Origin of the sequence: Mycobacterium pinniadriaticum (assembly GCF_026242045.1) — a bacterium.
Taxonomy (GTDB): domain Bacteria; phylum Actinomycetota; class Actinomycetes; order Mycobacteriales; family Mycobacteriaceae; genus Mycobacterium; species Mycobacterium pinniadriaticum.
Map to the genome: position 1 here is coordinate 112,270 of NZ_JAPJDO010000007.1, position 57,671 is coordinate 169,940.

Sequence of the window (57,671 nt, forward strand, 5' to 3'; positions counted from 1 at the left end):
GCCCAGTACGATCCGAGGGCCAGCGCGATCCCGATCATCAAGATGACGTTTCCGGTGTACATCGGGTGGCGGACAATGCCGTACAGGCCCGTGCTCACCAGCGGCTGGCCGTCCTCGATGGTGATATTCGCCGAGGCGTAGCGATTCTGGACGACCACCCACATCGTCAGGCCCAGACCGACGGCCACCATCACGTCGCCGACCACCGACAGCCAGGCGGGGACATGCGACCAGCCGAACCGGTAGTCGAGTGCCGGTACGACGAGCAGTGCGCCGAATGCGAGGAATGTCCCGGCGATCACGATCTTCTGGACGGGTCGGGACTCGGCCCTGACGCCGGCGTGCGTGCGCCGCTCGAAGGCGGCGGGATCGATGCGAGCCAGATACAGGGTCGGCACCAGGCTGGCCACACTGAATACGGCGAGCACCGCCCAGCCCTGCCAATAGCTCACGGTGCCGGCGGGAATGAACAACAGCACGGCAAACACGGCGATGCCGAGGACCGATGAGGTCACGATCCGAAGCGAGATGTTCATCGATTCCTCCTAGACGACATCGCGGCGGCGATAAATCACCCCGGCCGCGAGCGTCACCACGGCCGCGATCGCGACGAGCGTGCACAGTTCCACAGCGGAAACTGACGACGGGGCGTTGGTGCGCCCCACGGGGGAGGAGTCGACGAGCCAGCCCGGTAACCGCAGCAGCGCACCGAGATACAACGCGACGACGACGAATGTCACCGCCAGCCATCCGATACCGGGGCGCCGTAGCGCGACTCCGACCGCTGCGACACTTGCCATCACCGCCATCGCCGGCAGGAACGCCAACGCGGCCGCGGTCAAGCGGCCGATGAGTTGCGGCTCGCCCATTGTCAGCGCCGCTCCGACGCCGTTGCCCACTCCTGCGCAGGCAAGCAGCACCGTCGCGCCGGTCAGCGCCGCTCCGACAGTCGACAACAGCCACGTCCACCGGGACGCCGCCCCGGCCAGAACCGTCTCGCCGATCCCGGACTCCTCGTCACGGTTCAGTCGCACCACCACGTTGACCACGTAAGCCGTTGTCGCGGCCGCCAGGAATTGCGTCATCGTGGTGTACAGGCCGTCGGTTCCGTGCGTCGAAAGCACCCGTGCCAGTAGCTTGTTGCCGCTCGCGGCGTCCTGTAGTGCCTTCGACATCGATCCGAAGACCGCGCCGCCGACGAACAGTCCGATCGCCCAACCGGTCGTCAGGCCTCGCTGGAGTACCAATTGCAGTCCGAAGACCCCGCCCACCGGCCGGGCCTGGGACCGCGCACCGGAGGACGCCAGCACGCCGTCGTCATATTGGCGCCGGCCCTCCAGCGCGACCGTGGTGACGACGACTGCAACCACCAGAACGCCCAGCAGCACGAGCGGCCACCAGCGCAGCGCCACGAACGGTCGCATCTGTTGAGCCCAGGCGATGGGGGAGAACCAACTCAATATGCTGCCGGAGTGGTCGATCACATCCCCCGCGCCGCGCACCAGCACGGCGGCGGCCAAGGTCGCCAGAGTCGCGCCGGTGACAGTCCGGGCCTGCCGCCACAGCTGTGCGCTGAGCGCAGCGAGCGCGCCGAAGGCGGTGGCCACGGCCGTCACACCCAGGCACATCGCCGCGGTGTCAACCACAGCAAAGCCGTTGGCTGCCATGGCGATTGTCAGCGTCACCGTCAACACGGCGTTCACCATAGCGATGAGGATCAATGCGGCGGCGGTGCGAGAATGCCGCCCGACGGTCGAGGATAGAACCAATTCGGCGGCGCCGCTTTCTTCTTCGGCGCGAGTATGGCGAACGACGGTCAGGATCGCCAGGATCGAGGCCGCGACGATCAGCGTCAGGGTCAGCTCGTTGGCCATCATGACCCCGAGGTTGGTTTCGTCACCGCCGAACGAGGGCCCGCCCAACATGATTCCGGCCGGTGTCTTGAGCAGATCGACCCGCGCCTGACGTTGCGCTTCGCTCGGGAAGGCCAGCTTGAGTGCGTTGGGGGTGTACACCATCATCAGCGTCAGCGCCGAAATCCACATCGCGAGCCGACCCCGGTCGCGACGCAGTGCGAAGCGAACCAGCGCGCCGACCCCGGTCAGCGACGACTCCGCCGCCGTATTGTGGTGGCGGCCACCGGTCGGGCGGGTGATTGCGGTCATTGTGCCGGGGTCCGGTATTCGCGCAGGAAGAGGTCTTCCAGGGACGCTGGCGTGACGGTCAGATCCACGATGCCCAGCTGGGACAGGTGCGTCATGGTGGCGTCCAGGGCGTCGCGGCCCACGGTGAACCGGACCTCCCCGTCGCGGATATTCACGTCATGGAGCGCGGGCCATCGGCTCACCACGGTCGGGTCGCGGTGAGTGCGCGCGGTCACGGTCGTCCGCATCAGGTGGCGCAACTGGGCCAGCGAACCGGACTGGACGGTGCGGCCGGACCTGATGATCGTGACTGTGTCACAGATCTTCTCGACCTCGGCCAGCACATGGCTGGAAAGCAGCACGGCCGCGCCACGACGAGCCACTTCGTGCACGCACTGCTGAAACACGTTCTCCATCAAAGGATCCAGACCCGACGTCGGCTCGTCGAGAATGTAAATGTCCGCATTGGTTGCGAACGCGGCGATCAGTGCGACCTTTTGGCGATTGCCCTTGGAGTAGGTTCGGGACTTCTTGTGCGGATCGAGTTCGAATCGTTCAGTCAGCCAGTCCCGTCGCCGTCGGTCGGCCCCGCCACGCAGGCCGCAGAGGAAGTCGATGACCTGCCCGCCCGTCAGGTTCGGCCACAGTGTGACGTCACCCGGCACGTATGCGATCCGACGGTGCAGCGCCACCGCGTCGCGCCACGGATCGCCGCCGAGCAGTCGCACGGTCCCGCCGTCGGCGCGCAGCAGCCCCAGCAGGACCCTGATCGTGGTGGACTTGCCTGCACCGTTGGGGCCGAGGAAGCCGGTGACCGAGCCGGTGCGCACGGTCAGGTCCATGCCGTCCAGGGCTCGGGTACGGCCGAAAGTCTTTACCAGTCCCTGGATTTCCACCGCGGCGGTATCAGTGCGTGCCGTCGGCGCCGGTGCCGTCGTCATCTGTGTCTCCCTCGGTAGTGAACTCGGCATGGGCCGCGAAACTGTCGAACATCGTTGAATCGGTGAGCAACCCCTCGGTGTAGAGCTCGAGAGCCGGCAGCATCATGTCGTTGCGGTAGTCGCGCAGCACGGCTCGCAGGTCCGACGGGTCGTCGTGCAGTTGCAGGTAGAGCAGGAAGGCGCCGCCGCCGGCCATCCCGATGTATCTGGCCCGAGCCGCCGGATCGCGGCTCGGTTTCACCGTGCCGGCCCGCACGCCCTCATCGAGGTAGCTCTCGATGTCGGCGAACATCCGTCGCCACAGGCGCCTGGCGAGCTCGCCGCCGGACTGCATGCTGCGCACCAGGTAGGACATCATCGGCGCGTAGGAATCGATCTCGGCGGCCGCCGCGAGCCAGGACGCCGGGTCGGTGGAACGGATCGCTTCGGACTTCTCGCTGCGGATCTCTTCGGCGATGAAGTCGTCGCAAGCTCGGCGCAGGCCTTCCTTGGAGCCGAAGTGGTGGATGACCAGACCGGGGCTGACGCCGGCGGCCTCCGCGATCGCGCGCACTCCGACCTCGAATCCGCGCGTGCCGAACAGATCGATGGCGGCGTCACGGATCCGCGCCGCGGTCGTCAGATCCGTTGAACGCATGTTTAGGATGCTAAACACTCGTTCAATCTGGCGTCAAGAATCTACCCGGGCGAGCCGAGGGGTTATTGGTCAGGCGGCCCAGGACAGCGCCGGCGCCTCGTCGGCGGGGGCGGCAGGCGTCTTCGAACCGGTCCGGTTGACCAGGATCTCGAACATCCGGGCGCCGGTGATGGAACCGAACGAGTAGCGCTGGCTGCACCGCACGGACTCGCCGTCGCCGCCCGCTACGGTCACGTGGACAAGATGGACGTGGGCGCCACCGGCGGCCGAGCCCGTCTCAGTGACCGTGGCCGTCAGCTCGCCCAGCGGAATTCTCCGAGCGTTCCGGTGGTAGCCCACGACAAGAAAGCTCTTGGTGATGCGGAGTTCGCCCCAACTTGCCACGACATCGTCCTTGCGGTCGCGTCGACTTTGCGAGAGGTCGAGAGCCATGGCGCCAATTCCGAAGAGTATGAAGGGCGCGATCAATACCGCCACCATCACGGGGCTGATTCGCGGGTCCATGTGGTCCCCCCTTCGATCACCCTGGTTAACCGTTTCCGGCCAATCCGAAACATCTCCGCAATGTCATTGCCACACACTGCCTTTGGGGTGGTGGTGACCACGTAAGCAGTGAGGTTATTGCATGTCCAATGATTGTTTTCGATAACGGTCATTATTGATTGCGGTGACATCTCGGTCTTTGATCGCGATTATTCATCGCCCGCGACAAATCGCCGCATAAAAAGTTTGCTAGGATTCCACTAGTCGTACATTCAGCAAATAATCAGCAGCTGAGAGTTTCTTTTGATCAATCCTGTCGGTGGAGCTTCGCCAGCTGGAATATTTCGTAGTCGTCGCTGGTGAGATGAGTGTTTCCCGCGTGGCCGAGCGGGCCAACGTTGTGCAATCTGCGCGGTCGACCAGTATCAGCAAACTTGAGCATGAACTCGGCGTGCAATTGTTCGACCGGAGCCGCCAGCGCATCAAACTGTCGGCTGCCGGCCAGGAGTTCCGCGACCGGGCCGCCGAAGTCTTGCGCGCCGCTCAGGTCGCCAAGGACTCGGTGATCGAGTTGAGTGTCAGCATCTCCGGCACGGTCGGCCTCGGCGCACTGCTGTCCTTCGGGCCGCTGGACTATGTCACTGCGTTAGGTGATTTCGCCCAGGAGAACCCCCGGGTTCGGCTGCGCTCGCATCTGTCCACCACGGGCTCGTGGGCTTCCCCGCGGGCTTCGGCCTGCGCAGCGTCATCGACGATGCGTTTCACGCCGTCGGGCTCGAGACACCCGTTCAGCACGAACTGACACTTGGTTTGCCGGAGATGGCCGAATTGGTTGGCCGCGGCGTGGGGAGCGCGGTCATGCCCCGCAGCGAAGCACGGCACATGTCGCAGCTGCGCAAGGTCGATCTGGTGACGCCGGTGGCCTGGCAGGTGTACCTCGCGTCGCGACCGAGGGGTCAACTCAGTCGCGCGACCGTGCGACTCGCCGAGATCATCATGAACTCGCCGGGCACGGTCCCGCACCAGGGCGTGGCCTAGGGCGCGGGTCAGTCGCGGGCGGCAACCAGAATTCCGTCGCCCAGCGGTATCAGCACCGGCGTGAGCCGTTCGTCCTCGGCGATCAGTCGTGAAGCCTCGCGCACCGCCATCACCTCGGCATCTTTGGCTGCCGGGTCGCCGGCACGACCGCCCAGGGCGGACCGGTGCACCACGATCACGCCACCGGACCGCAGAAGCCGCACTCCTTCGACCACGAAATCGGCTTGATCGGCTGGAGCGGCGTCGAGGAAGACCAGGTCATAGGACTCGTCGGCCAGCCGGGTCAGGACTTCCTGAGCCCGTCCGGCGATCAGCCGGGTGCGGGAAGGCCCGATCCCCGCCTCGTTGAACGCTTGCTTGGCAATCCGTTGATGCTCTGGCTCGATATCGATGGTGGTCAGGACGCCGTCGTCGCGCATGCCCGACAGCAGCCACAGGCCGCTCACCCCGGCCCCGGTGCCGACCTCGACGATCGCTTTGCCGCCGGACAAACGGGCCAGTACGCTGAGCAACGCTCCGACAGCCGGTGTCACCGCACCGGCGCCCGCGTCGACGGCCCGCTCCCGGGCAGCCGCGACGATCGCGTCCTCGGAGATCGAACCCTCGGCATGGGCGAGAATCCGGTCGGCGCGACTGGCCTCCGGTTGGCCTGATTGGTCCTCGGTAGTGGCCATTCTCAGCAGCGTAGAGCCAACTGGATCGCCGTGTGGGCAGGCGCGCCAAGGCGCACGCACCGGTGTGCGTGCGCACCGACACGCCGATGCCGGGCACCGGGTTCGGGGGCTGGCAGTCGGGGCATCGGACCAGCGTGAGAAAGATAACGAAAGTATTTCTTAGTCAAACCTTAGTTTGCTCATATCGCCCCCACACCGGTGTGGGGAACGGTAGCGGGCATGGAACACAGGCAACGCTGGTCGGGGAATACGCCAGATGGCGCTCGTGTTATCAGCACTGATGCGATCGACGGCATCGAGCCGCCGGCCCAGATCAACCAGGAGGATCCGACGACCACCACACTGATGGCTCCCGCACACATGTCGCATCCCGAGCAGTACGGCGATGCCGAATGGGTTGAACCGTCCGACGAACTGCAGGGCACCGCGGTGTTCGACGCGACCGGCGACCGGACGGCGATGCCGTCCTGGGACGAGTTGGTTCGTCAGCACGCCGACCGGGTGTACCGGCTGGCGTATCGCCTGTCGGGTAACCAGCAGGACGCAGAGGACCTCACCCAGGAGACCTTCATCAGGGTGTTCCGCTCCGTCCAGAACTACCAGCCCGGCACCTTCGAGGGCTGGCTGCACCGCATCACCACGAACCTGTTCCTCGACATGGTCCGCCGCCGTGGCCGCATTCGCATGGAGGCGTTGCCCGAGGACTACGACCGGGTGCCGGCCGACGAGCCCAACCCCGAGCAGATCTATCACGACTCACGGCTCGGAGCAGATTTGCAGGCCGCGCTGGATTCGCTGCCGCCGGAATTCCGCGCCGCTGTGGTCCTGTGCGACATCGAGGGTCTGTCCTACGAGGAGATCGGTGCGACGCTCGGCGTCAAGCTGGGAACCGTACGCAGTCGCATTCACCGTGGCAGGCAGGCGTTGCGCGACTATCTGGCCGCCCATTCGGGCCAACAGGGGATGGCCGACTTCATCGCCGAGTCCGCTTAGGACGCACTGGCCGAAGTGCCCCTCATGTCGTGTCGTGTCGGGCTGCGCGCGCTACATTCGACCTAGCGGCGCCAAAGTCTGACGTAGCCGATGCGACCGAGAGGAGCGCAGCGATGGTCGACCGTGGGCACATGTTCCGGCGGGCGTTCTCCTGGCTTCCTTCCCAATTCGCCTCCCAAAGCGACGCGCCGGTCGGGGCGCCACGCCAGTTCGGCTCCACCGAGCATTTGTCCACCGAGGCGATTGCCGCCTATGTCGACGGTGAGTTGCGGATGAAGTCGTATCTGCGCGCCGCGCACCATCTGTCGCTGTGTCCGCAATGCGCGGCCGAGGTAGAAGGTCAGACCCAAGCCCGAGCGGCGCTGCGGGACTCGCATCCGATCAGCATGCCCAGCAGCCTGTTGGGGCTGTTGTCGCAGATCCCGCAGTCGGCCCCGGACGAGCCGGTACCGCCGCAGCATCGGAACAGCCCCGGCGGCGACATGGAAGCCGGACTCACCGATCAGTTAGCTGAAGGCACGGACCGTAGTCGGCGCAAGCGCCGGTAGTGTGGATGTGAAGTCGAGCAGCGACGTGCTCGGTCCGATAGCGCGCGCTCGCGGCTGAGCGCTTGGATAGAGGTTGAACTTGAGCCCCAATCAGGACAAATCCGGCACCGGTCCCCGGTTGGCTCCGCGTCCGGTTTCGCGCCCCCCGGTCGACCCGGCCGCCACTAGCACTTTCGGGCGTCCCAAGGGTGTCGACGGATCGTTCATTGCCGAGGAGCTGCGTCCGGCGAAGTTCCGTGGTGAAGTCGAATTCCAGCCCAAGGACCACCCGCCGGACCCGGTGCTCGGCGAGGCGTTCGGGCGACCGCCAGGAACCGGTGACTCGCTGCAGCGCCACCCCGCTGACGCGGGCGCGCTCGACGCAGACAAGGACGACTTCGACCAGCCCGACGATCCCTGGCGGGATCCGGCGGCTGCCGCGGGGCTGGGCACCCCGGCGTTGCCCCCGGCCGCACCCGTCGTACCGGCCGGGCCGACCAGCAAGCTCGGCGTGCGCGAGGTTCTGTTCGGTGGCCGGGTGTCCTATGTCGCGCTGGCGGTCCTGGGCATCGTCGCGCTGCTCATCGGTGTCGCCGGCGGTTGGGTGGGTCGCAAGACGGCCGAGGTCGTCGAGGCCTTCACCACCTCCAAGGTTTCGCTGGCCACCAACAGCACCGGGGACGTGCCACCAGGCAGGTTCGCCAAGGTCGCGGCCTCGGTGGCCGACTCCGTCGTCACGATCGAGGCGGTGAGCGACGACGAGGGCGCGCAGGGTTCCGGCGTCGTTGTCGACGGCCGCGGCTATATCGTCACCAACAACCACGTCATCTCCGACGCCGCGAACAACCCGAGCAAGTTCAAGATCTCGGTGGTGTTCAACGACGGTAAGTCCGTGCCGGCCAACCTCGTCGGACGCGACCCCAAGACGGACCTGGCAGTGCTCAAGGTGGACAACGTCGACAACCTGACGGTGGCCCGCTTCGGTGACTCCGACAAGGTTCACGTCGGTGACGAGGTGATCGCCGCCGGTGCCCCGCTGGGACTGCGCAGCACGGTCACCAGCGGCATCATCAGCGCGCTGCACCGGCCGATCCCGCTGTCGGGTGAAGGCTCGGATACCGATACCGTCATCGACGCCATCCAGACGGACGCCTCGATCAACCACGGCAACTCCGGTGGTCCGCTGATCAATATGAACTCCGAGGTGATCGGCATCAACACCGCCGGGAAGTCGCTGTCCGACAGCGCGAGTGGTCTCGGCTTCGCCATCCCGGTCAACGAGGTCAAGAAAACCGTCGAGGCGTTGATCAAGGATGGAAAGGTCTCGCATCCGATGCTCGGCCTGTCGGCGCGATCGGTCAGCAATGACCTCGCACAGGGTGCCCAGGTGGCGAATGTGAAGGCCGGCAGTCCGGCTGAGAAGGCCGGCATCCTCGAGAACGACATCATCGTCAAGGTCGGCAACCGCACGGTGGCCGACGCCGACGAGTTCGCGGTCGCGATACGGCAGCTCAAGATCGGGCAGGACGCCCCCATCGAAGTCATTCGCGATGGCCGCAAGGTCACGCTGACGGTGAATCCCGCGCCGGACAACTGACGCGATGTTCGCCAACGTCGGGTGGGGCGAAATGCTCCTGCTGGTCGTCATCGGGCTGGTGGTCCTCGGCCCCGAGCGACTGCCGGGCGCCATCCGCTGGACGTCCAATTCGCTGCGGCAGGCGCGCGACTACATCAGCGGCGCGACCAGCCAACTCCGCGAGGACCTGGGACCCGAATTCGAGGATCTGCGCCAGCCGCTGAGCGAACTGCAGAAGCTTCGTGGCATGACACCGCGGGCCGCGCTGACCAAACACCTGCTCGACGGAGACGACTCCTGGATCAGCGAGGCGTTCCAGTCGCCGGACAAGCCCGGCGCGGAGAAGCCGCACAGCGCGCCGCCACCACAGCCGGCGACGCCCAAGTCCGAGCCGTTGACGCCCGGCACGCCCGCACCCTTCGACGCCGACGCCACCTGAAGTTCACCGCGAACATCGACTTTTGCGCTCAGAATGCGCAGATCGCCCAACGACTCGACGCTCGGCGCGGACTACAGGTGGCGGGTGGTGTCCAAGCCCAGGGACATCCCGGCCAGCCCGCGTCGGCGCGCAGCCAGTTTGTCGGCGATGCTGCGCAATTCCATGCCGGCCGCCGAGTCGGGAGCCGAAAGCACCAGCGGCACACCGGAATCACCCGCGGAAACCAATGCCGGATCGAGGGGAACCTGCCCGAGAAGTGGAACGTCGGCGCCAACGGCCTGGCTGAGCCGCTGCGCGACCTGCCGGCCGCCGCCCTCACCGAAGATCTGCATCGTCGTACCGTCGGGCATGAGTAAACCGGACATGTTCTCCACGACGCCGACGATGCGCTGCCGGGTCTGCAGTGCGATCGCGCCGGCGCGTTCGGCGACTTCGGCCGCCGCGAGCTGCGGGGTCGTGACCACCAGGATCTCCGCGCCGGGGATGAGCTGAGCCACCGAGATCGCAACGTCGCCGGTGCCCGGCGGCAAGTCCAGTAACAGCACGTCGAGGTCGCCCCAGAACACATCGGCCAGGAACTGTTGCAACGCCCGGTGCAGCATCGGCCCGCGCCACACCACCGGCGCGTTGCCCTGGGTGAACTGGGCGATCGAGATGACCTTCACCTCGTGGGCGATCGGCGGCAGGATCATCGACTCGACCTGGGTGGGGCGCTCGGCGGTGCCCATCATCCGCGGAACCGAGTGGCCGTAGATGTCAGCGTCGAGGACGCCGACTGACAGGCCGCGAGCCGCAAGCGCGGCGGCGAGGTTGACCGTCACGCTGGACTTGCCGACCCCGCCCTTTCCGGATGCGACGGCGTAGACCCTGGTCAGGGAACCGGGCTGGGCGAACGGGATCACCGGTTCGGCTGCGTCGCCGCGCAGCTGCTTACGCAGTTCGGTGCGCTGTTCGTCGTTCATCACGTCCAGGGCGACGGTCACCGCGGCGGTGCCGGGCACATCGGCGACGGCCTGGGTCACCCGTTCGGTGATTTCGGTCTTCTTCGGGCACGCCGCGGTGGTCAGGTAGATCTCGACGTGCACGGCACCGTCGTCGCCGACGACGATGTTCTTGACCATGTTGAGCTCGGTGATCGGCCGCCGCAGCTCAGGGTCGATCACTTTGGCCAGCGCCGCGCGGACCTGGGATTGCAGCTCATGTGTTTCGGACATCAGCGGCCAGTGTATTTGTCGACGAACGTCACATCCGCCTCGCACTCGGCGTCGAGCGTCGCCCTGCAGTGACGGTCGTTGCCCGAAAGCTAGGCAGCAGGTCCGGGCAGCGCGCCGTGGACATCTGGCAGCGGCGCCGCCGGGGCCGCGGGAGCGGGGTCTACCACCGGTGCCGGCGGAGGCGGCGGTGGTGGTGGTGGCATCCAGAACGGCGGCCACGGTGGCGGTGCCGCGGGGGGCGGAGCATCGACGGGTGGGGCAGCGACCGGCGGAGCCTGCGAGCCCAGGCAGATCACCTCGCATGGCGCCGTCGGCAGAGCGCCTGCCGGACCGGGCAGCGGACCCAACGCGATCTGTCCGGCCGTCTCACTGTTACCGAGATTGAGCTGTGTCAGCGGATCGGTGGAGGGCAGGCCGATCGCGTTGAGCGGCAGGCCCGGGCCCAGACCTTCCGGGTGCTCGAGGTGAGCGTCACCGAGAGCCGGCACCGGTCCGACAATCGGCGGCAGGTTGATCGGTTCGACGCCGGTGGCGTAGGCGGCGGCCCAGCCCAGCACGTTCTGGGCATAGGCCATCGAATTGTTGTAGCGCAGAATCGCGGTCAGGACCTGCGACTGGTTACGCAGGTTCAAACCGCCGCTACACAGGTAACGGGCCGCGGCAAGCGCCGAGTCGTAGACATTCTGGGGATCGGCTTTACTGTCCCCGTCGCCGTCAGCGGCGTAGCGCGACCAGGTGCCCGGCAGGAACTGCATGGGTCCCATCGCCCGCGCGTAGATCGGGCGCCCGGCCTGAACGGTCTGCACGATGACCTCATTGCCCGCCAGGGTGCCGTCCAGCGTCGGGCCATAGATCGGGTTGATGGCGGTTCCGCGCGAGTCGGTGGCGCCGCCGTTGGCGTGCATGGACTCGATGCGGCCTATGCCTGCCAGCAGGTTCCAGCTCAGCCCGCAGCCCGGGGCGGTGGCGGCCATCGCCTGCTCGGCGTTGCGGTAGGCGGCCAGTGCTACCGAGGGGATCCGCATGGACCCCGGCGAGTTCACCACGACCGCCGGGGGCGGGACCGACGGAGTCGCCGCGGCGAAGTGAAAGTTGGTCGGCTGCTTCGAAAGCGCGACGACCGTCGCGCCCGAGGTATCGGTCTGCGGCGAGACGGCGGCCAGTGGGGTGACTTCGGCGCCGAAGACCGGCGCCCGGGGCAGATCGGGTGCCGCGCCGACGGCTCCGGCGAGCACCACGGGCGTGAGCACAGCAATTCCGAATGCAGGTTTCCGCACCATCCGGCTGACGCGGTTCCCTATGCCCACTCGTCCGTCCTCAACAGGCTCGTCCGTCCATCACCACAAAGCATGTGCTTGTGAACCAAGTCACCATACATACCTTCGTGACCTCAGTGGTATCCAATGGTCACCTTTGTCACGAACCGGCTTCGTCGACCGCGGGCTCAACTGTCGGTCTGGCTTTCTTGGGCTTGTCCTTCTTGACCTTGCCCGTGCTGTCGGGCCGCGGCGAATCCAGCAACTCACGTATCTCTTCGAGCTCGCGGCGCAGGTAGTCGCGGGTGGCCACTTCGCCGACGGCCAACCGCAGGGCGGCCAGCTCGCGGGCCAGGAACTCGGTATCCGCTTTCGTCTGCTCGGAACGGCGGCGGTCCTCCTCGAGCGACACCCGGTCGCGGTTCTCCTGGCGATTCTGGGCCAGCAGGATCAGCGGCGCGGCGTACGCGGCCTGGGTGGAGAACGCGAGGTTCAGCAGGATGAACGGATAGGGATCCCAGCGCCAGCGCACCGCGAACAGGTTCAGTGCGATCCAGACGATGACGAGGATTGTCTGCCAGAGCAGGTAGCGCCCGGTGCCCAGGAAGCGGGCGATCGATTCGCTGAACCGGCCGACCGCCTCGGGGTCGACGTTGAACGTCGGGCGCCGCGAGGTGCGGGGGGTGTCGAGGCGCTGGCGCGCAGACAGATCACTCACGTTACCCCCTCTGCGCTGGTCACCGGGCCGGACAGCTGCGGATCCTCGAAGCTTTCCCGCCAGTCGTCAGGCAGCAGATGATCGAGCACGTCGTCGACGGTCACCGCCCCGAGCAGATGGTTCTGCTCGTCGACCACAGGACCGCAGACCAGATTGTAGGCGGCGAAGTACCGCGTGACCCCGGCCAACGAGGTGCCCGGCGTCAGGCTGGGCAGGTCGGTGTCGACGATGCCGCTGACCAGATTGGCGGGCGGTTCGCGCAGCAGCGCCTGCAGATGCACGCAACCCAGGTAGCGCCCGGTCGGGGTGGCCGTCGGTGGTCGTACCACGAACACCACCGACGCCAGCGCCGGCGTGAGGTCGGGATCGCGGACGCGGGCCAGGGCCTCGGCGACGGTGGTGTCGGGCGCCAGGACCACCGGATCAGAGGTCATCAGGCCGCCCGCGGTGTCGGGCGAGTGGCTCAGCAGCCGGCGCACCGGTTCGGAGTCCTCCGGGTCCATCCGGCGCAGCAGCGCCTCGGCCTCGGTCGGATTCAGCACGCCAAGCAGGTCGGCGGCGTCGTCGGGATCCATGGCCTCCAGCACATCGGCCGCCCGCTCGGTATCCAGTCGCAACAGCAGGACGGTCTGGTCGTCCTCAGGCAGCTCCTGCAGGATGTCGGCCAACCGCTCGTCGTCGAGCGCGTTGATCACCTCGGTGCGACGTTTGTCGGGCAGATCCCGGATCGCGTCGGCCACCTCGATCGGGCGTTTGCCGTCGAACTGGTGCAGGAGCTGGGCGACTCCCTGTCCGGGCATCGCCAGTGCCGACGGGGTCAGGCCGGCCACGTTGTGCCAATCCACCACCTGGACCGTCGAGCGCCGGCCCAATCGACGGTGGCTGCGTACCGCGACCCGAGTGACCACCCAGTCACGGGAGCGGACCTGCTCGATGCCCAGGTCGACGACCACCACATCCACGCCGCTCATCTGCGGCAACTCCGGGTCGTTGACCCGGACCCTGCTGTCAAGAACCTGGCCGAGCACCAGAACCTCGCCGGGGCGTTGGGCGAAGCGGCGCAGCGACACGTTGCCGGTGTTGAGCGTCACCGCGTTCGGCTCGATGGCGGTCACTCGCAGGATGGGTACGAAAATCCTTCGGCGGGTGAGTAATTCGACCACCAGGCCAAGGACTCGCGGCTGCTGGCGCACGATGCTCATACTGATCACGACGTCCCGGACCCGGCCGAGGGATTCTCCATCCGGCCCCAGCACGGCCAGACCCGCCAGCCGTGCCGCGTACACCCTGTTCACCGACGCCATGACTCAAAGGGTAGGAGTGTAGGCGTGGATAACGCCTATCGACCCCGCCGAACGTGTCTCTCCGTTCCGGGCAGCAATCCCAAGATGATCGAGAAGGCCAAGGGCTTGTCCGCCGACGAGGTGTTCCTCGACCTGGAGGACGCGGTGGCACCAGATGCCAAGGCACAGGCCCGCAAATACGTCGGGGCGGCCTTGGCGAGCCCGGGCTGGGCAGGTCAGTTACGGGGTGTGCGGGTCAACGACTGGACCACGCCGTGGACACATGCCGATGTCATCGACGTAGTGTCCGAGGTCGCCTCCGCGCGCGACGGCCACCTCGATGTCATCGTGTTGCCCAAGGTGACCGATGCCAGTCACATCCACGCGCTGGATCTGTTGCTGACCCAGCTCGAATTGACCCACGGTCTTCCGGTCGGGCGGATCGGCATCGATGCCCAGATCGAAGATGCGAAGGGGCTGAGCAACATCGACGCGATCGCGGGTGCGCCGCGGGTTCAGGCCCTGGTCCTCGGGCCCGCGGACCTGATGGCCAGCCTCAACATGCGCACTCTGGTGGTGGGCGAGCAGCCCGAGGGCTACGACGTCGGCGACGCCTACCACCACGTGCTGATGACGATCCTGGTCGCGGCCCGGGCGCACGGCATCGCCGCGATCGACGGACCGTATCTGAAAGTGCGTGACGTGGCCGCGTTCCGGCGAGTGGCCGGACGCGCGGCGGCGTTGGGGTACGACGGCAAATGGGTCCTGCACCCCGACCAGATCGCGGCGGGCAACGAGATCTTCAGTCCGCGTCAAGACGAGTACGACCGCGCCGAGCTGATTCTCGAGGCATACGAATGGCACACCTCGAAGGCCGGCGGTTCCCGTGGGGCGGTGATGCTCGGCGACGAGATGCTCGACGAAGCCAGCCGCAAAATGGCGCTGGTGGTCGCCGGCAAGGGCCGGGCAGCCGGGATGGAGCGTCAGGGCGAGCGGTTCGTGCCGCCGGTGTAGTTACGGGTAGTAGTCGGGGGACGACGGGACGATAGCCGCGACGAGGACCGAGAAAACGAACAAGAGCGCATAGCCGACGACGACGACGGCGCCGATCGCCAGCCCGGCGACCGCAAGCCCGAAGCCGTCCTGGCCGGTGCGCTTGGTTTCGCGCATCGCGATGATCCCGAGGATGATCCCGGCGATCGAGGGGAGTCCGCACAGCATCAGACCGGCCAGCGAGGTCACCAACGCCGCGATGGCCTTGCCGTTGGTACCCGGTGGTTTGGTCGGCCGGTACGGATCGTAGGGATCGATCCCGTAACCGGGGTAGGCGGGCGCCGGATACGGATAGGGCGCCGGCGGCGGGTAGGGCATCGGATAGGGCGGCGGATACACCGGCGGCGGCAGCGGTGGGTAATTCGTCGGATAGTCCACCGGCGGGTAGGGATCGGCGGGCGTCGGCGAACCCTCAGGGAGTGGCGGGTTGGTCATCGGGTCAGCGCCAGGCGAACATCGCCCAGATCACGCTGATGATCAGCGTCGCCACACCTACTACGATTCCGGCGACGGCCAATCCGTATCCACCCTGCCGAGATTGCTTGATCTGGTTGAGCGCGACGAGGCCGAGCACGATTCCGACGATCGAGCCGATCCCGCACAGCAAACCGATGACCGCAGCGACCAACGACCAGATCGCCAGAGTGTTGGTACCCGTGTCCGGGGCGGGGTAGCCGTAGCCGCCGGGGTAAGGGGCTCCGCCGTATTGCGGGGGCGGTGGCGGGGGTGGATACCCGCTGCCGCCTTGCGGGGCCGGATAGGGCGGCGTCGGTTCGGAATAGCCCGGCGCTCCGAAGCCGCCGGGGGCCGGCGGCGGGTACCCGGATTGCGGGGTGTAGCCCGGCGGCGGATAGCTGGGCGCGGGATAGCCCGACGGCGGGAATCCGCTTGGTGCCTCGTAGCCGGGGTATGCCGGCGGGGTAGTGGCTTCGTAACCCGACGGGGTCTCGTATCCCGGCGGAGCCGGGTTCTGCTCGATGGGCGGAGCTTCATAGGTCCCTTCGGAAGGGCCCTGATCGTCCGCGTTCTGCGGCTTTTCGCCGGAGTCGCCGCCGGAAGCTGTCATGCTGTTCAACCTAGCGTATGTGCAGGTGGCGCGGGACTGGCTTGCCGCGGGGCACCAACGCCTGCGGTGCCGCGTTGAGCAGGCAACGGGCCGTCTTGCGCGAGCAGTCACGACGCGACAAACGGCACGCACGACAGGAGAATGTGCAGATATGACCAGTCCTTTTCCACCCGGTCAGAACCCAGGCGGTGCGGCCGCAGCGTCCCGCCGCGGTCCAGCGGCCCTGCCGACCCCGCCCAAGGGCTGGCCCATCGGTTCCTATCCCACCTATGCGGAGGCCCAGAAGGCCGTCGACTATCTATCCGACGAGCAGTTTCCGGTCGAGCAGGTGACCATCGTCGGGGTCGATTTGATGCAGGTCGAACGGGTCACGGGCCGGCTGTCGTGGCCCAAAGTGCTCGGCGGCGGTGTGATCACCGGCGCCTGGCTGGGCATCTTCATCGGCCTGGTGTTGGGATTCTTCAGCCCCAACCCGTGGGCATCCCTGATCACCGGCGTGGTCGCCGGTGTGATCTTCGGCCTGATCACCTCCGCGGTTCCATACGCGATGGCCCGTGGCACAAGGGATTTCAGTTCGACGATGCAGTTGGTGGCCGGCCGATACGACGTTCTGTGTGATCCGCAGAGCGCCGAGAAGGCGCGGGACATGCTGGCGCGCTTGACGATTTAGCGGCGCTTTCCGGCGCCTATTACGGGTCACGATTGGGCCGCATACGGCGTGGGAGTGTTGCACATCACGCCGCCGGGGTTCTACGGTTTGGGCCGCGGGGTAACGCCCTGCCGTGATGCAGCCTGCGCCGAGGCCGGACAGGTGCGCCACGAGTCGAGAAGACGGGAGTCGGTTGCGGATGGCTTGCCCAGGCGCACGCGCTCGGCGGGTGGGCGCGGTCGCGATAGCCGCTCTGACCATGACATCGGCGGTGTCGTCGTGCAGTGCCGGTGATCACGGCATCGTCGTCAGCTTCTACACACCGGCCAGCGAGACCGCGACTTTCACCGCCGTCGCCAAACGCTGCAACGATGAACTCGGCGGGCGTTTCCGCATCGAACAGCGCAGTCTGCCCAAGGGCGCCGACGATCAGCGGCTGCAACTGGCCCGCAGGCTGACCGGAAACGACCGCACGCTCGACGTGATGGCACTCGATGTGGTCTGGACCGCGGAGTTCGCCGAAGCCGGTTGGGCATTGCCGTTGTCCGACGATCCGGCCGGGCAGGCCGAGGCTGATGCGACCGACAACACGCTGCCCGGCCCGCTGGCGACGGCCGAATGGCAGAACAAGCTCTACGCCGCCCCGGTCACCACAAACACCCAATTGCTCTGGTATCGAGCGGATTTGGTCGACCCTCCGCCAGACACCTGGGACGGGATGGTCGCCGAGGCGACCCGATTGCACGCGGAGGGTAAGCCGAGTTGGATCGCCGTCCAGGCCAAGCAATACGAAGGCCTGGTGGTGTGGTTCAACACTTTGCTGGAAAGCGGTGGGGGGCAGGTGCTTTCCGATGACGGCAAACGGGTCACGCTGACTGACACTCCCGAGCATCGGGCCGCGACGGTCAAGGCGCTTCAGATCATCAAGGCGGTGGCGACCGCACCCGGTGCCGACCCGTCGGTGACGCAGACCGACGAGGGCACCGCGCGTCTGGCCCTCGAACAGGGCAAGGCGGCCTTGGAGGTCAACTGGCCATTCGTCTTCGCCTCGATGCTGGAGAACGCCGTCAAGGGTGGCGTGCCGTTCCTGCCGCTGGGCGAGAACCCGGAACTGGCGGGCAGTATCAATGACGCGGGCACGTTCTCGCCGTCCGACGACCAGTTCACCATCGCCTTCGATGCCGCCAAGGAGGTATTCGGTTTCGCGCCGTATCCGGGTGTGATTCCGGGCCAGCCGACCAGGGTCACCCTGGGCGGGCTGAATCTTGCGGTGGCCAAGACCACACGGCATCCGGCTGAGGCGTTCGAAGCCGTTCGCTGCATCCGGAATCTGGACAACCAGAGGTACACCTCGATCGAGGGCGGGCTGCCGGCGGTACGCACCTCGCTGTACTCCGATCCGGAGTTCCAGAAGAAGTATCCGCAGTACGCGATCATCCGCGATCAGCTGACCACCGCGGCGGTCCGCCCGGCGACGCCCAACTATCAGGCGGTGTCGACCCGCATTTCGGCGACGCTGGCCCCGATCACCAAGATCGACCCGGAGAAGACCGCGGACGAGCTCACCGAGCAGGTGCAGAAGGCGATCGACGGGAAGGGGCTGATCCCATGACCGCGGCAACGGCACCGACTGCTGCGGCCCGCAGCGACGATCGCCGGTCCCAGCGTCGGCTGGCCTACCTGCTGATCACCCCGGCGGTGGTGATGATGCTCGCGGTGACCGCCTATCCGATCGTGTACGCCCTGTGGCTGAGCCTGCAGCGCTACAACCTGGCCAGTCCGGCCGACACGAAGTTCATCTGGTTCGAGAACTACCAGACCATCCTGACCGACAAGTACTGGTGGACGGCGTTCGTCGTCACCGGAGTCATCACGGTCGTCTCGGTGGCCATCGAGTTCGTGCTGGGTATGGCGTTGGCACTGGTCATGCACCGGACCATTTTCGGCAAGGGGTTGGTGCGAACCGCGATACTCATCCCATACGGCATCGTGACCGTCGCGGCGTCCTACAGCTGGTACTACGCATGGACGCCCGGCACCGGGTACCTCGTGAATCTCCTTCCCGACGGCAGTGCGCCACTGACACAACAGATTCCGTCGCTGGCCATCATCATCCTCGCCGAGGTGTGGAAGACCACGCCGTTCATGGCGCTGCTGTTGCTGGCCGGGTTGGCGTTGGTGCCGGAGGATCTGCTCAAGGCCGCCCAGGTGGACGGGGCCGGCCCCTGGACGCGGCTGATCAAGGTGACGCTGCCGTTGATCAAACCGGCAATCCTGGTGGCCCTGGTGTTCCGCACTCTCGACGCGTTCCGAATCTTCGACAACATCTATGTGCTCACCGGCGGTGCCAACGACACCGCATCGGTGTCGATCCTCGGTTACGACAACCTGTTCAAAGCGTTCAATATCGGCCTGGGCTCGGCGATCAGCGTGCTGGTGTTCCTCTCGGTGGCCGTCATCGCGTTCATTTACATCAAGCTGTTCGGTGCTTCGGCGCCTGGCGCGGACAACGAGGTGCGGTGACCATGTCTGAGCGGGTTGGCGCACGGCGGGCGGCGAGTTGGATCGTCATCGACGCCATCGTGGTGATCTACGCGCTGTTCCCGGTGCTGTGGATTCTGAGCCTGTCGCTGAAGCCGACGTCAACCGTCAAGGACGGCAAGCTGATTCCGTCGCAGATCACCTTCGACAATTACAAGGGCATCTTCAACGGCGATGCCTTCAGCTCGGCACTGATCAACTCGATCGGCATCGGGCTCATCACCACACTGATCGCGGTGGTCATCGGCGGGATGGCGGCCTACGCTGTGGCCCGACTGGACTTCGCGGGCAAGAAGGCGCTCATCGGTGCGGCACTGCTGATCGCGATGTTCCCCCAGATCTCGCTGGTGACACCGCTGTTCAACATCGAACGCCGGATCGGCCTGTTCAACACCTGGCCGGGATTGATCATTCCGTATATCACATTCGCTCTGCCGCTGGCGATCTACACGTTATCGGCGTTCTTCCGGGAGATCCCGTGGGATCTGGAGAAGGCCGCGAAGATCGACGGTGCCACGCCGGCCCAGGCGTTCCGGCGGGTCATCGCGCCGCTGGCCGCACCGGGCATCGTGACGGCCGCCATCCTGGTGTTCATCTTCGCCTGGAACGACCTGCTGCTGGCGCTGTCGTTGACGGCCACCAGCGCCGCGATCACCGCGCCGGTGGCCATCGCGAACTTCACCGGCAGTTCACAATTCGAGGAACCGACCGGGTCGATCGCCGCGGGCGCGATGGTGATCACCATTCCGATCATTGTGTTCGTTCTCATCTTCCAAAGACGAATCGTCGCCGGTCTGACCTCCGGCGCGGTGAAGGGATAGTTCGATGGCCGAGATCGTTCTGGACCATGTCACCAAGAGTTACCCGGACGGCGCCGTCGCCGTAAAGGACCTGAGCCTGACGATCGCCGACGGCGAATTCGTCATCCTGGTCGGACCGTCCGGTTGCGGGAAGTCCACCACGTTGAACATGATCGCCGGCCTGGACGACATCAGCTCCGGGGAGCTGCGTATCGGCGGGGCGCGGGTCAACGAGAAGGCACCCCGTGATCGTGACATCGCGATGGTCTTCCAGTCTTACGCGTTGTACCCGCACATGACGGTCCGTCAGAACATCGCGTTCCCGTTGACTTTGGCCAAGATGAAGAAGGCCGAGATCGCCGAGAAGGTCGAGGAGACGGCGAAAATCCTTGATCTGTCTGATCTTCTGGACCGTAAACCCTCGCAGCTGTCCGGCGGTCAGCGCCAGCGGGTCGCGATGGGCCGGGCAATCGTACGCCAGCCCAAGGCGTTCCTGATGGACGAACCGTTGAGCAATCTCGACGCCAAACTCCGCGTGCAGATGCGCGGTGAGATCGCCCGGCTGCAGAACCGGCTGGGAACCACCACGGTGTATGTCACACACGACCAGACCGAGGCAATGACGCTCGGGGACCGCGTTGTGGTGTTGCGCGCCGGTGAGGCACAGCAGATCGGCACGCCGGAGGAGCTCTACGAGCGACCGGCGAACCTGTTCGTCGCCGGGTTCATCGGCTCGCCGGCGATGAACTTCTTCCCGGCGGCACTCACCGATATGGGGCTGCAGTTGCCCTTCGGTGAGGTGACCTTGAGCCAGGAGGTTCAAGAGATGGTGGGCCGGCATCCCAAACCCGCCAACGTCATTGTCGGGATTCGTCCCGAGCACTTCGAGGATGCCGCGGTGCTCGACGCCTATGAACGCATCCGGGCATCGACTTTCGAGGTGAAGGTCGACCTGGTCGAGTCGCTGGGTGCCGACAAGTATGTGTATTTCACGACTTCCGGCGACGCAGTGAAGTCGGCCCAGCTGGCCGAGTTGGCAGCCGATTCCGGTGCCGGTGAGAATGAGTTCGTGGCAAGGCTTTCCGCGGAGTCCAAGGCGGCAATCGGCCAAACCATCGAGTTGGCGTTCGACACGACCAAGTTGCATATCTTCGACGCCGACAGCGGTGTGAACCTGACCGTTGTACCTGCCAGGGGCTAACGAAGAGCTGAGTCAGCCGATCGGGTCGGCTCTTGACGCCACGAAGTTGAGGTGTTGCGGTTCGGGCCGGATCGCGACGGTGTCGTCCGCTATGTGACGTTGGGTCGGCATCCGGTGGTCGATCCGAATTCTGTGGTGGCCGATTCGCTGTCAGCTTGGTGATTCCGGCATCGTGGGGCTGGCCTCGGAGCCGCGGGAGTTGGTTCGTGTTCTGGCGTCAGTTCCGATCACGCCCATCGAGGTCGCCCGGGCGTGGTCAGACGACGCGATGGACGTGCGAGCGCCGGCAGGATCAGTTCGTTGCGAGGCGTCACTTCCGATGTGGCAGCTATAGAACCTGAGGCACCGCAGGTGGCTGGACCGCGATGACTCCCAATGAGTAGCTGTAGTTAGGGTAGGTGCCCTGCTGAGTGGTGAGGTAGGCGCCGCCGTCGCCGGCGACCAGACCGCTCGGGTCACCTTTCATCTGCGCGGTGCTCGCCACGGAGGGGTCGGCCGGGTTGAGCACCGTCACGTAGGTTGTGGTGCCCTCGGTCGAGCGGACGTAATGAGTTTGGTAGATGGCGCCATCGGTGCCGAACACCACGGCGCCGGATGGCTGGCCAGGCAGATCGAGGGTGGTCGGGTTGGCGGGGTCGGCAGGGTTGATCACCGTCACGCTCGTGGTGTAGTCGGGGTAGGTGCCGGTGTAGGCGGTTTGGTAGGCAGTGCCATCGGCGGCGAGTACCAGGCGGTCGAACCCATAACCGGGTATGTCGAGGATGGTTGGGTTGGTGGGATTTGCGGGGTCGAATACCAGCACGTGAATGGCGTAGTCGGGGGAGGAGCCCGAGCGAGTGACCAGGTAGGTGATGCCGTTCGAGCCGGCCGCGAAGCCGAGGTTGCCGACCGGCCGGCCGGCGAGGTCGATCGTGCGGTAAGTGAGCTCTGCCGGGTCGATGACGACCAGCGTGGTGTTCGAGCCGTCGGCCGAGAGGGCTTGGTAGGCAGTTCCATCCGATCCCATGAATACCCGCGAGTCGTAGCCGATCGGCTGGCCGGCAATCTCGAAGGTGGTCGGGTGTGCGGGGTCGGTCGGCTGGATCACGGTTATGTAGGTGGTGGAACCCGAGTAGGTCGTTTGGTAAGCGGTGCCGTCCGGGCCCACCAGCACACCCTTCGTGACACTCGTAGTAGGAGTATTGGACCTGCCCAGAAGCTTGGGGGTGGTTGTCGGATTGCTGGGGTCCGCCGGGTCGATCACCGTCACCGTGGTGTAGAAGTTCGTGCCATCGTGGTTGAACACGGATTGGTAGGCGGTTCCATCAGGCGAGACCACAACGCCATCGGTCGGAGCGCCGAAGCCAGGTAGCCGCACGGTGGTCGGGTGAGCGAGATCGTCGGGGTTGATCAACGTCACGTAGGTGATGGTGCTGGAGTAAACGCTGCCCTGATTGGTGGTCAGGTAGATGGTCCCGTCGGTGCCCATCTGCAGGCTACCGGCGAGGGAACCCGGCAGGTCCACCACGGTGGACGGGTTGGTGGGCGCACCGACGTCGATCACCGTCACGCGGGTGGAAGAATTGCCGTAGCTGCCCGTCTCGGTCAATAGGTAGCCGGCGCCATCGAGGCCAAACACCACGCCCCCCCTGGGGTCTCCGGAGATATCGAAGACGGTCGGATTGGAGGGATCGGACGGGTCGATCACCGCCACGTGGGTGGTGTAATTGCCGGAAGTCCCTTCGCGCGTGGTCTGGTAGGCGGTGCCGTCGGAGCCGACTACCGCCCCACCGACGGGGATGCCGGAGATCTCGAGCGTGGTCGGATTAGCGAGATCGGCCGGGTCGATCACCGTCAGGTAGGTCGTCGTGCCTGCCGAGGTGGTTTGGAAGGCCGTTCCGTCTGCGCCGAAACTGACGCTGCCTGATGGCCCGCCAGGGAGCTCCACGGTCGCCTGATTAGTGGGGTCGGCCGGGTCGATCACCGTCACGTAGGTGTTGGTGTAGTTGGGATACGAGCCCGTGTAACCGATCTTGTAGGCGGTCCCATCGGGACCGAGAACCACAGCGCTGGATTGCGATCCGGTCAGATCGATGCTGCTGACGATCCCCGCTGTACTCGGTTCGATGGGAATGTTCTCGACGGTGGCATCAGTAGCATTTCCGCTGCTGTCGATCGCGCTGACAACGATGGCGTCGAAGTCATCGCCAACGGTGCTGTATGCATAGAGCCGGGCAGCCTCGCTCGGCGTATAGGTGTAGGTGCCGTCGCCATTGTCGGTCAGGGTGCCATTGCTGGGTGCGGTGGTGATGGCCACCTCGACGGCATCGCCGTCCGGGTCGGTGGTGTGCGGGATCAAGACTACCGAGCCGGTAATTGTATCGGCGGCCGTGACTTCGACGGTCAGAGTTGGTGCAGCGTTGATGACGGCGATCCCGAAGGTGTTGCTGTAGAGGTCGATAGCGTTGTTGTCACTGGCGATCAGGGTGATGGTGACGGTGGTGGGGCCGCTTCCGTCGGCGGCGTGTTGGCGGGCTTCGCCGGTGGGGGTGAAGGTGTAGGTGTAGGTGCCGGGGTTGCTGGCATCGGCGGTGAGTTCGATCGTGCCGATGGTGGGGTTGATGGTTGTGGTTGTGAGAGTGACGGGGTCGTTGTCGTAATCGATGACGGTGACCCTGCCGGTGACGATCCCGGTGTCGGGTGCGGTTTGTGCGTCGGTGTCGGCGTAGATCTGGGGGGCGCTGTTGGCTGGCTCGATGGTGGCGGTGAGGGTGACGGTTTTGGTGTAGCCGGCATCGGTGGATGAGGCGGTGGCGGTGAATTCGATGGTGGTAGGGCCGGTACCGAGTGCGGCGTTGTGGCGAGCCTCCTCGGTGGGGGTGAAAGTCCAGTGCCCGGTAGCGGCGTCGAGTTCGACGGTGCCCACGGACTCGTCGACGGTGCTGTCGAGGGCGTAGGTGAGTGTGTAGCCCGGGTTGGGTACCGCGATGCTGCCGTCGACCACACCGGAGTAGGAGTTGGCGGTTTGGCCCTGCGGGGCACCAAGGGTGATCGTTCCCGCAGTTCCGCCGATTGCGTTGAAACCGGCATAGTAGATCTGACCGTCGGGACCTGCTGTTAGGCCGACGGCGAACAGGTCAGCGGTGCCAATGGTCCTGCCGTCGCTGTCGAAGACGGTCAAGGTCACTGACCCCTCGCCGACGATGTTGGTGAAGTAGGTGCGGCCGTCGTCGGCCACCGCTAGGGCTTGTAGTTGGGAGGGGTAGACGCCGAGATCGACGGTGCTGGCGACGGTCTGGTCGGCGTTGAGGATGGTTAGTGTGGTGCCGGAGCCGTCGCTGTTCAGTCCGGTGACGTAGACGCGGTCATCGCCGTCGACGGCTACGGCTATCGGTTGTGCGATGCCCTCGACGTCGATGGTGTTGGTGGAGCCGTCGGGGTCGATGTATAGCAGCGCGCCAGTGTCACCGGAGGTGACGGGAACGTAGAGGCGGCCGTTGTGGTCGAAGGCGAGTGCGCCCAGCGGGGTTGCGTTCAGGTGGATGGTGTCTGTGGAGTGGTCGGTCGGATCGATAACGTAGAGGACATCGGGGTCCTGCTGCTGTTCGTCCTCGCCGTTTCCGTTGTCACCGAAGAGCCTGCTGACGTAGATACGGCCATCGGGTCCTACTGCGATGCCGAACGGTCGGATCTCGGTGGTGATGGTGTCGGTGATCGTGCCGTCGGCGTTGAGCACGATGATGGCGCGGTCTTCGTATGCCGCGATGTTGATGGTCCCGTCCTGTTCGACGGCGACATCGGTTGCGACTCCGCTCAGATTGGCGATGACACTGGTGTCGATGCCGACAGCAGGATCGATATCCGCGGCGACCGTGGTGGTGGCGGTGTCGATGCCGTCGCTGGCGGTGATGTTGATCTCGACGGTCCTGGGCCCGGCGCCGGTGGCGGCGGCGAAACGGGCCTGCGCGGTCGGCAGGAACGCCCAGGCGCCTGTCGCAGTGTCGTACGCCAGTTCGCCAAGGCTGTTGTCGGCACTGGTGACCGTGAAGTTGAGGGTGTCCCCATCGGGGTCGCTGGCCGCGACAGTGCCTGCCACCATGCCGGTTTCGGTGTCGACAGAGTAGTCACCGTTGGCGAGCACGGGAGCGTGATTCGGTGCTACCGGGTCGATGGTGAGGGTGACGCCTTGCGTGGTTTCAGCACCGCGGGTGTCGACTGCAGTGACGGTGAGGGTGACTTGCCCGCCGCTCGCGCGGAGCACGTCGTCGGGGCTGTAGGTCAGTATGGCCATCCCGTCGTCTCCTATGCTGGCCGTGGCCAGGACCGCGCCGTTGGCGTCACGCAACTTGACGGTTGCGGGTGCGTCGCCGGAGTCGTCGTCAGTCGCGGCCACAGTGACCGTGACGTTCCCGGTGGTCGGATTGGACGCCGATACCGCAATGCTGGTGATGCGCGGGGCGTGGTTGACGGTGGTCGGCATTGAGGTGAGGGCATACGGCGCCGGGGTGAGCGTGGTGGTCAGGCCGGTGGGGTCGGTGGCGGCCAGTGTTAGTACGACGGTCTCGCCGGGGGTGCCGGTGTAGGTGAACATCCAAGTGTCAGTGGAGGTTTCGGCGGGTGTGGTGACTGCTAGCGGTGTGCCGTTGGCGGTGGCGCTGATGTTCGTGATGGTGGTGCCGTCGGGGTCGGTGGCGGTGATGAGGATGTCGAGGGTGCCGTTGCCGTGGTCGCGGTAGGTGAGCGCGGTGATGGTGGGTGCGTGCTGGGTGACGGGGGCGGGGTTGGTGGTGGTGGCCAGGGTGTAGGCCGCGGGGGTGAGGGTGGTGGTCAGGCCGGTGGGGTCGGTGACGGTGATGTGTAGGTCGAGGACGGCGCCGGCGGCGATCTGTGCGGGGGTGGCGGTGTAGGTGAACATCGCGGTGCCGGGGGTGGGGCCCTCAGCGGGGGTGGTGCGGGTCAGCACCATGCCATTGGCGGTGGCGCTGATGTTCGTGATGGCGGTGCCGTCAGGGTCGGTGGCGGTGATGAGGATGTCGACGGTGCCGTTGCCGTGGTCGCGGTAGGTGAGCGCGGTGATGGTGGGTGCGTGCTGAGTGACGGTGGTAGGGCTGGCCGCCGCTGTTAGTGCCACGGTATCGGTGAAGGTGCTGACCAGCCCGCTGGCGTCGGTCGCGGTGACAGTGAGTGCGACGGCTTGGCCGGGGCCGCCGGTGTAGGTGAACACCCGGGTGTTGGTGCTGCCGTCGGCCGGGGCGGTAGCCGCCAGCTGGATGCCGTTGGCCGTGGCGCTGAGGGTGGTGGTGCCGGCCTCGGGGTCGCTGGCGGTGACGATGATGGTCAGGGTGCCGTTGCCGTGGTCGCGGTAGGTGACATCACTGATCCGCGGTGGCTGGTTGGCGACGACGTCCACCGTTACTGTCCTGGTAGTCGAGGCGCCGGAGGCATCGGTGGCGGTAAAAGTAATGGTTTCCGCACCACCGTTGTGGATGAGGATCGTGTCGGGGGTGAAGCGGTAGGCGGTCGCGGCCGGGTCGGCCAGTCCGAGCGCGGCGATTTGGGCGGCGGTCAGTGATGCTTTCAGTGCTTCGGTTTCGGCGGCGGTGAGTGCGACGACCGTGCCGTGGCTGGGTTGGGCGACGTCGACGGTGATGTGGTCGCCGTCCGGGTCGCTGGTGATCGCAGTGATGATCACGGCGCCGGTTATCGGGTGGGCGTCGGTGGTCGCCAACGTCAGGGTGGGGGCGTGGTTGATGGGATCGACGGTGACGGTGATGGTGGTGTGGGTGGTGGCGCCGTAGCTGTCGGTGGCGGTGAAGGTGATGGTGTCGGTGCCGCCGGTGTGGGCGAAACCAGCGTCTGGGGTGTAGGTGAAAACACCGCCGCTGTTGTCGGTCAGGGTGCCGTGGACGGGTGTGGATGTGGCGGTGACGATGACGGCGTCGCCGTCGGGGTCGCCGATGGTGGTGATGATCAACCGGGTGCCGGTGTCGGGGTCTGCGTTACCGACGGTCGGAATCAGGGTGGGGGCGTGGTTGACCGGGGTGATGACGATGCTGATCGTGGCTGGCGCGCTGGTGGTGTTGGAGGTGTCGGTAACGGCGTAGGTGAAGCTGTCGGTGCCGGCGTAGTTGGCTTCCGGGGTGTAGGTGAAGGTGCCGCTGGCATCCAGCGACACGCTGCCGTGGGTCGGTTCAACGATGATTGCGGCGTGCAGGGTGTCGCCCTCGACATCGGTGGCGTTGGCCAGCAGATCGCCTTGCAGGGAGGTGTCTTCGTCGATGGTGTAGGTGGCGTTGGTGGCGACCGGGGGATCGTTGACCGGGGTGACGGTGATGGTCACGACCGCCTGGGCTTCGGCGCCGGCCGAATCGGCGATGGTGTAGGTGAAGCTGTCCGTGCCCGTGTAATCGGCGTCGGGGGTGTAGACCAGGGTGCCGGTGCCGTCAGCGTTGTCGCTGAGGGTTCCGTGGCCGGGTTGGGTGTAGCTGTGCAGGCTGATCGTGTCGCCGTCGGGGTCTACATCGTTGGCCAGCAGTTGGGCGGCCGTCAGGCTCAGCGCGGTATCTTCCGCGGTCGTGTAGGTCTCGCCCGTGGTCAAGGGGGCGTGGTTGATCGCAGTGACCTCCACGGTCACGGTCACCGTGGCCGGGGTCGCGACTGGGGCGCTGCCCAGGCCCATCCAGGCCAGGAACTTGGCGAAACCGGCGGCCACATCCTCGGCGGCATTGGTGTGCCACGGGTTGGCCGCGGTGTCGTCCACGCTGACCGTAAAGCTATCGGTCCCACCGGTGTCGGCGAGGGCGGCCGTCGGCGTGTAGGTGTAGGAGCCGTCGGCGGCGACCGTCACACTGCCTTGAGTGGGTTTCTGCACGACGGTGTAAGTCAGGGTGTCGCCGTCGACGTCGCTGCCTGCGAGGTCTCCGGTGATCACTGAAGTGTCGGGGTTCTGCGTAGATCCGGTGGGGCGCAGGGTGGGATCGGAATTGAAATAGGTGTAGTGGAAACGGCGCACACCGATCCAGGCTGCAGCGATCACATCAGGGACTGGCGGGGCATCGGGTATGGGCGAGTTGGGGGCCAACTCCCCTAGCCCGGCCCAGGTGAGCGCTTCGGAAACGATCGAGTGCCACGACACCTCGGTGGTGATCGACGGCGGATAGGCGGGGGCGCCAGGAGGCGCCTCGCTGAGGGTTGGACGTGCCGTCGTCGCAGTGCCGTCAAAGATCGGTTCACTCACGGCCGAACTGTGGCTGGTGCCGGCCGTCGCCGCCGAGGCTGACGGCGCTGCGGTGGTCACCGGCGGGGCCTCTGCGATCGAGCTTCGTTTGCCGGTTGCCCTTGTCTTGGTTGCACTTTGAGCGGTCGTGCCGTTGTCCTGAGCTGACTGCGGCGACGATCCATCGGTCGAGGTCTTGGCGCCCCCGGAGACGCGCACCACCGGTGCATTGGTAGCGCCGCGTGCCGACGCGCCCCGGGCGCTCGGGGATGTCCGGGTGGGGGTTGACGCCGTCGACGGCGAAGGTGTGGATTGACCGGCGCGCTGGTTTGGGTGCCCGGCGCCGGCGGATGCCGAGGACTCGGAGGGGGCGGCGTGAGCGAGGCCCGCCGACTGTCCGAGCACCAGACCGACACCTAGAGCTGCGGCTAACGCACCGACCCGTCCGATGTAGCGTGCGGCCGTCGAGCGAGGAGAGCTGCCACGCCCCGGCTGCGCCGAGCCGACTATTGATTGACGGGGTGCATTGTTGGGTCGTTGCTGAAATTCCATTCTATGTACCCCTTTTTGTTGCCCGCCGCAATGGGTTGACTCTGGTAAATATTCTTCCATCTAAAACGTATTCCTGCAGGGCCGCCAATGGTCCTGCCGTTTGTTATACGATGCTTCACTCGGCGGTAATGAGTGCCACCGTTCTGAGAATGAAGAACGTCGAGAAAGCCGAGCCAAATCCAAGTAACAATGCGTTGATATCACCAAACAATGAATTGGAGCAGCGGCCCTATCCGTACGCGATTTGTGCGTACGGAAAGGGCTGCTGATCGGTAACCGTTTCCCGTCAGGCCAATGCGGATCCATCGGTGGAGTTATCGGTGGGCAGCGGATCGCCGGGTACCCAATCGAGCGGGACGTTCGTCAGGCCGACAATGGCCGACCGTCCCGTCCCGCCGTCGTTCGGGTCCCCGGGATCGGGGATGACGAACGTGGTGTTGGTCATCGTGACTTCGGTGTTGCCCAGATTCATGATGAGATCGCCGGTCACGCTCAAGGTGGGGTACTGGGTGTATACCGCTACAGCCTCTTGCGGATTCACCGTGATGGCCTGCTGAGTGGTCGTCGTCTGTGTTTCTGTGGTGGTCAGCCCGTATGTTGCACTGAGCTCGGCGGTGATCGCGCTGAACAGTTTGACCGACAGTTTTGCCGACACTGACACGTTCCACGTCGTCGTCGCCGTATTGGTCAAAGTGATCGTCTCGCTCAGCGACACATCGGTGCTGTTCCGCACTGTCGTGTTGTATTGCGGATCGGTGTATCCCTGCACGGGTCCACCGGCGTAGGCATCGAACTTGCATTGCACCGCGCTGGAGTTGCACGTATTGACGAACATTTGGGCTGTGGGATCGCTAGCGGAAATCGTGATCTTGGTGTTCGCCGCGTCCACGAATTGGACTGAATTTGCGCCGGTATTGCACGAGCCGGTGCCGCCTGATTGCGAGCACTGGGTGACGGTGGGCAATCCACTGGTCGAAAGCGGGGTCGTGGCCAATGAGGCCGTCCAAATCTCCCCACTGGGTGCGGAGTATTGCACCTGTACGTCTTCAGACTCAAAGAAGTCCACATTGACCTCGAAATGCGCGGACTGTCCGGGAAGCAGGGTGCTACCGACTGTCGGGCCACCGAATTGTGGGCGGTCCGCGCTGGCAAACCCGAGGAAGGTGAGTGTGGATTGGGTCAGGTTGTAGACATCAAACCCTTGCGAACCGTAGCTCGAGTCCTGCTCGGAGTCGGAGCCGTCCAGGAAGTAGACCGCGGTCCCACCGCTGCTGCACGTTCCAGTGCCGCCCGCGTGCGCACAGCCGGCAGTTGGGATGTCACCCCCACCGACGATTCCGGTCGTGGCGCCGTACAGCTGCGCGGTGAAGGTCTCGCCGGTGGCCTGAGAGGTGTAGATCGGCTGCACCTCTTCCTGGTCGGTGAAGTTGGTGTTGACCTCGAAGTGGTCGCTCTCCCCGGGGTTGAGCACATGGCCGATCTCTGGGGCACCCTGCTGAGGCCGATCACCGCCGGCCCAGCCGGTCAGGATCAGCGATGCACTGGAGTTGTTGTAGACGTCGAACCCGGTTGAGCCCAAGTCGGAGTTCGGTTCGTAGTCGGTGGAGTCGTTGGCGGTCGCTGAGGCCTTGGCTGTTGCGGTGCCGCCGGTGGCTGTGCTGGTCGTATTCAGTGTGACCAGTTCGGTGGTGGGGGCGCTTGCCAGGCCCGTGATGGGTGAACCGGTCCAGTCCAGGATGGGGACTGGCAGCAGGGTGCCGTCCCAGGTGTGCAGGCTGAACAGGGTGGTGCCGGTGACGGCCAGCGCCGACGGTCCGTCTCCGACACCCAGGTTGTCGATGGCGTTGGCTGTGGTGGGATCGGTGTCGGCGAGCGTGTTGGTGCTGGTGTCGATCACGGCTACCGAGTCGTAGCCGCGGTTGGCCACGAACAGTAGTTTCGAGTCGGCGCTGAAGGCGAGGCCGATGGGGAATTCCCCGACTGCGATGGGGTCGCCGACGACGGTGTTGGTGGCGGTGTCCAGGACGGTGACGGTGCCGTCGCCGTCGGTCGCCAGCGAGCCGGTGTTGGTGATGTAGGCCAGCCCGGTGGTGGGGTTGATGGCGATGGCGGTGGGGGCGTCCCCGACGGCGATGGTGTCGATGACTTTGTTGGTGGCCAGGTTGATCACCGAAACGGAGTCGTCGCATTCGTTGGTGACGTACAGGCGTTCGCCCGAGGAGCTGACCGCGACGCCGTAGGGGCTGGCGCCCACCGGGATGACGTCGGTGGTGTTCCCCGAGGAGGTGTGGATCACCGTCACGGTGTCGTCGTTGCTGTTGGTGACATACAGCCGGGTTCCGTTGGGACTGACCGCCACGTTGGTGGGTGAGTTCCCGACGGCGATGGGGCCACCGATGGTAGCCAGGGTGGCGGTGTCGATGATCGAGATGGTGTTGTCGTCGGAGTTGACGACGTAGGCGCGCTTGCCGTCGGGGCTCAGCGTGATGCTGTAGGGGAACGCCCCCACAGGTACCGCACCGAGCGGGGTATTGGTGGTGGCGTCATAGATCTTGACCGAGTTGGAGTCGGCGTCCACCACGTACAGGCGCTTGCCATCAGCACTGGCCACGGCTGCTACCGGCAGGGCGCCGACGCTCATCGCCTCACCGGCGCCTACGGTGACGGTGACCTCGACGGTGGTGGTGCCATCACCGTGGAACAGGTGAAGATGGTTGCCGATGTCGCTGACCCGCACCCGGAAGGTGTCGGTGCCGCCTTGGGCAGCCTGTTCCTCGGTGGGGGTGTAGGTGTAGGTGCCGTCGGCGTTGATCACGACGGTGCCGTGTTCTGGTTCGCCGACCACCGTGTATCGCACCGGGTCGTTCTCGGCGTCGGCGGCCCCGATGGTGCCGGTCACCACACCCTGGGCGTCCTCGCCGAACATCAACGGTGAGGCGGTGGGAGCTTCGTTGAACAGAGCCATGGTGATCTGGCGGCGGGTACGTGTCAGCGCCGCCTCGATCTCACGACCCGCCCAGCTCAACACGGTGAGCAGCATCGGTTCACCCGGACGCGGGACCAGCGGATTGGTCAAGGGCCCAAACAGTGTGGTCAGCCCCGACAGCAAAGCGGTCGGAGTCGGGATGGCCAGTGCGGCAGCCGATGCGGCCGGGGTCGCAGTCTTGGTGCTATCGGCGGCCGCCGCCGGTGTGGCGGCTTCGGCAACATCGGGTCCGTTGGGCACCGCGCCGGTGTCGTCGGCCGACGCGCCTTCGGTCCCACCCCCCGAGAGCGTCGTGGCCTTGCCGGTCGAATCGCTCTGCTCACTCGTGTCAGTGGCGGTGGGTCGCTTTGTTCCAGTCCGCTTCGTCGTCGGTCCGGTGAGGCGATCCGAGGGCAGTCGCCCGACACCACCCCGCACCCGAGGCGTGCCAGCATGAGAGGACGATTCGGGGGAGTCGGCACTGGATTGCGAAGAAGATTGTGATTTCGGCTGGGCCGACCGAGCCGTACCGGCTGACGGCGATTTGGCCGGCGAGTTCGCGGGGGCTGAGCTGGTGTCGCCGGTATCGGCCGACGCAGAACCCGTTCCGGCCGCGACGGCGGCACCCACTCCGAGCGAAAAGGCGACTGCGCCCACCCGGGTTGCCACCTTTTTTGTATCCACTGTTGTCTCCTAGTCGCTCGGGCCCACAGCCTCTCGACAGAAAATTCTCATATCCCTCCTAGGTGATTCGCCAGCGTAACGCTGCAATATTTGCGCCGCAGTAATTAACTGTTTAGACGACGAATGCCGCGTACGTATGGCCGACGGAGTGCGCACCCGAAATATTAAGCTGCACAACGCAATATGCTCAGAACCTAGAAATGGGAAATGCGTCCGTGTGCTCGAAGACGTTTACCGCCGAGACATTGATAACCCCGCCTGTACATCTTGAGTATTGGCGATTCTCGACAACTAAGCTGTCACTGGCTACCCGCGAATGCCGAATTTGAGCATGTCGATGTTGTGTTGGCAAATACTTGTGGTCGTAGATCCATGTGGCGAGCGTCAATTCAGCTGTTCACCTGTCGGCAATGTTGTTTACCTTTGATTTGACAGGAAGTCATCCGCGAGTGGTGCGCGTAGGGCTGTGATCATGAAATATACTGAGCCGCTGTGGAATTCAATGATGCCCCGTCGATAGCTGCGCAATCATGACCAGCGCGGAGAGGTCTTTCTGTTGAACTGTTGGTGACGTCCTGCTATCGCCGGTGCGTGATTGTCGGCTTCATGCCTGATCTGATCACGCATGGTTCGTGCGGTCGTCATGATCAGCGGACCAAGTATCCTGGTGCGGTGTGCAGGTTGTCGCGTCGATTGTTGGGCGGCGCCGATAACGTGGTGCCGGTGCCCGAAGTTCGCGGCCGTCGGGTCACATGAGTCAACCCCTGGATCTGGTCCGTGACCACGTGCGCGGACACTTCGTCGACGTCGGCATCGATGCTGAGCCGGATTCGGCGGGCGTGACGTTCCTAGGACTCGAACGCGTCGAGGTGTTGCGGTTCGGGCCGGATTCACAAGGTGTGGCTCACTATGTGACGCTGGGCTGTTCGCGGCACCCCATGACCGAACCGGCTTCCGGCTTTGCCGACCCGCTGCGTGGTCCGCGGGCCGAGATTGTCCTCAGCCTGCGCGCTCGCGCCCGTACTCCCGGTCTGGCCCGCAGTCTGGCGGTGGTGGCGGCCACGCCGGCGGTGGAGGGTGTGGTGCTGGTCACCGACATGTTGATCGACCTCTCCGCGCCCGTGTGGGAGGGTGCCGTGTTCACCGCGGTGCTGCTTGGTGATTCGGTGATCGCTGACTTACCGCTGGAGGCGCCCCGAGAGCCGGTCCGCTTCCTGGCGGCGGTTCCGATCACCCAGACCGAAGCCGCCTGGGTGCGGCTCAAGGGGGCCGAGGCGATGCGGAAGGCATGGTTGGACGACGGAGTCGACGTGCTGGATCCGAACCGGCGGGCGGCTCAGCCGGGTTGAGCGCCCGCCTCGGCCTTGGCCGCCCCTCGAACGGCCAGCAGTGCCACGCTCAAATCCTTTGCGTCGACGGACTTTCGTGTGCTTCCTCGGCGAGGTAGGCGCGACAGTTGTCTCAACGCGCGCATTGGACGGCCCAGCGATACGCGCGCAGTTCGTCGTTGAGACGCGCAAGTAGCTGCTCTCGGCGCACGGCAGACGTCGTGGCCGTACTCCGCTCACAGCCAGTGGTTGCGGCGGAAGTTGAAGTACAGGAACGCGCAGACCGTCGCCATCATCGCGAGGACCGCTGGGTAGCCCCACGTCCAGGACAGCTCGGGCATGTGCTCGAAGTTCATGCCGTAGATGCCCGCGATCATGGTCGGCACCGCCGCGATCGCCACCCACGCCGAGATCTTGCGCATGTCGAGGTTCTGTTGCATACCCACTTTGGCGAGTTCGGCTTGGACCAGCGAGCTGAGCAGCTCGTCATAGCTCGAGATCTGGTCGCCGGCCTGGGTCTGCAAGCTCAGCGCGTCGCGCATGTAGCGCACGACCTCCTTGGTCATCAAGTCTTTGTGGTCGGTGGTGATCTTCTGCAGCGCGGCGGTCAGCGGGCCCACTGCGCGGCGCATCTCCACGACCTCGCGCTTGAGCATGTAGATCTGGGCGATGTCGGTCTTGACGTCGGGCGAGAAGGCCTCTTCCTCGATGGTGTCGATGTCGCATTCCATCAGGCGCGCGACATCGAGGTAGCTCTCGACGACGTGTTCGGCGATGGCGTGCATGACGGCGTAGGGACCCAGGCCGATTTGGGCGTGTTCGGCTTCCAGGTGATGGCGTAGGCCGGCCAGGCCGGTGTGGTCGCCGTGCCGGACGGTGACCACATAGTCGGCGCCGACGAACACCATGATCTCGCCGGTCTCGACGATCTGGCGGGCCTGGGCCACGGATTCGTGGGGCACGTACTTCACCGTCTTGACGATCAGGAACAGGGCGTCGTCATAGCGCTCCACCTTGGGCCGCTGGTGGGCGTGCACAGCGTCTTCGACCGCGATCGGATGCAGGTTGAAGGTGTGCGCCACCGACTCCATCTGATGCTCGTCGGGCTCGTGCAACCCCAGCCACACGAACGCCTTCTGCCCCTCGGCGCAGAGCTCGTGCACCTTGGCCAAGGCCCCCGCGTGAGTGTATTTGCCCGGCAACCGCTCGCCGTCGACGTAGATCGCGCAGTCGACCATGGCCCGGGCGACGGGCACATGGATGCGTCTGGCGTCGAGTTCGGCGGGGCTGTCGGCGGACCGGCCGGGGCCGAGCAACGACGGTGGCAAGGAACGAAACGACGGCATGATGCGACCTCCCCACACGCGACGGGCGAGGCCCCGTTGGGCCCGGGGGCAAATGCTACGCGTCAGTAGCCTGCCCGGCGTACTTCACGGCGGGGGAACCCCGCTCGGTGAGGTCTGGGGGGCGAGTACCCTGACGCCGTGTCCGAAATGGTAAGTACCCCCCGCGTCGTCATCGACGACGAAGAGATCTTCGCCGCTCACGTGGGCGGCAAGCTGTCCGTGGAGCTCAAGGCGCCGCTGGACACCCAGCGCGCGCTTTCGATCGCCTACACCCCGGGCGTAGCCCAGGTGAGCCGGGCGATCGCTGCCGATCACACCCTGGCTGCGCGCTACACATGGGCTAATCGGTTGGTCGCGGTGGTCAGCGACGGTACCGCGGTCCTCGGCCTCGGCGACATCGGTCCCGCGGCGTCGCTTCCGGTGATGGAGGGCAAGGCGGCGCTGTTCAAGACGTTCGGTGGGCTGGACTCCATCCCGATCGTGCTCGACACTAAGGACCCCGACGAAATCGTCGAGACGATCATCCGTCTGCGCCCGACCTTCGGTGCGGTCAACCTCGAGGACATTTCGGCGCCCCGTTGCTTTGAGGTCGAGCGGCGCCTGATCGAGGCACTGGACTGCCCGGTGATGCACGACGACCAGCACGGCACCGCGATTGTCGTGCTGGCCGCACTGCTGGGCGCTACCAAGTTTCTCGAGCGGGACATGCAGGCACTCAAGGTGGTCACGTCGGGGGCCGGTGCCGCTGGCGTCGCGTGCACCAACATCCTGCTGGCCGCGGGTATCGCCGACATCACGGTGCTGGACAGCCAGGGCATCTTGCACACCGGCCGCGACGACATGAACTCGGTCAAGGCCGAGCTGGCCACGCGGACCAACCCACGGGGGCTCACCGGCGGGATCGCCGAAGCGCTCGATGGCGCAGACGTGTTCCTGGGTGTCTCGGCCGGACTGGTGCCCGAGGAATTGATCGCGACGATGACCCCGGGCGGCATCGTGTTCGCGATGTCCAACCCGGACCCCGAAATCCATCCGGACGCCGCCCGCAAGCACGCGGCCATCGTGGCGACCGGCCGAAGCGACTTCCCCAACCAGATCAACAATGTGCTGGCCTTCCCCGGGGTGTTCCGCGGCGCGCTGGACGCCGGAGCGCGGCGCATCACCGAGCGGATGAAAGTCGCAGCGGCAGAAGCGATCTTCTCTGTCGTCGGCGACGACCTGGCGGCCGACCACATCGTGCCGAGTCCGCTGGACCCCCGGGTCGGGCCCGCGGTGGCCGCAGCGGTGGCCGCGGCGTCCGAATCCTGAGTCAAAGCTCTTGAGGCCGACGATGTTTCGCCGGCTGGTGCTGGGCTTGCTAGCTCTGGTGGTGGTGGCCTGCGGATCGCCGGCCCCGGGGCCGGCCTTGGCTGTCGGGGCGACAGCCGACCCGGAGATGACGCTGCTGGCCAATCTGTACGCGGCCGCGCTGCGCTCCTACGGCAGCGCCGCCTACGTGCGGACCGTCGACGATCCACTGGCGGCACTGGATTCCGGGACAGTCAGTGTGGTGCCGGGATTCACCGGCCGGCTGCTGCAGGAATTCGCCCCGGACACCAAGGCCCGATCGGATGCGCAGGTGTACCGCGCGATGGTGGGGGTGCTGCCCGAAGGTGTCGCCGCCGGCGACTACACCACTGCAGCCGAGGACAAGCCCGCGCTGGTCGTCACCGACGCGACCGCGGCGGCCTGGGGCGGCCGCGACCTCACCGCGCTGGTCAGTCACTGCCGCGGCCTGCGCCTGGGTGCCGTCGCTCCCGCTCGCGGACTGCCGACTGCGGTCGGCGGCTGCACTTTGCCACCCGCGCACGAATTCGGAGATCAGGCTGCGATGTTCGACGCCCTGCAGGCGGGGGACATCACCGCCGGCTGGACCCGAACTGCCGACGTCGGCATACCTGGCGAGCTCGTCGTGCTGGCCGATCGCAAACCCGCGCTGGTGATGGCCGAGAACATCGTGCCGCTGTATCGGCGCAACGAACTCGACGAGCGGCAGGTCCGCGCGGTCAACGAACTCGCCGGCGTGCTCGATACCGGCTCCCTGGTCGACATGCGCCGCCAAGTTGCCCAAGGCCACGATCCGCGCTCAGTGGCGGAGGACTGGCTGTCTGCGCACCCGCTGGGCCGCTGACGGATTCAGCGCATCGGCGGGGAGAGCTTGGGCAGCACCGTGGAGAACAACCGCTGGTAGCCCGACCCGGTGATGCGCACGATCAGATCGAGGATCTTGGCGTCGGCGCCGACCAGCACCCGGGCCCGATCCTTGCGGACCGCCTCGAGGATGATCTGAGCCGCCCGCTCCGGCGTCGTCCTGGCCAGCTTCTTGTCGAACGCCTGCGCCATCGCGGCCTGGTCGAGCCCGTCGGCGACGGTGGCGTTGCGCGCGATGGCGGTCTTGATACCGCCCGGGTGCACCGTCGTTACCTTGACCGGATGCTTGGCCAGGATCATCTCCTGTCGCAGGGCCTCGGTGAACCCGCGCACGGCGAACTTGGCCGAGTTGTAGGCGGCCTGCCCAGGCACGGAGAAGATCCCGAACAGGCTGGAAACGTTGACGACGTGTCCGTCGCCGGACTCGATCAGGTAGGGCAAGAACACCTTGGTGCCGTTGACAACGCCCCAGAAATCGACGTCCATCACCCGTTCGATGTCCTTGAACTGGCTGATCTCCACGTCGCCGGAGAAGGCGATACCGGCGTTGTTGTAGATCTGGTTGACCTTGCCGAAGTGGGCCTTGACGCCGTCGGCGTAGGCCTGGAAGGCCTCCCGCTCGGTGACGTTGAGCCGATCGGCCTTGACGTCGACGCCGATCGCCTTGAGGCGCTCCTCGGTCACCGCGAGCCCCTCGGTGTCGATATCGCTGATGGCGACCTTGGCGCCCGATCGGCCCAGCTCGATCGCCAGTGCCTGACCGATGCCCGACCCGGCTCCGGTGACCACCGCTACTTTTCCGGCAAACCCCTGCATGAACGCTCCTCCGAGTTGTTTGACGTGTGTCGAATGGGCTCAGGTTATCGGGTCGTCACCCCGCGGGTAACGGCGGGATGCCCGGGGGCGACACTTACAGCATGACGTTTCGACGATCAGCCATCGCGACAGTGGCCGCTGGTTTGTTCGCCGGCGCGACGGCACTGGCAGCACCTGCTCAGGCCGATACCACCGCTGACGACTTCCTGGCCGCGCTGACCAGTGCCGGCATCACCGGGATCGACCCGGGTCAAGCCGTGGAGTTGGGCCAGTCGATCTGCCCGCTGCTGGCCGACCGCAGCCAGAACACCGCCGACATCGCCTCGACGGTGGCCGACAGCCTGGGCCGGCCACTGGGCCCGGCCACCATGTTCACCGGCATCGCCGTCTCGTTCTTCTGCCCCCGCGTCATGCAGGACCTGGCTAGTGGCAACTCGCCGATCCCGCTGGACTTGCTGAACAACTTCGGCTTCTAGTCCCGAGGCCGCTGGCGAGCCCACTGACTCGTCGAGCGTGTGGGCTCTTGTCGACCAGACGCGACTTCGTCGACGACAACACCCACGCCCGGCGCAGGCCGCTGGCGCCAGGCGCCGAAGGTGCGGATTCGTCCGCGACTCGCTGATGTCGGAGTATGAGACCGCACACTCGCAGAGGCGAATGCCCTAGCCGAACGCCTCATCGAGGATCTCCTGCTGCTCGACGGCGTGCACCTTCGACGAACCCGAGGACGGCGCCGACATGGCCCGGCGTGAGATCCGCTTGATCCCGGTCAGCTTCTCGGGCAACAACTCCGGCAAGGTGAGCCCGAACGTCGGCCAGGCCCCTTGGTTGGCCGGCTCCTCCTGCACCCAGAAGAACTCGCTCGCGTTCGGGTAGGAGTCCAGCGTGTTGCTCAGTCGCCGCTTGGGCAGCGGTGCCAGCTGTTCGATCCGGACGATCGCGACGTCGTCGCGCTTGTCCTTGTCCTTGCGGGCAACCAGTTCGTAGTAGATCTTGCCGCTGGTCAACAGGATTCGGGTGACCTTGTTGCGATCGCCGTCGCCGTCGGTGTAGGTCGGCTCCTCCATGATCGACCGGAACTTCTGCTCGGTGAAGTCCCGGATGTCGCTGACCGCGGCCTTGTTGCGCAGCATCGACTTCGGCGTGAACACGATCAGCGGCCGGTGCACCCCGTCCAGACCGTGGCGGCGTAGCAGGTGGAAATAGTTCGCCGGGGTCGACGGCAACGCGATTGTCATCGAGCCCTCGGCCCACAGCTGCAGGAACCGCTCGATGCGGCCCGACGTGTGGTCGGGGCCCTGACCTTCGTGGCCGTGGGGCAGCAGCAGCACCACGTCGGAGAGCTGGCCCCACTTGGCCTCACCGGAACTGATGAACTCGTCGATGATCGACTGCGCGCCGTTGACGAAGTCACCGAACTGCGCCTCCCACAGCACCAGCGCGTCCGGATTGCCCACCGAATAGCCGTATTCGAAGCCCACCGCCGCGTACTCCGACAGCGCGGAGTCGTACACCAGCAGCTTGCCGCCGGTCGGGGTGCCGTCGGGGTTGATGGTCAGCAGGTCCAGCGGGGTGAACTCGGCGCCGGTCTTGCGGTCGATGATCACCGAGTGCCGCTGGGTGAACGTGCCGCGACGGGTGTCCTGACCGGAGAACCGGATCAGCTTGCCCTCCGCCAAAAATGTTCCCAGCGCCATCAATTCGGCGAAGGCCCAGTCGACCTTGCCCTCGTAGGCCATCTCGCGACGCTTCTCCAGCACCGGCTTGACGCGGGGGTGCACGCTGAAGCCCTCGGGGAAGGCCAAGTGTGCGTCGCCGATGCGTGCCAACAGCGCCTTGTCCACCGCGGTGGTCATCCCGCGCGGGATCATCTGGTCTTCCTCGACCGACTCGCTGGGCTCGACCTCGTGCTTTTCCAGCTCGCGGACCTCGTTGAACACCCGCTCCAGCTGGCCCTGGTAGTCGCGCAGCGCGTCCTCGGCCTCTTTCATCGAGATGTCGCCGCGACCGATCAGGCTTTCGGTATAGGTCTTGCGGACACCGCGCTTGGTGTCGATCACGTCGTACATGTAGGGCTGAGTCATCGAGGGGTCGTCACCTTCGTTGTGCCCGCGACGGCGGTAGCACAGCATGTCGATGATGACGTCCTTCTTGAACTTCTGCCGGAAGTCCACTGCCAGCCGGGCCACCCAGACGCAGGCCTCCGGATCGTCACCATTGACGTGGAAAATCGGCGCGCCGATCATCTTCGCGACGTCGGTGCAGTACTCGCTGGACCGGGAGTCGTGCGGTGAGGTGGTGAAGCCGATCTGGTTGTTGACGATGATGTGGATCGTGCCGCCGGTCCGGTAGCCGCGCAGCAACGCGAGGTTCAGCGTCTCGGCGACCACACCCTGCCCGGCGAACGCGGCATCCCCGTGCAGCATCATCGGCATCACGGTGAAACCGTCGTCGCCGCTGCCCTTGTCCAGCAGGTCCTGTTTGGCCCGAACCAGACCTTCGAGCACCGGGTCGACGGCTTCCAGATGCGACGGGTTCGCGGTCAGCGACACCTGAATGTCGTTGTCGCCGAACATCTGGATGTAATTGCCGGTGGCGCCGAGGTGGTACTTGACGTCGCCTGAGCCGTGCGCCTGCGACGGGTTCAGGTTGCCCTCGAATTCGCTGAAGATCTGCGAGTAGGGCTTACCGACGATGTTGGCCAGCACGTTGAGCCGGCCGCGGTGCGGCATGCCGATCACGACCTCATCGAGGGCGTGCTCGGCAGCCTGATCGATCGCCGCATCCATCATCGGGATGACGGTTTCCGCGCCTTCGAGTGAGAAGCGCTTCTGGCCAACGTATTTGGTCTGCAGGAAGGTCTCGAAGGCCTCGGCGGCGTTCAGCTTGGACAGAACGTACTTCTGCTGAGCGACCGTCGGTCCTTCGTGTTTGACCTCGATGCGCTCCTGCAACCATTTCTGCTGCTCGGGTTCGAGGATATGGGTGTACTCCACGCCGATGTGGCGGCAATAGGCATCACGCAGCAGCCCGAGCACGTCGCGCAGCCTCTTGTACTCCTTGCCCGCGAAGCCGTCGACCTTGAACACCCGATCCAGGTCCCACAGCGTCAGGCCGTGGGTGTTGACGTCCAGGTCGGGGTGGCTGCGGAAGCGGGTCTTGTCCAACCGCAGCGGGTCGATGTCGGCCATCAGATGCCCGCGGTTGCGGTACGCCGCGATCAACTCCATGACGCGGGCGTTCTTGTCGACGATCGAATCGGGGTTATCGGTGCGCCAGCGGACCGGCTCGTAGGGGATGCCCAGTTCGAAGAAGATCTCGTCGAAGAAGTCGTCGGAGAGCAGCAACTCGTGGATGGTCCGCAGGAAGTCGCCGGACTCCGCACCCTGGATGATGCGGTGGTCGTAGGTCGACGTCAGCGTGATCAGCTTGCCGATGCCGAGTTCGGCGATGCGCTCCTCGCTGGCCCCCTGGAACTCCGCCGGGTACTCCATCGCACCGGCGCCGACGATCGCGCCCTGGCCGGCCATCAACCGGGGCACCGAGTGCACGGTGCCGATCGTGCCGGGGTTGGTCAGCGAGATCGTCACACCGGCGAAGTCCTCGGCGGTGAGCTTGCCGTCGCGCGCGCGCCGCACGATGTCTTCGTAGGCGGCGATGAACTGGCCGAACCGCATGGTCTCGCAGTTCTTGATCGCCGCGACCACCAGCGAGCGCTTACCGTCCTTGCCCTGCAGGTCGATGGCCAGGCCGAGATTGGTGTGCGCGGGAGTGACCGCGTTGGGCTTGCCGTCGATCTCCGCGTAGTGGCGGTTCATGTTGGGGAACTTCTTGACCGCCTGCACGATCGCGTAGCCCAGCAGGTGCGTGAACGACACCTTGCCGCCGCGGGTGCGCTTGAGGTGGTTGTTCACCACGATGCGGTTGTCGATCATGAGCTTCGCCGGGATCGCCCGCACACTGGTGGCGGTCGGGATCTCCAGCGAGGTGTTCATGTTCTTGACGACGGCTGCAGCCGCGCCACGCAACACCTGGGTCTCGTCGCCGCTGTCCACCGCGGCCGGCGCCGCCTTCGGGGCCGGCGCCTTGGCCGGCGCGGCAGGTGCGGCGCCGTTGCCCGCGGGCGTGGACTTGGCCGGGGCAGGGGTGGCCGGCGGTGCCGGCGCGGGCTGCGGCGGCGCGACCGATGCGGCCGCGGTGGCGGTCGGCTGACCGTTGGCGGCGACGGCCGCATCGGTCGTCGGCTCGGGGTTGTAGTCGACCAGGAACTCGTGCCAACTCGGATCAACCGAGGATGGGTCATCGCGGAACTTGCGGTACATCTCCTCGACAAGCCATTCGTTCTGTCCGAATGGTGAACTCGTACTGCTCACGGCAGTTGCTCGCCTCAATTCCTTCATCTAGGCACGCCGCGCTTGGACGGTTTGCCCCCACTTTTGCGCCCCTTGGCCGCCACCTAAAAGGCTAACTCTTCTTACACGTTCCCGGAGCACGTCAGCGCCATGCTCCGAACCGTTGCGACAACCGGTCGACTCCAGATCGGCGAACGGCTATCGCCCGGTCTCGATCGCGGGCAATAGGTGCAGGCTGACCGGCCACCGAGCAGGCGCCGGCCCGAACGCCGTGCGGGCATTGTTCACGATCTTTTTGCCCATCATTCGGTTGCCACCGCCACCGACCGCGGCGCCGATGCCGACGGGAAGCATTTTGCCGAACGCCATCGCCGAGCGCTTGAGGGTGTACCGCTTGACGAAGTACCGCATCAGGCGCGTGTTCAGCTGTGACAACGCCGGCAACGGCAGCATTTCGGCACCTTCGGTCAGCCACGCGCCGCTGGTGCGGCCCCGGCCGAGCAGGTCGGCGATGGCGCCTTTGCTCGCGTCGCCGACCAGAACCGACAGCACCAGCGTCCGGCGGCGTTCCCGTTGCTCGAGCGGGATGCCGTGGACCTCGGCGATGGCCAGTACGAACATCGCGGTGGCCTCCAGGAACACCACCGTCTCGCCGGCCACTGCCGACAAGGCGGCCAGCGTGCCGATACCGGGAACGGCCGCGGCCGAACCGACGGCGGCACCGCTGGCCATCACCGCGGCCAGGTAGCGCTTCTCGAGCTTGGTGACGATGTCTGCGGGGGTGGCCCCGGGGTGCGATCGGCGCAGCCGGGCAACGTAGGCCTTGACCGCAGGGGCCTGAACGCGCGTGCTGCGCTCGATGATCTGGCTGAGCACCCGTGCCGACACGGTCGCGTCGTCGTCGACGCGGGCCGGCACGGTTTGGTCGGATCGAGTATCCCCTCGGCGGACCTTCATGGGTGTGCCTCCTGCTCGGCTGCCTCAAGGCTAACGACCACCAGCAGGGAAAGGTGCCCTGCGGTGATCCCGGTCACCACGTCCCGGGTAGCCGCGGAAGGAACAAATAATGCATGGCGCGTGCTGTGGGTTTGCATGGCAACATCGGCGACTGTGACCGCCACCCAGCCCGCGACTACCACCAGCGGCGCGGCGGGCACACCCGGTCAGCTGCGGATGATCGTGGTGCTGGGCGCGCTGGTGGCGCTCGGGCCGCTGACCATCGACATGTATCTGCCCGCGCTGCCGCGGATCGCCGACGAGCTCGGGGTGTCCTCCTCGGTGGCGCAGCTGACCCTCACCGGCACCTTGGCGGGTCTGGCGCTGGGTCAGCTCGTCGTGGGTCCACTGTCGGACTCGTTGGGTCGGCGTCGGCCGCTGATGGCCGGGATCGTCCTGCACATGCTGGCCTCGCTGCTGTGCCTGTTCGCGCCCGACATCGAGGTGCTCAGCGTGGCCCGCGGGCTACAGGGGATGGGTGCGGCGGCCGCGATGGTGGTGGCCGTCGCCGTCGTGGGTGACCTGTTCGACGACACCGAAGCGGCCACGGTGATGTCGCGGCTGATGCTCGTCCTCGGGGTGGCGCCGATCGTCGCGCCATCACTGGGTGCGGCCGTGCTGCTCAAAGCGTCCTGGCATTGGGTGTTCGCCATGCTGATCGTGTTGGCCGGTGCGCTGCTGGTGATGGCCGCGCTGGCGCTGCCGGAAACGCTTGCCCGTCCCAACCGGCGACCGCTGCGAGTGCGTTCGATCGCGTCGACCTACCTCACCCTGTTGCGCGATCTGCGCTTCGTCATCCTGGTCCTGGTGGGCGCGCTCGGCATGGCGGGGCTGTTCGCCTACATCGCCGGTGCGGCCTTCGTCCTGCAGGGCCGCCACGGTCTCGATCAGCAGACCTTCGCGCTGGTGTTCGGCGCGGGCGCGATCGCGTTCGTCGCCGCCACCCAGTTCAACGTCGTGCTGCTGCGGCGGTTTTCACCCCAGCGCATCCTGGTGTGGGCTTTGGCTGCGGCGACCGTGCTCGGGGCGGTGTTCATCGCGCTGTCGGTCACCCACGCCGGCGGCATGTACGGCTTCCTGCTGCCGGTCTGGGCCATCCTCGCCATGATGGGCTTCGTCATCCCGAACGCGCCCGCGGTTGCGCTCAGTCGCCACCACGAGGCAGCTGGCACCGCCGCCGCGCTGCTGGGTGCCGCGCAGTTCGGCGTGGGTGCGGTGATCGCGCCGGTGGTCGGCTTGATGGGCAACGACGAGATCGCGCTGTCGGTGGTGATGACCGCCGGCGTGGCGATCGCGCTGCTGGCGCTGTTGACCGTGGGTGTGCCTAGCGCACACGACGACGCAAGCTAGCCCGCCGCTGGCCACTTGTTGCGCGGATTTCGGTCTCGAAGTGTGCTCTGAAGTGGCCGCTCGATTCGTCTGCCTACACGTCGATCAAAGTGCCGCCGAGGAACCTGCTGATGGCCGCTTTCTGACCGCTGTATTTATCGCTGGGCGTGTTCCAGAAGTAGTTACTGAGATCGGTGTAGGTGGCGATGTTCGTGTGAACTCCCCACAACCAGTCGTCATCATTGTCGCTGTTCGGGCTGCTGCCAGTGAAGACGTTGCCAGCGAGGTTCTCCGCGATTGTCGGCCCATCTAGTAGGACTCCGACCAAGGGGGGAAAGAGTAACGACCCGACGCTCGTTACGACGCTAGCCCCATTTGGGATGTTGTCATCGACGTCCTGGACGTGCAGAGTTGTGACGAACGGGTTGGTTGCGACGATGGGAGATCCGAACGTCACCACCGTTGTGATCGGCCAGGCTCCGGCTGGGTTGGCAATCTTCACGAGGTTGTTCCAATAGGCAAGGTTCTGCGCGTCCATGCCGCCCTGGCTGTAGCCGACGATCATCATCTCGTCGACTGAGCCGCATGATGCGTCGTTGTTGCAGGCGGCGATTTCAGCCCGGATCTTCTCCGCCTGATCGTCTTTCGGGACACCCAGACGGCTAAAGAAGTTTTCGAAAGCACCCTGGTTCGCGGCCGGGTCTCCCGACCAGTCGTTGGTAGTGCCGCCGATGTAGACGATCATTCGGTTCTTGTCATCGCTACCGCGCACGATTTGGATGAACACTCCGTTGCCGTAGTGGTTGGTGGCGTTAAAAACGTTGCTCCACAACGAGCTCAGCGTCGCCGGTGCGCCGTTGCCGGTGCCGTGCAGGCCATCGCGTCCTGAGTTGGCCGCTCCGTCGCCGCCACGGCCCCCCTCGCCGCCGGCGATCTTTCCGCCACCGTCGCCGCCGGAGGCATCTCCGCCATTCCCGCCGTTACCGCCGTCGTAGGTAGTTCCGGTGCCGCCGTCGCCGCCGTTCCCGCCGGTGGCGTTGCCCGTGCCACTTGTCGACCCATCGCCGCCGTAGCCGCCGTCACCGCCGGTGTCGCCCTCGCCGCCGGTGCCACCCGCGCCGCCGGTGACGTTGCCCAGTCCGGTCGTGGTTGCTGATCCACCGAGGCCACCGTCGCCACCGCCCGAAGTTCCGTTGCCTCCATTACCGCCGTGTGCGCCATGAGCAGGTTGCGTGGAGCTGGAGTTCGAGATGGTGACCGAGCCTCCTGAGCCACCGCTACCGCCGAAGCCGGTGGTTCCGTTGCCGCCGTCCCCGCCGATGCCGGGGCTGGCGATACCCAGTCCCGTGGCGTTTGCCGAGCCGCCGTCGCCGCCGGCCCCACCGTTCACCCCGTCGGTGCCGTGAGTCCCGCTAGCGCCGCGCGCGTATCCATATCCGGCGTTCGACGCGTTGCCACCGTCACCGCCGCTCCCACCGCCCGTGGTACCGGTGCCCCCGGTGCCGCCAATGGCGCCGATCGCGTTGTTGAGGGAATCGCCGTTGACAATCTCCGCGTCGCCGCCGGCCCCTCCGTCGCCGCCCCGACCCTGGGTGCCGTTGCCGCCGTTGCCGCCAACGCCAGCCGTTACGGAGCCCAGGCCATAGCTGGCGGCGCCGCCGCCGGAACCGCCGTCGCCGCCATAGGTGCCGGTGCCGCCCGCGCCGCCGCGACCACCGGTCGTGGAAGCAGTCGAGGAGGTCGCCCGGTGCCAAGGATCGGCAGACATGATGATGGCGAATCCTCCAGAACCTCCTTCGCCGCCGTAGCCGTTGGTGTCGTTGCCGCCGCTGCCAGCGGCGCCACCCGATGCGTTACCAGTTCCGTGGTTCGATGCCCCGCCTCCATTGCCGCCGTCACCGGCTCCCGCGCCCGTACCGGCCGCGCCGTTGGCACCGGCACCGCCGGTCGCATCCCCGCCGCCATAGTTGGTGGCATTGCCGCCGCTACCGCCGTCGCCGCTGGCCGCGCCGGTACCACTACCGCCGGCACCTCCCGCTCCACCAACTGCGTCGGCAAAGGAGCCAACGCTGCTGATCTCTGCGGAGCCGCCGACGCCGCCGCGTCCACCGCCAACGCCGTTGCCGCCGCGGCCACCGGAACCGCCCACTGCGATCACCGTGGAAGAGCTGTTGTCGATCGTCGCGTTGCCGCCGGCGCCACCGGTGCCACCGGTACCGTCGGTACCGTTTCCACCATCGCCACCGGCGCCGGGGGTGACCGGACCGAGTCCGATAGTGGAGGCGTTGCCGCCGGATCCGCCACTGCCGCCGTAGGAGCCGTTGCCGCCGCGGCCGCCGCGGGCGCCTGCAGCCATTTGAGTAGATCCGCTATTGGAGATGCTGGCCGCACCGCCGTTGCCGCCGTTCCCGCCGCCGTCGCTCCCGGTACCTCCGGCGCCCCCTGTGCCCGGGGTGACTACGCCGAACCCGGTCGTCGACGCCGAGCCCCCGTTGCCGCCGTTGCCGCCAGACACACCATCAGCACCGACACCGCCGGCGCCGCCGATCGCCGACGCCCATGACGACGCGTTGACTATCGCCGCGTCACCACCGTTGCCGCCGTCGCCGCCGCCGTCGGCACCACTTCCGCCGGCGCCACCGCGGGCCCCGACCGCGTTGGCTGTCGAGGCGTCGTTGATGATCTGCGCGGTTCCTCCGTTGCCTCCGTTGCCGCCGCGGTTGACGGTGCTCGTGCCGCCTGCACCACCAACTCCGGGTGTGAGGGTGCCCACACCATAGGAGACGACGTTGCCCCCCTTGCCGCCATCGCCACCTGAGGTGCCGGTACCGCCGATGCCTCCGGCAGCGCCGGTCGCAGTGCCCGTTGCCGTCGCTTCGCCCACGATCGCGGCACCGCCGTTGCCGCCGTTGCCGCCCCGTCCGCCGTCGAGGTCGTTGCCGCCGTTACCGGCCGCACCGCCGATCGCATCGCCCGATCCGTAGCTGATTCCGGTGCCGCCGGTGCCGCCGTCACCGGCGCCAACGCCGATACCACTGCCTCCGCTGGCACCGGCACCGCCGATCGCATCGCCGTGGCCGGAGTTGTAGGCGTCACCTCCGGCGCCGCCGTTGCCGCTGGCCGACCCTGCTCCGCTGCCTCCAACACCTCCGGCACCGCCAACGGCATTGAGGGTTGAGGTACTGCTGGAGATGATCGCGGTTCCTCCGATGCCACCGGTGCCACCGACAGTGCTGCCGTAGCCGCCGTTGCCGGCGGTCCCGGCGGTGACGTGTCCGTTGCCGCTGGTGGACGCGGTTCCGCCGGTGCCGCCGGTGCCGCCGGTGGCGGTGTCGCTGGCTATCCCGCTTTCGCCTCGTCCGCCTTGCCCGCCGGTGCCGCCGTAGGCATTGCCGGACCCCGTAGTACTCGCCGAACCGCCGGTGCCGCCGGTGCCGCCGGCGGTGTGGAGTTCGTAGCCATTCCAGCCGTGGTAGCTGTAGACATCGCGGGTGCCGGTACCGGCTTGTCCGCCAGTGGCGCCGGTGGCATCGACGCCTGAGGTGGTGTTGGAGATGGATGCGGCGCCGGCGCTGCCTCCGTTGCCGCCGTACCCGTCGGTGCCGTTTGCACCCATGCCGCCATTGCCGGCGGTGACGTGTCCGCTGCCGTAGGTGGTGGCGTTTCCGCCGCCTCCACCCGCCCCGCCGTTGGCACCGGCCGAGCCACTACGTCCGTTGGCGCCGTAGGCGTTTCCGGCGCCGTAGGTGACGGCGCTGCCCCCGGAACCACCGGCTCCGCCGTAGCCGTAGCCGTAATAGGTGGTGCCCGCGCCGCCATTGCCGGCGAACCCGCCCATCGCGCCGACCGCGTCGACAGCCGACTCACTGTTGTAGACGTAGGCGCTGCCGCCAGTGCCGCCAGTGCCGGCGACTTCGCTGCCGGTGCCGCCGTTGCCGCCGGTGCCTGGGGTGGTCTGGCCGAGTCCATAGTTGACGGCGTCGCCGCCGACGCCCCCGTCGCCGCCGGTTGCTCCGTTGCCACCGTTCCCGCCACGTCCCCCAGTCGTGGTCGCCGTGGACGAGCTGACGTTGACGTATGAGGCGTCGCCGTTGGGATAGGTCCCCGGGGGGGTCGGGGTGACGCCGTTGTAGTTGGTGCTGTAGCCACTGCTGTAGGTGGCGCCCTGGTCGGTGGTGCTGTTGAAGCGATAGTTGATGAAGGCGCCGGAACCGATGCCGCCGTCGCTGAAGTTGTAGCCGGTACTGATGTAGGCGCTGCCGCCGGCGCCGCCGCTGCCGCCGTACCCGCCGGGGGCGGAGCCGCCGTTGCCGCCGGGGGCGGAGCCGCCGTTGCCGCCGTCTCCGGCGATGGCGTTTCCGGTTCCGAAGGCGATGGCGTTGCCACCGCTGCCGCCGCTCCCGGCGCCGTAGGTGTCGGAGGTTCCGGTGCCGCCGTCGCCGCCGTCGCCGCCGTGGGCGTTGCCTGCTCCATTGTGGACAGCGCCACCACCTGCGCCGCCTGCGCCGCCGCGGCCGCCATTACCGCCGCCACCACCCGCTGCGTTGGCGGTAGAGGCGGTGTTGGTAATGATGGCGTTGCCGCCGGACCCGCCGCTGCCGTCGCCATCGGTGCCACCGGCGCCGTTGCGTCCGTCTGCGCCGGTGGCGTTGCCGAGTCCGTTGGTGGTGGCGGTGCCACCGTTGCCGCCGCCCCCGCCGAACTGTCCGCTGCCGCCTAATCCGCCGAGGCCGCCGATTACGTCGACCGTGGAGGTGATGTTGGTGATCAGCGTGTCGCCGCCGCGTCCGCCGGTGCCACCCGAACTGTTGCCGCCGCCGCCGCTACCGCCGGTACCTGCGGTGACTTGTCCCAGGCCGCTGGTGGAGGCGTCGCCTCCTCGACCGCCGGCTCCACCGCTGAATGTGGTTCCGGTGCCACCTGTCGCACCGGACCCTCCGAAGGCATGTCCTGCGGAGGTCTCGTTGTAGATGTAGGCGCTGCCGCCGGCCCCGCCGAGGCCGCCGCTGGAGCTTGTCGTACCAGCGTGTCCCGTCCCGCCGTAGGCGTTGCCGGTGCCGTAGGTGGTGGCGTCGCCGCCGCTGCCCCCGGCGCCGCCGGTGTTCGCGCTGGTGCCGCCCGCGCCGCCGGTGCCGCCGACCACGTCGATATTGGACGCGCTGCTGGAGATGACGACAGTGCCGCCACCACCACCCATCCCACCGATGGTGGTGCCGTAGCCGCCGTCGCCAGCCGTGCCGGCGGTGACGTGTCCGCTTCCGGTGGTGGATGCAGCGCCGCCAACACCGCCGGTGCCACCAGTTGCGGTGATGTTGTTAGTTGCGCTGTCGCCGCGTCCGCCTTGACCGCCTGCGCCGCCGGAGGCGTCGCCGGTTCCCGTGGTGGCTACTGAACCTCCCGCACCCCCGGCTCCGCCGGCGTACATGGTGTACGAGACGGGCCAGCTGGAGATGACGACATCCTTGGTGCCGGCGCCGCCGCGCCCGCCGTCGGCGCCGGCGACATTGAGACCTGAGGTGGTGTTGTAGATGGACGCGGCTCCTGCGCCGCCGCCGGCTCCGCCGTATCCATCGGTGCCGTTCCCGCCGTTCCCGCCGCTTCCCGCGGTCGCGCGGCCGGTGCCGTAGGCGGTGGCGCCGCCTCCGATGCCCCCGGCTCCGCCGTTGGCGCCGGAGGATCCGTCACGTCCATTGGCGCCGAGGGCGTTGCCGCTGCCGTAGGTGACAGCGTTGCCACCTGAGCCACCGGAGCCGCCATAGCCGTAGTTGGGGGAGTACCGATAGGTGGTGTCCGCGCCACCGCGGCCGGCGGACCCGCCCTGCGCCCCGACAGCATCAGCGGTTGAGTGACTGTTGTAGACGTAGGCGCTGCCACCGGTACCGCCGGACCCGCCGACGGCGTAATACCCACCCGATCCGCCGACAGCGTGCGGAATCACGGTGGACGGATCGAATGAATCGGCCCATTTGGCGATGACCGTTCCTTGGAAGCCCGCGAGATCCGCCTTGGTGCCCGAATATCCTGCCGAGTTGTCGAATTGGGTTCCGACGTTTTCGTACGTTGTTCGGTCCGTATGCACGTTCATGTAGCCGTAGGCGAATTCGATCGGCCAGGTGATGTAGCCGTCCGGATCGTCGGGTTGAACGCCGCCACTGGATGCGAAGACATGGCCCTGAGCTTGGGCGGTGGCAAACGCGTCGGCGTCCGTGAAGTATGCGGCGAGCGGATCGGCAGGGTCGAGCAGATGAACAATGTGAATACTGCCGGGAATTGATTGACTGGTGATGGGGCTGCCGAAAGTTACGACGGTGGTGATGTTGTCGTAAAGTCCCGAGGACGCGATGTTCTGCGCATCGACTCCACCCTCGCTGTAGCCGACGACCATGATCGGTAGGTCGGGATTCACAGCCACGGCGGCGTCGATTACGCCGATGACGGCGGGATTCAACGTGCCGAGAACCGCCTGGTTCATGGTGTCCCAGCCGGTTTGGTCCGCCCCGAAGAAGTGGGACGAGGTGCCAGAGATATAGACGATCAGGCTGTCACCGTCGGGTGTCTGGACCTTTTCGACCACGACCGACGTTCCTGCCCCGTCGAAATCCGCGAGATCGCGCAGGCGGTCGTACAGACCCGCCGTTGACGTCGGCGATGGGCCGTAGGTGGCGTTTCCGCCAGTGCCGCCGGTGCCGGGGGTGACGAAACCGAGTCCATAGTTGTAGGCGTCGCCACCGGCTCCGCCGCCACCGGCGATGGCTCCGTCGCCGCCGTTCCCCCCGTCGCCGCCGGTGGCGGTCGCGGTCGAGGAACTGTCGCTGACATCGTAGGCGTCCCCATTGGAATCGGTGGCCGGGGCGTAGGCGGAGACCGCGTTGAAGTTGTTTCCGGTGCCGGCGTTAAAGGTGCTGCCGTAGTCGGACTTGATGTAGGCGGTCCAGTCAGAGGCGCGCACGACGTATCGATTGTAGCTGCCGTAGCCGTATCTGATGTGGCTCGGACTGCCGATGTAGGCGCCGCCGCCGGCTCCGCCGTTGCCGCCGTAGTTGCCCGGAGCGTCGCCTCCGTCGCCGCCGTCTCCGGCGGTGGCGTTTCCGGTTCCGAAGGAGATGGCGTTGCCGCCGGTACCGCCACTTCCACCGGCGATGTCTGTGGTTCCGGCACCGCCGTCACCGCCGTCACCGCCCTGGGCGTTGCCTGCTCCGTAGTGGACGGCGCCGCCGCCGTTACCACCGGCACTACCGCGTCCGCCGTTGCCGCCGTCGCCGCCTGCCGCGATCGATGCGGAGGTGGTGTTGACGATGATCGCATTTCCGCCGTCGCCGCCGCTTCCACCGGCTTCGGTGCCGAGGGCGCCGTCGCTTCCATCGGCGCCGGTGGCCGTGCCGAGCCCGTAGGTGGTGGCGCTGCCACCGTTGCCGCCGCGCCCGCCGTATTGGCCGCTGCCGCCGAATCCGCCGAGGCCGCCGACGACGTCGGTGGTGGAGGTCAAATTGGTGATCAACGTGTCGCCACCGCGGCCGCCGGTACCGGCCACATAGTTGCCGTCGCCGCCGTTACCGCCGGTCCCCGCGGTCACTTGTCCCACACCGGTGGTGGAGGCGTCACCGCCTCGTCCGCCGTCACCACCGTTCCCGCCAGCGCCGGTACCGGCGCCACCCGCTCCGCCAGCCCCTCCGAACGCGTCTCCGGAGGACGTGTCGTTGAAGATCGAGGCGTTCCCGCCGTAGCCGCCGTTGCCTCCGTTAGGGCCTGCGGTACCCGCGTGCCCAGCCCCGCCGTACGCATTGCCGGTGCCGTACGTGGTGGCATCGCCACCGAAGCCACCGGCTCCGCCGGTGTTGGCGCTCGTGCCGCCGAGCCCACCGGCCGCGCCGACGGCGTCGAGGGCGGAGGTGACGCTGTAAATGGTTGCTGTGCCGCCAGACCCGCCGATACCCCCGGTGGTGGTGCCGTAGCCGCCGTTGCCGGCGGTCCCGGCGGTGACGTGCCCGGAACCGTAGGTGGAGGCGCTGCCGCCGACTCCGCCATTGCCGCCGGCTGCGGTGTTGCCGGTTGCTCCGCTATCGCCAGCTCCGCCTTGTCCGCCGGTTCCGCCGGCGGCGTCACCGGTTCCGGTGGTGCTGGCCGATCCGCCGGCGCCGGCGACACCACCGGCAACGTGATAGCCGTAATTGGCGAAAATATCGCGGGTGCCGTTGCCGCCTTGTCCGCCGGTGGCGCCGACGACGTCGTGGGCGGAGGTGGTGTTGGAGATGGAGGCGCTGCCGGCGCCGCCGCCGGTGCCGCCGTATCCGTCGGTGCCGGTTCCGCCATTGCCGCCATCTCCGGCGGTGACCTTTCCGGTGCCGTAGGCGGTCGCGTTGCCGCCGTATCCGCCGTCTCCGCCGTTGGTGCCGGTTGAGCCCTCACGACCATCGGCTCCGATGGCGTCGCTGGAGCCGTAGCTGACTGCATTGCCCCCAGAGCCGCCCGCGCCACCGCCGCTGCCGGCGAGTCCGCCCTGTGCGCCGATGGCGTCCACGGTCGAATCGCTGTTGTAGACGTACGCGCTGCCGCCGATCCCGCCGCCGCCGCCGCCGCCGACGTTGGTGCCGTCGCCGCCGTTTCCACCGACTCCGGCGGTGGCGCCGCCGAGGCCGTATTGGTAGGCGTCGCCCCCGGTTCCGCCGCCGCCTCCAGTAGCTCCGTCACCGCCGCCTCCGCCGTGGCCGCCGCTGGCGGTGGCTGTCGACGAACTGATGTTGGTGTAGTAGGCGTCCCCGCTGGCGTCGGTGCCGGGTGCGTGGGCCTGGCCGTAGCCGTCGACGTAGCTGGAACCGCCGACGATGGCGCTGCCACCGGCGCCTCCGCTTGCGCCCACCCCGTCTGGTGCATTCCCACCGTCGCCACCGTTCCCGCCGGTGGCGCTGCCGGTTCCGTAGTTGTAGGCACGGCCGCCGAGCCCACCGGCACCGCCGGACAAGCTGACTGTTCCGGCGCCACCGTCACCGCCATCACCGCCCTTGGCGGCACCCGCCCCGTAACTGGTGGCAGATCCGCCACTACCTCCGCTGCCGGCCCCGAATTCTTGGCTGGCGTGACGGCCGTTACCTCCATCGCCGCCGGTCGCCGTGGCGGTGGAGTCACCGTTGTGGATCGTCGCGGTGCCGCCGTTGCCGCCGCTGCCGCCGGCAGTGCTACCGAGAGCGCCGTCACGGCCGTCGGAGCCGGTGGCGATGCCTAATCCATAGGTGGTGGCACTGCCGCCATCGCCGCCTCCGCCTCCCAGCTGACCGCCGCCGCCGAGCCCGCCCACTCCGCCGGTCGCATCCTGAGTGGAGGCGACGTTGGCGATGAGAGTGTCGCCGCCGCGTCCGCCTGTGCCGCCGACATAGGTGCCGGTGCCGCCATCGCCGCCCACGCCGGCGGTTATCTGCCCTAAACCGTTGGTCGAAGCACTGCCGCCCCAACCGCCGCCGCCACCGGTTCCGTAGGTGCCGGTGCCGGTGCCTCCGATGCCGCCCGCACCGCCGACCGCGTCCGCGCTTGAGACGTCGCTCGAGATCGTGGCGTTCCCACCGACTCCGCCGCGTCCGCCGGTTGCCGTGTTGCCGGTTGCTCCGCTGTTGCCCGCTCCACCTTGTCCGCCGGCGCCGCCGTGAGTGTCGCCGGAACCGGTGGTGCTCGCTGATCCACCGGAACCGCCGTTGCCGCCGGCAGAGATCAGCGAGTACCAGTAGGTGTCCTGGGTGCCGACGCCGCCCTGTCCGCCGATGGCGCCGACGACATCCAGGGTTGCAGTGGTGTTGAAGATGTCCGCGGCTCCGGCGCTGCCGCCGGTGCCGCCGTATCCGTCGGTGCCGGTTCCTCCGTCGCCGCCGTCTCCGGCGGTGACGTGTCCGGTGCCGTAGGTGGTGGCGTTTCCGCCGTAGCCCCCGGCGCCGCCGTTGGCGCCGGTTGAGCCGTCGCGACCGTCGGCCCCGAGGGCGTCGCCGGAGCCATAGGTGACCGCATTGCCCCCGGATCCGCCCGCCCCGCCGCCACTAATCGGCGATCCGATACTGGCCGCACCGCCGCTGCCCGCGGAGCCACCCACCGCGCCGACGGCATCGACGGTGGAGTCGCTGTTGTAGACGTAAGTACTGCCCCCGGTGCCGCCGTTGCCGCCGACGTTTCCGCCGTTGCCACCATTTCCGCCGGTGCCGGCGGTCGCTTGGCCGAGTCCGTAGTTGTAGGCGGCGCCCCCGGTGCCGCCGTCACCACCGGTGGCTCCTTCGCCACCGTTACCGCCGCGGCCGCCGGTGGCGGTGCCAGTCGATGAGCTGTTGTTGACGTAGGAGGCGTCGCCGTTGGAGTTGGTGGGTGGCGCGTAGGCGTAGATGTTTCCGTAGGAGTTTGCGACGTAGCCGGAACCGCCGACGAACGCGCTGCCGCCGGCACCGCCGCTTCCACCCAACCCGGCCGGGGCGTTACCACCATCGCCGCCGCTTCCCGCCGTGGCGTTTCCGATGCCCGACGCGACGGCACTACCGCCCAACCCGCCGGCACCGCCGTTGGCGTGACTGCCATCTGCGTCGGCACCCGCGCCGCCGTCGCCGCCACGGATGTCACCGGTTGACGCGCCACCGTTCGCGCCCATGCTGCCGGCGTTGCCGCCGTCTCCGCCGGTGCCGGCCTCACCTCCGGTCCCTCCGGCGCCGCTCGTGCCGTCGGAACCGGTATTGCCTCCGTCTCCGCCTGCGCCGTCCTGGGTGTAGGAGCCGGCTTGTCCCCACATGCCGGCCGCGCCGTCGCCGCCGTCGCCGGCTGTTCCGGCGTTGCCGCCGTTGCCGCCGTTGCCGCCGTCGCCGTTGGCGCCGGCCTGGCCGGTTCCCCCCGCGGCTATCCCGCCGGCATTGCCACCGATTCCGCCGGCGCCACCGTTTCCGCCGTTGCCGCCGTTGCCGCCGGTGCCGCCGCTGCCGTTGTTGGTTCCGGCCACGCCGGTCGCTCCGGTGCCTCCTCGTCCTCCGCCGCCTCCGGTTCCGCCGGTTCCGCCGGTGCCGCCGTTGCCGCCGTTGCCGGAGATCGATCCGCCGAGTCCTCCGGCGCCTCCGGCGCCTCCGGTTCCGCCGGCGCCGCCGGTTGCGCCCGTGCCGCCCTCGCCGCTGGCGACGGTGGAGTCGCTGCCGGCCTGCCCGGCTCCGCCGTCACCGCCGGCTCCGCCGTCACCGCCGTTGCCGATGGCTCCGCCGTCACCGCCGTTGCCGCCGTTGCCGCCGTTGGCGCCGGGGGCGGTGGCGTTGCCGCCTGCGCCGCCGTTGCCGCCGTCGCCTCGGAGTTGTCCGCCGTTGCCGCCGTCTCCGCCGGCTTGTCCGGCCAGACCGGTACCGCCGGCTCCGCCGTTGCCGATGAGCGTGGCATCGCCGCCGTCACCGCCGTTGAAACCGTTGCCGCCGTTACCGATGAGAGCGCTGGCTCCGCCGTTGCAGGCGGTGTTGGCGGTGCAGGTGGTGGCGTCGTAGCTGAATCCGTTGCCCAGTAACAGTCCGGCGTCGGCGTGGCTGGCGGTGCCGTTGGCGATCAACAGCCCGGCGTGACCGGCGGCCGAGCCGACGCCGTCGTAGTCGTCGACGCGGTCGATAAGGACACTGCCCCCGGCGGTGTCGCCGGTGAAGACGTTGCCGCTGGCGGTGTCGATGACGTTCACGGTTCCGTGGGCGGTGTCGCCGGTGTAGGCGATCCCGCTGACGTAGATCCGGCTGTCGTCGGGGTTCACGGCGATGTTGGACAGTGGGCCGGGTACCTGGAATGCGTCGACGGCGATCGAATTTGTGATCGTGTTGGTCGCGGTGTCGATGACATGCACCGCGCCCAGCGGGGAGCCGCTGTCGATGGCGTCGCCGATGGTGTAGACGGCGTCAGCGGTGAGGTTTACCGCGCTGATGTAGACCTGCGCGCCGTCGGCGGTGACCGCGAGACCGGTGGGCAGATCGGCGGTGAGCAGGGTGTCAGTCACCAGGCCGGTGGTGCCGTCGATAACGTAGACGGCGCCCTGAACCTGGCCATCTTTCACCAAATACGCTGTGGTGTAGACGTGTTCGCCGTCGGGGCTGACGACGATGCCGGTGAGGATCTCTTGCTGGTCGGCGGCGTCGACGGAGACCGTTTCGACCACCGACGGGGTGTTCGCGTCGATGACGTAGACGGCCCCCCTTACCTCCGTGCTTCCGGATGCGTCGTTGGTGGCCAGATACGCGCTGGCGTAGATGCGGCTGCTATCCGGACTGACCGCGATCCCGGTGAGCACGCTCTGGGCGGCATCGCCGACCGCGATGGTGTCGATCACGCTGTTGGTGGTGGTGTCGATGACGGTGATCGCCGCGTGGACCTGGTTGGTATCCGCGTCGTCGATGGTGGTGGTCGCATACAGGCGTGCACCGTCGGGGCTGACCGCCAGCGACGACAAGCCCACCGAGTAGGCCGACTCGGCCGAATCCGGTTGGTAGGCAGCGCCGATGGCAATGGTGGCGATCTCGGTGTTGGTGGTGGTGTCGATGACGTGCACGGTGGGTTGGCGTTGATCGCCGTTGTAAGAGCTGGTGGCATAGGCTCGTTGACCGTCGGGGCTGACCGCGATGCCGACGATGCCGTCGTAGGCGACATCGGGGCCCAGTGACACCGTGGCGATCACGGTGTTGGTCGCGGCGTCGATCACCGACACCGTCGG

General features: G+C 66.9%; 36 protein-coding genes (2 of these 36 only partly in view). 17 read left to right on the top strand and 19 right to left on the bottom strand.

Annotated features, from left to right (window positions below; all coding sequences use genetic code 11):
• The 5 genes from ORI27_RS10745 to ORI27_RS10765 form a co-directional block, all read right to left on the bottom strand.
• On the bottom strand, positions 1-536 hold the 5' portion of the coding sequence (locus tag ORI27_RS10745; RefSeq protein WP_265996809.1) for a methyltransferase family protein. The gene continues 139 nt to the left of window position 1, outside the view; only the first 536 of its 675 coding nucleotides appear in the window; its start codon is at positions 534-536; its stop codon lies beyond the left edge, outside the window.
• 9 nt (positions 537-545) lie between these two features.
• On the bottom strand, positions 546-2,165 hold the full coding sequence (locus ORI27_RS10750; protein WP_265996810.1) for an ABC transporter permease: 1,620 nt from the start codon (positions 2,163-2,165) through the stop codon (positions 546-548).
• A complete protein-coding gene (locus ORI27_RS10755; RefSeq protein ID WP_265996811.1) occupies positions 2,162-3,085 on the bottom strand; it encodes an ABC transporter ATP-binding protein in 924 nt (307 codons plus the stop codon). Before ORI27_RS10755 ends, ORI27_RS10750 begins: the two co-directional genes overlap by 4 nt.
• Positions 3,051-3,722: a TetR/AcrR family transcriptional regulator gene (locus ORI27_RS10760; RefSeq protein ID WP_265996812.1), complete on the bottom strand. Its 672-nt coding sequence runs from the start codon at positions 3,720-3,722 to the stop codon at positions 3,051-3,053. Before ORI27_RS10760 ends, ORI27_RS10755 begins: the two co-directional genes overlap by 35 nt.
• 69 nt (positions 3,723-3,791) lie before the next feature.
• Entirely contained in the window at positions 3,792-4,226 is a 435-nt protein-coding gene (locus tag ORI27_RS10765) for a hypothetical protein (RefSeq protein WP_265996813.1), read from the bottom strand.
• Positions 4,227-4,569: 343 nt separating this feature from the next.
• Here ORI27_RS10765 and ORI27_RS10770 point away from each other — a divergent pair, with 343 nt between their 5' ends.
• Together ORI27_RS10770 and ORI27_RS10775 are read left to right on the top strand one after the other, a co-directional pair.
• Positions 4,570-5,007 carry a LysR family transcriptional regulator gene (locus ORI27_RS10770; RefSeq protein WP_265996814.1) on the top strand — a complete coding sequence of 146 codons (438 nt, stop codon included), beginning with the start codon at positions 4,570-4,572 and terminating at the stop codon, positions 5,005-5,007.
• Positions 4,917-5,243 carry a LysR substrate-binding domain-containing protein gene (locus tag ORI27_RS10775; protein ID WP_265996815.1) on the top strand — a complete coding sequence of 109 codons (327 nt, stop codon included), beginning with the start codon at positions 4,917-4,919 and terminating at the stop codon, positions 5,241-5,243. Before ORI27_RS10770 ends, ORI27_RS10775 begins: the two co-directional genes overlap by 91 nt.
• An 8-nt stretch (positions 5,244-5,251) precedes the next feature.
• On the opposite strand, the gene ORI27_RS10780 is transcribed toward ORI27_RS10775, so the two are convergent.
• Positions 5,252-5,917 (bottom strand): O-methyltransferase, encoded by a 666-nt coding sequence (locus ORI27_RS10780; RefSeq protein ID WP_265996816.1) that lies wholly within the window; start codon positions 5,915-5,917, stop codon positions 5,252-5,254.
• Between the two features lie 219 nt (positions 5,918-6,136).
• On the opposite strand from ORI27_RS10780, the gene sigE reads away from it, so the two are divergent.
• The 4 genes from sigE (at position 6,137) to tatB (ending at position 9,452) form a co-directional block, all read left to right on the top strand.
• Complete coding sequence (gene sigE / locus ORI27_RS10785) at positions 6,137-6,910, top strand: RNA polymerase sigma factor SigE (RefSeq protein ID WP_265996817.1); 774 nt, start codon at positions 6,137-6,139, stop codon at positions 6,908-6,910.
• A 113-nt stretch (positions 6,911-7,023) separates the two neighbouring features.
• A complete protein-coding gene (gene rseA / locus ORI27_RS10790) occupies positions 7,024-7,458 on the top strand; it encodes an anti-sigma E factor RseA (protein ID WP_265996818.1) in 435 nt (144 codons plus the stop codon).
• Positions 7,459-7,537: 79 nt separating this feature from the next.
• Complete coding sequence (gene htrA, locus ORI27_RS10795; RefSeq protein WP_265996819.1) at positions 7,538-9,034, top strand: serine protease HtrA; 1,497 nt, start codon at positions 7,538-7,540, stop codon at positions 9,032-9,034.
• Positions 9,035-9,038: 4 nt separating this feature from the next.
• Complete coding sequence (gene tatB / locus ORI27_RS10800; protein ID WP_265996820.1) at positions 9,039-9,452, top strand: Sec-independent protein translocase protein TatB; 414 nt, start codon at positions 9,039-9,041, stop codon at positions 9,450-9,452.
• A 71-nt stretch (positions 9,453-9,523) separates the two neighbouring features.
• Here the strand turns inward: tatB and ORI27_RS10805 are convergent, their stop codons facing one another.
• The 4 genes from ORI27_RS10805 to ORI27_RS10820 form a co-directional block, all read right to left on the bottom strand.
• Entirely contained in the window at positions 9,524-10,666 is a 1,143-nt protein-coding gene (locus tag ORI27_RS10805) for an Mrp/NBP35 family ATP-binding protein (protein WP_265996821.1), read from the bottom strand.
• Positions 10,667-10,755: 89 nt separating this feature from the next.
• Positions 10,756-11,946, bottom strand: coding sequence for a lytic transglycosylase domain-containing protein (locus ORI27_RS10810; RefSeq protein ID WP_265996822.1), 1,191 nt, complete (start codon positions 11,944-11,946; stop codon positions 10,756-10,758).
• A 136-nt stretch (positions 11,947-12,082) separates the two neighbouring features.
• Positions 12,083-12,640, bottom strand: coding sequence for a DUF1003 domain-containing protein (locus ORI27_RS10815; RefSeq protein ID WP_265996823.1), 558 nt, complete (start codon positions 12,638-12,640; stop codon positions 12,083-12,085).
• Complete coding sequence (locus ORI27_RS10820; RefSeq protein WP_265996824.1) at positions 12,637-13,944, bottom strand: magnesium transporter MgtE N-terminal domain-containing protein; 1,308 nt, start codon at positions 13,942-13,944, stop codon at positions 12,637-12,639. Before ORI27_RS10820 ends, ORI27_RS10815 begins: the two co-directional genes overlap by 4 nt.
• Before the next feature lie 24 nt (positions 13,945-13,968).
• On the opposite strand from ORI27_RS10820, the gene ORI27_RS10825 reads away from it, so the two are divergent.
• Positions 13,969-14,937, top strand: a complete 969-nt coding sequence (locus tag ORI27_RS10825; protein WP_265996825.1) for an HpcH/HpaI aldolase/citrate lyase family protein — start codon at positions 13,969-13,971, stop codon at positions 14,935-14,937.
• Here the strand turns inward: ORI27_RS10825 and ORI27_RS10830 are convergent, their stop codons facing one another.
• Positions 14,938-15,411, bottom strand: a complete 474-nt coding sequence (locus ORI27_RS10830; protein WP_265996826.1) for a DUF4190 domain-containing protein — start codon at positions 15,409-15,411, stop codon at positions 14,938-14,940. It abuts the gene before it with no gap.
• A gap of 4 nt (positions 15,412-15,415) precedes the next feature.
• Positions 15,416-16,042, bottom strand: a complete 627-nt coding sequence (locus ORI27_RS10835; protein ID WP_265996827.1) for a DUF4190 domain-containing protein — start codon at positions 16,040-16,042, stop codon at positions 15,416-15,418.
• 151 nt (positions 16,043-16,193) lie between these two features.
• Between ORI27_RS10835 and ORI27_RS10840 the strand changes: the two genes are divergently transcribed.
• The 5 genes from ORI27_RS10840 (at position 16,194) to ORI27_RS10860 (ending at position 21,233) form a co-directional block, all read left to right on the top strand.
• On the top strand, positions 16,194-16,712 hold the full coding sequence (locus ORI27_RS10840) for a general stress protein (protein WP_265996828.1): 519 nt from the start codon (positions 16,194-16,196) through the stop codon (positions 16,710-16,712).
• A gap of 178 nt (positions 16,713-16,890) precedes the next feature.
• Positions 16,891-18,303 carry an ABC transporter substrate-binding protein gene (locus ORI27_RS10845; protein WP_265996829.1) on the top strand — a complete coding sequence of 471 codons (1,413 nt, stop codon included), beginning with the start codon at positions 16,891-16,893 and terminating at the stop codon, positions 18,301-18,303.
• A complete protein-coding gene (locus ORI27_RS10850; protein WP_265996830.1) occupies positions 18,300-19,214 on the top strand; it encodes a carbohydrate ABC transporter permease in 915 nt (304 codons plus the stop codon). The genes ORI27_RS10845 and ORI27_RS10850 overlap by 4 nt, the downstream gene beginning before the upstream one ends.
• Before the next feature lie 2 nt (positions 19,215-19,216).
• Positions 19,217-20,053 (top strand): carbohydrate ABC transporter permease, encoded by an 837-nt coding sequence (locus tag ORI27_RS10855; protein ID WP_265996831.1) that lies wholly within the window; start codon positions 19,217-19,219, stop codon positions 20,051-20,053.
• 4 nt (positions 20,054-20,057) lie between these two features.
• Positions 20,058-21,233: an ABC transporter ATP-binding protein gene (locus tag ORI27_RS10860; protein ID WP_265996832.1), complete on the top strand. Its 1,176-nt coding sequence runs from the start codon at positions 20,058-20,060 to the stop codon at positions 21,231-21,233.
• Between the two features lie 328 nt (positions 21,234-21,561).
• On the opposite strand, the gene ORI27_RS10865 is transcribed toward ORI27_RS10860, so the two are convergent.
• Together ORI27_RS10865 and ORI27_RS10870 are read right to left on the bottom strand one after the other, a co-directional pair.
• Positions 21,562-28,449, bottom strand: a complete 6,888-nt coding sequence (locus tag ORI27_RS10865; protein WP_265996833.1) for an Ig-like domain-containing protein — start codon at positions 28,447-28,449, stop codon at positions 21,562-21,564.
• 817 nt (positions 28,450-29,266) lie between these two features.
• Positions 29,267-32,206, bottom strand: coding sequence for a beta-propeller fold lactonase family protein (locus ORI27_RS10870; protein WP_265996834.1), 2,940 nt, complete (start codon positions 32,204-32,206; stop codon positions 29,267-29,269).
• 1,175 nt (positions 32,207-33,381) lie between these two features.
• Between ORI27_RS10870 and ORI27_RS10875 the strand changes: the two genes are divergently transcribed.
• Positions 33,382-33,978 (top strand): suppressor of fused domain protein, encoded by a 597-nt coding sequence (locus tag ORI27_RS10875; RefSeq protein ID WP_265996835.1) that lies wholly within the window; start codon positions 33,382-33,384, stop codon positions 33,976-33,978.
• A gap of 215 nt (positions 33,979-34,193) precedes the next feature.
• On the opposite strand, the gene ORI27_RS10880 is transcribed toward ORI27_RS10875, so the two are convergent.
• Positions 34,194-35,303, bottom strand: a complete 1,110-nt coding sequence (locus ORI27_RS10880; protein ID WP_265996836.1) for a magnesium and cobalt transport protein CorA — start codon at positions 35,301-35,303, stop codon at positions 34,194-34,196.
• A gap of 147 nt (positions 35,304-35,450) precedes the next feature.
• On the opposite strand from ORI27_RS10880, the gene ORI27_RS10885 reads away from it, so the two are divergent.
• Complete coding sequence (locus ORI27_RS10885) at positions 35,451-36,611, top strand: NAD(P)-dependent malic enzyme (RefSeq protein WP_265996916.1); 1,161 nt, start codon at positions 35,451-35,453, stop codon at positions 36,609-36,611.
• A 22-nt stretch (positions 36,612-36,633) separates the two neighbouring features.
• A complete protein-coding gene (locus tag ORI27_RS10890) occupies positions 36,634-37,473 on the top strand; it encodes a glycine betaine ABC transporter substrate-binding protein (RefSeq protein WP_265996837.1) in 840 nt (279 codons plus the stop codon).
• Between the two features lie 5 nt (positions 37,474-37,478).
• On the opposite strand, the gene ORI27_RS10895 is transcribed toward ORI27_RS10890, so the two are convergent.
• On the bottom strand, positions 37,479-38,309 hold the full coding sequence (locus tag ORI27_RS10895) for an SDR family NAD(P)-dependent oxidoreductase (RefSeq protein ID WP_265996838.1): 831 nt from the start codon (positions 38,307-38,309) through the stop codon (positions 37,479-37,481).
• Between the two features lie 101 nt (positions 38,310-38,410).
• Here ORI27_RS10895 and ORI27_RS10900 point away from each other — a divergent pair, with 101 nt between their 5' ends.
• The gene (locus tag ORI27_RS10900) at positions 38,411-38,785 is read left to right on the top strand and encodes a DUF732 domain-containing protein (RefSeq protein ID WP_265996839.1); all 375 of its coding nucleotides are present in this window, start codon (positions 38,411-38,413) and stop codon (positions 38,783-38,785) included.
• 186 nt (positions 38,786-38,971) lie between these two features.
• On the opposite strand, the gene ORI27_RS10905 is transcribed toward ORI27_RS10900, so the two are convergent.
• Positions 38,972-42,682, bottom strand: a complete 3,711-nt coding sequence (locus ORI27_RS10905) for a multifunctional oxoglutarate decarboxylase/oxoglutarate dehydrogenase thiamine pyrophosphate-binding subunit/dihydrolipoyllysine-residue succinyltransferase subunit (RefSeq protein WP_265996840.1) — start codon at positions 42,680-42,682, stop codon at positions 38,972-38,974.
• 177 nt (positions 42,683-42,859) lie between these two features.
• Positions 42,860-43,618, bottom strand: a complete 759-nt coding sequence (locus ORI27_RS10910; RefSeq protein WP_265996841.1) for a hypothetical protein — start codon at positions 43,616-43,618, stop codon at positions 42,860-42,862.
• 135 nt (positions 43,619-43,753) lie between these two features.
• On the opposite strand from ORI27_RS10910, the gene ORI27_RS10915 reads away from it, so the two are divergent.
• The gene (locus ORI27_RS10915) at positions 43,754-45,007 is read left to right on the top strand and encodes a multidrug effflux MFS transporter (RefSeq protein WP_407666277.1); all 1,254 of its coding nucleotides are present in this window, start codon (positions 43,754-43,756) and stop codon (positions 45,005-45,007) included.
• 73 nt (positions 45,008-45,080) lie between these two features.
• Here ORI27_RS10915 and ORI27_RS10920 read toward each other — a convergent pair whose 3' ends face one another.
• Positions 45,081-57,671, bottom strand: the 3' portion of a protein-coding gene (locus ORI27_RS10920; RefSeq protein ID WP_265996843.1) for an Ig-like domain-containing protein. 1,560 nt of this gene lie beyond the right edge of the window; 12,591 of the gene's 14,151 nt are visible here — the last part of the coding sequence; its start codon lies beyond the right edge, outside the window — the gene reads right to left on this strand; the stop codon is at positions 45,081-45,083.

Excerpts from the sequence above, each read along its gene's own strand:
- ORI27_RS10750 (WP_265996810.1), bottom strand. The coding sequence starts at position 2,165 with ATGACCGCAATCACCCGCCCGACCGGTGGCCGCCACCACAATACGGCG.
- ORI27_RS10755 (WP_265996811.1), bottom strand. The coding sequence starts at position 3,085 with ATGACGACGGCACCGGCGCCGACGGCACGCACTGATACCGCCGCGGTG.
- ORI27_RS10760 (WP_265996812.1), bottom strand. The coding sequence starts at position 3,722 with ATGCGTTCAACGGATCTGACGACCGCGGCGCGGATCCGTGACGCCGCC.
- ORI27_RS10765 (WP_265996813.1), bottom strand. The coding sequence starts at position 4,226 with ATGGACCCGCGAATCAGCCCCGTGATGGTGGCGGTATTGATCGCGCCC.
- ORI27_RS10770 (WP_265996814.1), top strand. The coding sequence starts at position 4,570 with ATGAGTGTTTCCCGCGTGGCCGAGCGGGCCAACGTTGTGCAATCTGCG.
- ORI27_RS10780 (WP_265996816.1), bottom strand. The coding sequence starts at position 5,917 with ATGGCCACTACCGAGGACCAATCAGGCCAACCGGAGGCCAGTCGCGCC.
- sigE (WP_265996817.1), top strand. The coding sequence starts at position 6,137 with ATGGAACACAGGCAACGCTGGTCGGGGAATACGCCAGATGGCGCTCGT.
- rseA (WP_265996818.1), top strand. The coding sequence starts at position 7,024 with ATGGTCGACCGTGGGCACATGTTCCGGCGGGCGTTCTCCTGGCTTCCT.
- tatB (WP_265996820.1), top strand. The coding sequence starts at position 9,039 with ATGTTCGCCAACGTCGGGTGGGGCGAAATGCTCCTGCTGGTCGTCATC.
- ORI27_RS10805 (WP_265996821.1), bottom strand. The coding sequence starts at position 10,666 with ATGTCCGAAACACATGAGCTGCAATCCCAGGTCCGCGCGGCGCTGGCC.
- ORI27_RS10810 (WP_265996822.1), bottom strand. The coding sequence starts at position 11,946 with ATGGTGCGGAAACCTGCATTCGGAATTGCTGTGCTCACGCCCGTGGTG.
- ORI27_RS10820 (WP_265996824.1), bottom strand. The coding sequence starts at position 13,944 with ATGGCGTCGGTGAACAGGGTGTACGCGGCACGGCTGGCGGGTCTGGCC.
- ORI27_RS10830 (WP_265996826.1), bottom strand. The coding sequence starts at position 15,411 with ATGACCAACCCGCCACTCCCTGAGGGTTCGCCGACGCCCGCCGATCCC.
- ORI27_RS10835 (WP_265996827.1), bottom strand. The coding sequence starts at position 16,042 with ATGACAGCTTCCGGCGGCGACTCCGGCGAAAAGCCGCAGAACGCGGAC.
- ORI27_RS10840 (WP_265996828.1), top strand. The coding sequence starts at position 16,194 with ATGACCAGTCCTTTTCCACCCGGTCAGAACCCAGGCGGTGCGGCCGCA.
- ORI27_RS10845 (WP_265996829.1), top strand. The coding sequence starts at position 16,891 with ATGGCTTGCCCAGGCGCACGCGCTCGGCGGGTGGGCGCGGTCGCGATA.
- ORI27_RS10850 (WP_265996830.1), top strand. The coding sequence starts at position 18,300 with ATGACCGCGGCAACGGCACCGACTGCTGCGGCCCGCAGCGACGATCGC.
- ORI27_RS10855 (WP_265996831.1), top strand. The coding sequence starts at position 19,217 with ATGTCTGAGCGGGTTGGCGCACGGCGGGCGGCGAGTTGGATCGTCATC.
- ORI27_RS10860 (WP_265996832.1), top strand. The coding sequence starts at position 20,058 with ATGGCCGAGATCGTTCTGGACCATGTCACCAAGAGTTACCCGGACGGC.
- ORI27_RS10875 (WP_265996835.1), top strand. The coding sequence starts at position 33,382 with ATGAGTCAACCCCTGGATCTGGTCCGTGACCACGTGCGCGGACACTTC.
- ORI27_RS10880 (WP_265996836.1), bottom strand. The coding sequence starts at position 35,303 with ATGCCGTCGTTTCGTTCCTTGCCACCGTCGTTGCTCGGCCCCGGCCGG.
- ORI27_RS10885 (WP_265996916.1), top strand. The coding sequence starts at position 35,451 with ATGGTAAGTACCCCCCGCGTCGTCATCGACGACGAAGAGATCTTCGCC.
- ORI27_RS10890 (WP_265996837.1), top strand. The coding sequence starts at position 36,634 with ATGTTTCGCCGGCTGGTGCTGGGCTTGCTAGCTCTGGTGGTGGTGGCC.
- ORI27_RS10895 (WP_265996838.1), bottom strand. The coding sequence starts at position 38,309 with ATGCAGGGGTTTGCCGGAAAAGTAGCGGTGGTCACCGGAGCCGGGTCG.
- ORI27_RS10900 (WP_265996839.1), top strand. The coding sequence starts at position 38,411 with ATGACGTTTCGACGATCAGCCATCGCGACAGTGGCCGCTGGTTTGTTC.
- ORI27_RS10910 (WP_265996841.1), bottom strand. The coding sequence starts at position 43,618 with ATGAAGGTCCGCCGAGGGGATACTCGATCCGACCAAACCGTGCCGGCC.
- ORI27_RS10915 (WP_407666277.1), top strand. The coding sequence starts at position 43,754 with ATGGCAACATCGGCGACTGTGACCGCCACCCAGCCCGCGACTACCACC.